Here is a 57,671-nt window from a genome sequence, read left to right as displayed (position 1 = left end):
TTTACCGATATGATCATTACAAACCGAGCATATCAAGCCAACTCAAGAAGTATCACTACTTCAGATTCAATGTTGGAAGAATTGATTAATCTGAAACGTTAATTACTAGATACCTAAAAAGGGGCACTTAATGAAGGCCACAATTGATAAGTCCTTCATTAAGCCAGTCTCTAACAACGAAATGAGGTTGATGTATGATTGCTTTAACATCTGTGTCAGGAAAAGAATTTTATTTGAATTGTGATTTGATTTACCGGGTGGAACATACTTTTGATACCATCATTACTTTGGTAGATGGAAAAACGATTCGGGTTGTGGATTCTGAAGAAGACATTGTCAAAAAAATGATTGCTTATAAACGCAAAATACACAGTCCATTTCCAGAGAGCGAGGAAAAAGCATGAAGAAAAATATGGTTCCTTTAATTGGAATAGTTGTAGGAACTGGACTACTGATTTGGTCGATCACATCTGGCGGCCCATTTGCTGCCTTTTTAGATGCACCATCACTTGCTATTACGCTGGGTGGTTCATTTTGTGCATTATTGGTTAGTTTTCCATTAAGTGATGTAAAAAAGATGCCGACTATTCTCAAAAAGTTAATGTTCAGCCCAGACACCAATGAAGAAGAACTGATCAATACCCTTATTGAAATTTCTAAAAAATCGAGAAGCCAAGGGATTTTAGCGATTGAAAATGATATCAAAGAATTAGACAATGAAATGCTGGTTTATGGATTAGAAATGGTAGTAGATGGATCTGACGCAGAAGATATCCGTGAAATCATGGAAATCAAAGCAGAGAATATTGAAAAGAGACATAGCGTCGGACAAAATATATTCAATAAGTGGGGAGAACTAGCCCCTGGTTTTGGGATGTTGGGAACACTGATTGGATTAATCATCATGTTGGGGCAATTGACTGATCCAAGTACTATTGGTTCTGGTATGGCCACAGCATTGATCACTACTTTCTATGGAAGTTTCTTAGCCAATATGATTTTCTTGCCGATAGCGAATAATTTAAAAATGCAGACAGAGGCAGAAATGCAATTGTGTGAAATGACGATTGAAGGAGTTCTATCGATTCAAGCTGGACAAAATCCTCGGGTCATTGAACAAAAGTTGAAAAGTTACTTGGCCGATTCTAAAAATGGTGTCGATTCTGAAGCGAGCAGCGATAAACTAGACGGCGAATTTTCAAAGGAAAAAAATTATGGCTAGAAAACAGAAAAAAAAGATAGATGTAGAAAGCGGAGGCTCTCCGGGCTGGATGACGACCTTTTCTGATCTAATGACTTTGTTGTTAACGTTCTTTATTCTTCTTTTCTCGATGTCCAGTGTCAGTGATACTAAATTCGACCAAGCATCTGCGTCAATGTCTTTGGCTTTTACCGGTCAAGACGGTTTATTGCCTAAAGAAACGACTGTAGTTCCGGATGATACTGGAGAAAAAAAGGATATCGATGGCGTTAAAACAACTGGGGATGAAATTCCGCCTGAATTAGTTGAAATGTATGAAAAAATGGAGCAGCTGCTGCATGAACAAGATATGGATACGACTATCGGCATTGAAGTGGACTCAGAAGGGATCTATTTAGACATTAAAGATTCGATTCTCTTTTCACCAGGGAGTGCGGATATCGTTGGTTCCGGAACAGAGACCTTGAACAATTTAGCTGAATTGATTCAACAAGTAGACAACGAAGTCATTATTGAAGGATATACAGATGACGTTCCAATGAGTAATGAACAATACGACAGCAACTGGGAACTGTCAACATCCAGAGCCGTTTCTGTATTGCGGTATTTAAGTGAAGAAAAAGCGGTCGATCCAACACGATTATCTGCTAGAGGATACGGTGAACATCACCCGATTGTACCGAATGATTCAGCGAAAAACAGAGCAGAAAACAGACGAGTCAATATCGTCATATTATATGAAGAATTTGAGGAGGGAAGTTGATGGAAAATGAGACTTCTAAACCAAAAAATAAATTAAAGCCTATTTTGATCGCTGTGGTCATTTTATTGGTCTTAACGATTGGAACTTTATTAGGAATTGGATTTAGTACTGGAAAAATTCAAGAGGTAACGGCAACTATGTTTGACTCAAGTGAAGAGATCACTGTTCCGTTAGATCAGTTTCTGGTCAATTTAACACCTGGCGAAAGCAACAGAGATCAATATTTACAAATTGAATTATCCATCTTCAGTGCGCAAAAAGATGCAGAAGCAACACTAACCGAGAGAATGCCGCAAGTTAGAGATGCTGTCATCACGGTACTGAGAAATAAAACGAGTGATTCCTTATATGCAACAACTGAAGACGGAACATTAGTGATCAAAAATGAAATAAAAGAAAAAATCAATCAAGAAATTGGAACGAGTTTAGTAAGTGATATCTACATAACGAACGTCGTTACACAATAGAGAGTCAGAAAGGAAGAGGAGTTAAAGAATGGGTTTTGGAACAGGGCTTGAATATGTCTTTAAAAGTGTTTTAGCATTGATCGTGATCATCTTTCTGGCAAATAAGTTTTTACAATAATTAAATTCTGTGATGAAGAAACAGGCTAAAACCATTCAGGTTATTGAACGGATGCCGATCAATAAAAGTTCTTCATTATGCATTGTGGAAATGCTGGGAAACTATTATTTAATGAGCTTTACAGAAGGACGCAATGAGATTCTTAAAGAATTTACCACAGAAGAAAGCCAAGCGATCGTAGCGATGCAGACAGAAAAAGTGGCTCTTGGGGAACAAAAAATACCAAATGCAGAACAGTTTAAAGATGTATATGCAAAAATTCAAGAAAAAATTCAAACTTATACTGAAAAGAGGAACTAGAATTGTTGAAGAGAATCTTGCTTGTTATGGGCGGAATAGTAGTGTTGTTTGGGTTTCCCCAACAAGTAGGAGCAGCAGAAATTATGGACAGTGTAACTTCTGCTTTGGAGAGTGGAGCAGGAGAAAATGCCGAGACTGTTCAACTGTTCTTATTGCTTACCCTGTTAAGTTTCGGAACAGCATTTCTTGTTTTAACAACAGCTTTTACCCGAATCGTTGTGGTATTATCTTTTACCCGAAGTTCACTTGGAACACAACAAAATCCGCCAAATGTCGTGATTATGGGACTAGCTTTGTTCTTAACACTTTTCGTCATGCGTCCGGTAACGGACGAAATTATGGATGAGGCCATCACGCCTTATTTGAATGATGAAATCACAACCGAAGTTGCTTTAGACAGAGCGGAAGATCCGTTAAAAGAATTTATGGCAGCACAAACGCGTGAAAAAGACATTCAGTTATTTCTAGATATCTCTGGCGAAAGTCAGCCGGAAAACCTGGAAGATCTGCCGATGATGGTTTTGACGCCCGCATTTGCGATCAGTGAATTACGGACTGCCTTTACTATCGGGTTTCTGATCTTTATTCCCTTTCTAGTAATCGATATGGTAGTGGCCAGTATCTTGATGTCCATGGGGATGTTCATGCTTTCTCCAGTCATGATTTCCTTGCCATTCAAGTTGTTGTTGTTCGTTTTAGTAGATGGATGGTATTTAGTAGTTGAATCCCTTGTTTCAGGATTTCAGTAGAGGTGCAAAATGACGATAGAAAAAGTGTTAGATATTTTACGTGAAGCATTCTTCGCGATTATTGAAGTAGCTGGACCAACGCTGGCGATAGCGTTAGTAGTAGGTTTGTTTATCAGTATTTTACAAGCTACTACTCAATTGCAAGAACAGACATTGAGTTTTGTGCCTAAAATATTGGCAGTGATCGCTTCTTTGATCATCTTTGGCAATTTTATGCTGAATGTACTGATCGAGTTTACTGAAAAAATCTTTGAAACGATTGCGAGTTTGTGATGGATACAGGAATGTTAGCGGAGATTCATGTTGCTCTATTGATTTTGATGCGTGTTTCTGCCTTTATCTTTGTTTGTCCCGGATTCTCGTTTACCGGGTTGCCTAATTTAGTTAAAATTGCGATCTCAGCAGGAATTTCTATTGGTGTGTATTCGGTGGTTCCAGCTGTTACCAGTATTGATGGTGTGATCGAATTTTTTTTCTTAGGATTGAAAGAAGTGTTGGTCGGATTTGCGATCGGGTACATTTGCCAGTTGTTTTTTACAGCTGTGGAGATGGCCGGGAAATTAGTGGATTTTCAAGTCGGATTTTCGATGAGTGAAGTATTTGATCCTAGTTTAGGTATCAGCGCTTCCAATTATGGAAAAGTATTTTATTGGATATCCATGTGTGTATTCTTTTTTACAGACTTGCACCATGCGGTCATTAAAGCGTTGGTCCAATCTTTTACATATTTGCCCTTAGAAAGTACGAATTTAGGTACCTTTGGAGTAGAAGGCATTATCAAGTTGTTTGGTATGATTTTTGAACTGTCGATCAATTTAGCGTTGCCTTTGATGATCACTTCTTTGATCGCTGAAGTTGTTTTGGGATTGATATCGCGAACAGTTCCGCAAATCAACGTGTTGATTTTGGGGATGCCGATGAAAGTTCTAGTCAGTTTGATCATTACATTAGCAGTGTTGACACCGATGACGGAGAGTATTCAAGACATTATGCCGATGATGGTGAAATACATGAATGAATTTATGCGCTCATTGCCAAGCTAAAAAAGAGAGGTGAACAGCATGCAGGATAAAGACAGTAAAACAGAAAAGGCCAGCCCCAAGCGATTAAAAGACGCTCGAAAAAAAGGGGATGTGGCTAAAAGTTCCGATTTAACGTCTGCTGTCTCCTTTGCTGTTTTTGCATTGATGACGGCCTCTCTTGGTTTATACGTATTTGAAAAATCCTTTGCTTATCTGCGAGGTTTTCTGTCAAATGGGTTAACCATGGGAAGCCATGTAGGCACAGAAGCCTTGCGAAATAATTTAGCGAGCCTCGGTGTCCAGGCAATCACCATTCTCTTTACGATTGCCGGACCTTTTCTATTGATTGCTTTTTTCGTGTCGTTATTTGCTGCTGGATTGCAAACCCGTTTTCTCTTTTCAAAAGAACCGCTGAAAATGAGTTTAAATAAGATCAATCCTGTGAACGGATTGAAAAATATGTTTAGTAAAAAGGCTTTATTTACGATGTTAAAGACCTTTTTAAAATTGGCACTGGTGTTTTACGTCACTTTTGCTGCTCTAAGTGATTCTTTGGATGTCATTATTAATTTAGGGAAGTTTGGTACAGAAAAGATCTTTTTCGTCATATTGGAATTGGTCAAAACAGTAGGAACTAATTTAGCTGTATTGTTATTGGTACTGGGAATCATTGATTTTGTTTATGAAAAGTATGAATACAGTACAAAAATGAAAATGACTAAACAAGAAGTGAAGGATGAGTTTAAAGAAAGCGAAGGAGACCCGCAAATCAAATCCCAACGGAAGCAACGTCATCGTCAAATGATGAATGGGAACATTAAAGATGTGGAGTCAGCAGCAGTGATTATTACCAACCCAACGCATTTGGCAATCGCGATCCGCTATGAACGCGGAAAAGATGAAGTTCCGATTGTAATGGTAAAAGGAGCCGATTTAATGGCTCAAAAAATTCGAGAGCGGGCACGCGAACACGGTGTTCCAATTGTCGAAAATAAACCGATCGCTAGAAACCTCTACAAAAATATCCAAGTGGGTCAAACGATTCCGGCGGATCTTTACCAAGCTGTTGCAGAAATATTAGCGTTGGTGTATCAAATGGAAGAAATGAACAAAAATAAAATTTGATCGGCTGAATCAGTACAAATGAAGGAGAACAAACAATGATAAGTGCTTTAAATGGAAAACTAGAAAAAATGACACGTTTTTCGGATATAGGAATTGCGGTACTGGTCATCATGATTTTAGCGATGATCATTATTCCTTTACCAGCGTTCATGCTGGATTTTATGTTAGTAGTGAACATCTCATTAGCCTTGATTATTTTACTATTAACTTTATTTACTAAAAACGTATTGGAGTTCTCTACTTTCCCCACCTTACTGTTGGTGACGATGATGTTCGGATTGTCCTTGAATATTTCGTCTACTCGTCTGATTTTGACTGAAGGAAATGCCGGACAAATGATCGATACATTTGGAAACTTCGTAGCCGGGAACAATTTTATCGTTGGAGCGGTTATCTTTATCATCATTATTCTTGTTAATATGATGGTGGTTACCAGTGGTTCAGGTCGTGTTTCGGAAGTATCCGCTCGTTTCACATTGGATGCTATGCCAGGAAAACAAATGTCGATCGACGCGGATTTGAATGCGGGATTGATCACCGAAGATCAAGCTAAAAAACGACGCAAAGATTTAGAACGAGAAACGCAGTTCTTTGGAGCGATGGATGGAGCCAGTAAATTTGTTAAAGGAAATGCTATAGCGGGAATCATTATTACTTTGATCAACCTGATCGGCGGGATCTTGATTTTCTCTCTTCAAGATGGTATGGATATCATGGAAGCTTTGAACCATTTTGGAAAGCTGACGATCGGTGACGGTTTAGTGAGTCAAATTCCCTCATTAATGGTTTCTGTTGCTTCAGGGATCTTGGTGACGCGTTCAGGAAGCCAAACCGGTTTTGGGAGTTCGTTAAGCGGCGAGTTATTCGGAAATGCTAAAGTTATCAAAATCGCATCCGGCGTATTGCTGTTGTTTGCGATCGTTCCAGGTATGCCGACGATTCCCTTTTTGCTCATAGGGGTAGTGGCTTTTGCAGCTGGGTATTTGATGGATGAAAATGAAAAAGTAAAAGCCAGCGAAGCGAAAAAATCAGAGATTAAAGCTGTTGCTGAACAGAGAACTGAAAGTAAAAAAGTGGAAGAAGAGTCGATTACAACATTCCAAGTCGATCCGATCTCAATCGAAATCGGTTATGGGTTGATTCCATTGGCTGATGAGCGTCAAGATAACAATTTGACTAGTCAGATCCCGACAATTCGCCGTCAATGTGCTCAAGAGATGGGGATCTTATTGAATCCGATACGCATCCGCGACAATTTGCAATTAGCGCCAAATGACTATGTCATCAAAATCAAGGGCAATGAAGTCGCTCAAGGAAGCTTGTATCTGGATAAATTCATGATTATCGATCCTGGTGAATCAACGTTTGAATTCAATGGAATAGCAGCGAAAGAACCTTCCTTTGGTTTAGACGCTATGTGGGTCGATGAAAGCGACAAGGATATGGCCGATATCAAAGGCTATACTGTCGTTGATCCATTGACTGTACTGATTACTCATTTGAAAGAAACGATCACACAACACAGCTTTGAATTGCTGGGCAGACAAGAAGTGAAACAATTGTTTGAAGGCATCAAAGAGAAGTATAGTGTAGTCATTGATGAATTGATCCCGGACATCTTGCGTTTGGGAGAAGTGCAAAAAGTCCTGCAAAACTTATTGAAAGAACACATTCCGATCAATGATTTAGTTACGATCTTAGAAACTTTGGCAGACTATGGAAATACGACAAAAGATACAGAAGTATTGACGGAATATGTGCGTCAAGCACTCAAACGAACGATCGTCAAACCGCATTTAGATACAAATGGTGTCTTGCACGTGGTGACGATTCATCCAGATTTAGAGGAACGAATCAGTCAAAGCACACGAAAATCGACAGCAGGGTCAATACCTGCTTTGCAGCCAAATGAAATTACCCATTTATTTGATAACCTGACCTTCTCAAATAACCAATTGGATAGTCATGGTATTCCACATGTGTTGCTGGCGTCACCAAAAATACGTCCAGCAGTGAAAAATCTATTGGCCTTTAATTTTCCGGACTTGCCGATCTTGTCTTTAAATGAAGTGCCAAATGACATTGCCATTGAAACTGAGGGCATGATTGAAACGACAGTGCGATAATGAGGCAAAGCAGTATACACCAAAACGAAATGGCTAGGAGGAAGGGCAATGATGTATTATGAGACAGACCGAGAACAGGAAATCTTAAAATATCTTCCCTTGGTCGAAAAAGTCGTGAATGGGTTAGACATCAAGCGAAAAGACTATGAGCGCTCTGATTTGATCAATATGGGCGTGATTGGTTTAATGGACGCCTTGAATAAATTTGATAAATCCAAAAAGGTCCCTTTTGAAGGATATGCCTATATTCGTATCAAAGGGGCGATCATTGATGAAGTGCGTAAAACGTCTAAAGTATCACGTTCACGTATTACAAAATTGAATGATTTTTACAAAGCGAAAGACAGACTGGAAAAGACATTGATGCGTACGCCGACAGATAAAGAAATCTGTGCGGAATTGGACATCGGTGAAAAAGAATTTGCAAAGATCCATGAAACAGTGCACCAATTAGCTTCCGTGTCTCTGGAAGATGTGTTGTTTTCGGAAGACGGACATGATGTTGAGGTGTTGGATATGTTGGAAGACACATCGGCTGTGAATTCTGAAGAGCAACTGTTGGACATGGAACGAAAACAACTATTGGCTGTGGCCATTAAACGATTGGATCAACGTGAGCAGCAAATTTTAAATATGTTGTATGTAGATGAATTGAGTTTGAAAGAAATCGCCTATGTTTATGACTTATCGGTACCGCGTATTTCACAGATTCATGGGAAAATGATTGTAAAACTAAAAGGTTATATGAAAGAGGCTTACAATGATTAGAGGATTGATTACCACTAATAGAAACTTACATATTTTAGAAAAGAAACAGGAAAATTTAAGTACTTCTGTAGCAAATTTAAATACTGCAGGATACAAAGAACAAGAAATCATTCAAAGTACGTTATTGGAACAGAATTTGTTCAATCGATTGAATGGTCCAGAGTTGAATCAACAATTAGAGGTAGGCGGACTTCCATTGGGCAATCAAATAGATGAAGTTTACCGTGATTTCAGTCAAGGCGGTATCCAATTGACCAATTCTAATACGGATCTGGCGGTTCAAGGAGATGCGTTTTTTACCGTTGAAACGGGCGCTGGAGAAGTGATGTACACCCGTAATGGGAATTTTACGGTAGATGCAGAAGGATTCTTAGCTACTCAAGATGGGAATCGTGTCTTAAGTACGACGAATGATCCAATCCAAGTGGGCAGTATGGATTTTACCGTTTCTAACAATGGAACAGTGATGGAAACAGGACAGCAGCTGCAATTGACGACATTTGCTGATCCGGCTGGTCTTACGAGTACAGGAGATACATTATTTGCCGGAAACGGCGGAGTGATGACTGGAGATAGTGTGGTCTTGCAATCAGCTATTGAAGGTGCGAATACGAATACGGCTGATGTGATGGTTGATTTGATGCAGATATCGAGAGAGTTTGAAGCCAATCAAAAAATCTTGCAAGCAGCAGATCAAACGCTGCAAAAAGCTGTGAATGAATTAGGTAAAGTATAGAGTAAGTTGAAGAAGGAGGACAAGAATGAGTATTTCGTTAAGCACCAGCAGAAGCGGTATCCATGCACATCAAAAAGCAATGGATGCTATTGCAAATGACATTGCCAATGTCAATACAACTGGCTACAAATCAAAGCAAGTCAATTTCCGTGAATTAATGTCGAATCAGTTAGTAGAAGATAGATTGCTGTTGGCAGACAACGCAGAAAATACCAGCATCAGTACGGGAGCATTGAGTGGGATAACCACCTCAGACTTCACCCAAGGATCGTTAACCGAAAGCGGCGGGACGTTCCACATGGCGATTGCTGGGAACGGATTTTTTGGTGTCACAGATCCTGCTGGACAATTTTATTTGACCAGAGATGGCGGTTTTCAATTAAACGGAGATGGTACTCTGACAAATGGACGCAACGAATCATTGGTCATGAATACGACACTGCCTGTTGGTTCATGGCCTCAGGGAGATATCGTTATCCAAGAGACGGGTACAGTTATTGTCCAAGGTCTGAATGGTGAGGAAACACAAGTGGGGAACATTCCTTTATTTTACCCTAGTGTTCCAGACGCATTGCAACCTGCCGGCGGAAACAATTACCAAGTTCCTGAAGACATCGAGTTATTGACGTCAAATGGAAACAACGATGCATTCGGTACAATCCAACAAGGCTATCTGGAGAGCTCCAACGTAGACTTAGCCAGCACATTTACGGATATGATCGTCACCCAAAGAGCCTATTCCCTAAACCTGAAAACGGCCCAAAGCAGTGATGAAATCATGGGAATGATCAATAACTTTAAACAATAGAGAGTGGAGTAAGGCGTTAAGCTCTCCGGAAAAAATAGAACCGATGAGAGTTAGGTGCACTTTACCTAACACTCATCGGTTCTATTTTGGGAGTGGGAGCTGCCTTACGCAACTTGTTCAAGCTAGAGAGTGGAGTTTATTTATCGAAAAGAGCAAGCACCAACGAAAGTTAGTAGTTTTTACTGACTTTTTGTGGGTGTTTTTTTGATAAGTGCGCTATCTATTAATAGAGGTTTACGAATAAGCTTTGATTATTAAGTAGAGGTTAGTTACTTCGTAAAAGGACTACTGACTAAGTTGCAATTGTTAAGTAGAGACCTGTTACTTCACAAAAGCACCACTGACTAAGTTGCAATTGTTAAGTAGAGCCTTCTTACTTCACAAAAGTACCACTGATTAAGTTGCAATTGTTAAGTAGAGCCCTGTTACTTCACAAAAGCACCACTGACTAAGTTGCAATTGTTAAGTAGAGCCTTCTTACTTCACAAAAGTACCACTGATTAAGTTGCAATTGTTAAGTAGAGCCCTGTTACTTCACAAAAGTACCACTGACTAAGTTGCAATTGTGAAGTAGAGTCCTGCTACTTCACGAAAGCACCACTGACTAAGCAGTAATTGTTAAGTAGAGACCCTCCTCAATAATAGTAGTCGTTTTTGAAAAATAACTAAAGACTACACTGTTTTAATAGTAGAAAAACACGTTTGATTAAAAAAAGGGATGCGGACTTGTTGTCCACATCCCTTTTGAAATAAGTGATTTAGTTGGCTTCTGTTTCACCGATTACTTCTGGTTGTGCGTCTTCTGTGCCTTCTTCAGCAACTTCCTCAGTACGAGGAGCTGAAACTGTGGCTACCAAAGTCTCAGGGTCTTCCAAGATTTCTACATCTGGAATTTCACCTAAATCAGCAACCGTCAATGTGTCTCCAATTTCTAAACTTCCTGCATCTACAGTAAATTCATCAGGCACTTTATCGGCTACTGTTTCTACAGACACTTCGTAGATTGCTTGTTCCAAGACACCCACTTTTATATTTTCGGTATTTTCTAATACGACTGGTACATTTACGGTTAATTTTTGTCCAGCTTTTAATGTCTGCATACTCACATGAAGGATTTGATTTTTTAATGAGTGGCGTTGAACTTCTTTAATGTAAACTTGTCCAGTTCTTCCACCTTCAACAGCAACATCAAAAATGGCACTGTCACCTTGTGTTTTTAAAATAGTCGCAATATCTTTTTCATCTAACAAAACAGGGATTGAATCTTCGCCTCTTCCATAAATCACTGCTGGAATTTGATCTTTACGACGATCCTGGTTTGAAGCGCCTGTTCCTACTGTGTTTCTTTTGATAGCTTTTATTTCCATGTTTGTTTCCCCCTTAAGATAATTACCTCACAACTAATCATAAAGGAAATCAAATTAAAATGAAAGCGATACGCATTGAGAGAGTCTGCATCAGCTCTCAATAGTTGTTTGTTTCCCCAGAGGGACAGACAGGATAAAATCAAACCCTTACATTTTTTTGTGAAATAAGGAGAAGTCTATTGTATCAAGGTTTTCTGTATTTTAAATGTCAGAACAATTACGAATTGTTGCAATAACATATTCTATTTTACGGCTCGTCCGTATTTGTCACACATCTGCAAAGAACACTTACTTTTAATACAAAAGCAATAAGGAACCATAACAAATCCCCTTTTTTGCTTTTTTTCTTACCGATACGTGTTACGATTCATTTCGTGGCAGAGGAACCCATTAATAGAACACTTAAAGAATTATCTTTAAAGCTATTAAAAATTTCAAGGGACTCTGGAAATGCATTTACTGCATTTGGAATAGAAAGGGAGAAAATAATGAGAAACATGAAGTCGAAATTAGTAGCTGCAGGATCAACTTTAGCCCTCGTAGGACTCTTCTCAGTAGCGAACCCATCTGAAGCATCAGCAAACGAATATACCGCAAACTCATGGCAAGCACGTACTGTAACGGAAGTTAAAAATGACATTAAAAGTGATGAAAATGGTTCGAAATATACTTTCCAATGGGGAGATACGTTATCTAGTATTGCTTTAGCAACAGACATTTCCGTAGATTCATTAGTTAAAATCAATGATATCAACAATGCAGATATGATCATTGCGGGAAATTCTATTCACTTATCAACTGACCATTCAGTGGTAACGGTTGAAAACAATGATAATGTGAAAACTTATGATGTTAGTGAAGATGAAGTGAAAGAAGTCGAAACTCCTGAAGAAACTGAAGTTGTAGAACCTGAAGTTGCAGAGGAACCTGAAGCAACTGAACCTCAAACGACTGAAACTGCTGAAGCAAGCGAAACAGCAGAACAAACTGGTGAATGGGTTACTGTAGAAGCAACAGCTTACTCAACGAATCAACCAGAATTAAGCGATACAACTTATACAGGTATCAACTTAAACGAAAACCCAAATGTTATTGCCGTTGACCCAAGCGTTATTCCATTAGGATCAACTGTATATGTGCCAGGATATGGAACGTTTATTGCTGGAGATACAGGTAGTGCAATCAATGGACACCGTATTGATGTTCACATGACCGATTTAAATGCTGCTCTTCAATTTGGAAGAAAAACCATTGATGTTCAAATTTTAAACTAATTCAATACAGCTAATAAAATAGACCTGACTATTCGCAAATGAATAGTCAGGTCTATTTTAATACGAAAGAAAGCAATGCTTGGTTGAAAATCTGTCAATAACTCGTATACTAGAGCTAAAGAGAAATACTAGAGGAGTTGAGAAAACGTGACAATCAAAATGATTGTGGTGGATATGGATGGAACCTTTTTAGATAACAAAAAAGAATACAATCGTGAACGATTTAAATGGTTGTTTACTCGGCTGCAAGAAAAAAATATCCAATTTGTCGTAGCCAGTGGAAATCAGTACGCCCAATTAAAGTCATTTTTCCCAGACACCTATCAAGATATGACTTTTGTGGCTGAAAATGGAGCTTTCATCATTGAAAAAGAAAAAGAGGTTTTTACAGAGAACATTCCTTTAGAACTGATCCGACATACATTACAGATTATTGAAAAAATACCAGGTATATCAGTCATAGTATGTGGGAAAAAAAGTGCCTATGTATTAGATTCCTCAGACAAAAAGTTTGTTGAGATCGTCCGCATGTTTTACCATAAATTGACGATAGTTGAAAATTTTCAAGATATAGATGACCAAATCTTGAAATTGGCACTAGGGTGCTCAGAATCGCAAACGAGTTCTATACATGAGCAATTAAAAGAACTATTAATGGAAGAAATCACTCCAGTCAGTTCCGGGAGAGGGAGTATTGACTTAATCAGGACAGGCACACATAAGGCGAATGGGCTAAAGAAATTAGCTAAAGAAGAGAGGGTAAAGCCCGAGGAAGTGATGGTTTTTGGAGACGGCGGAAACGATATCGAAATGCTGCAGTTTGCCAAATACAGTTTTGCTATGGCTAATGCAGATTGCGAGATTAAAAATAATGCAGCCTACGAAGCCCCTTCCAATAATGAAGAAGGTGTGCTGGAAGTGATTGAACAATTTATTTTACAAGGAAATCTGTTAGAACAATAAAGAGTATAAATGCTCGACAAAAAATCTGGGTCAGTTGAAGAGAGTCATACTTCTCCCAATGACCTTAAATTTTTGTCTAGCCTGCTCAAATGATCTGTACTAGTAGAGAACGATCATATAAAAAATCGTTACCCCAATAGCTGCTCCCACAATAAAATAAAGCAGCATTTGCAACAAGAGATACCAGTCCATTTTGTTGACGGAATCTTTTTTCTTGTTGGATGTGGATTTTGCAGATTCATCCCGTTTAGATAAAAGGAAAAATCCAATCCCTACAATGATTCCGACAACGGATAAAAGAGACTGAGATACTTCTGGCCGAAGATAACCAACCACTAATCCCGTTAAAGCGGCAAATAGCAATAAACTGTAACGCCCAATTTTATTTTTCATTACTTATCTCCTCGATGGATAAAGATTTAGTTGTCTTTAAATAAGATAATTAAATTATACCATTATTCTGGAAATGAGACCGCTTAAATGTAATATAAGAAAATGAATAGTGGAACATCACTGATGTCATCCCACTAAAGGAGAAGGTCAAAAATGAAAACATACTTATCTATTCTTGTTCTTTTGTCGCTGACTGGTTGTGCTGCTAAGGATACAACCTCAAATGAAATGGAACCTGATAACGTTTCTTCACTCGAAAGCAGCACGGAATCTGTTTCTGAAAGTGAGGCAGAAGAAACACGGATTTCGTTTATTGGTGTAGGAGATAACTTGATTCATGAAGAAATTTATACAGATGCTCAAACTGAAGAAGATTCGTATGACTTTTCCTCTATGTATCAATATGTTAAAGAAGATATTCAGACAGCAGATGTAGCTTTTATCAACCAAGAAACTATGCTTGGCGGAGATGACTTAGGTTTCTCGGGTTATCCTTCATTCAATACACCAAGTGAGGTGGCTGGAAATTTAGTTGAAACTGGTTTTGACCTTGTCAACTCCTCCAGCAACCATTCTTTGGACAAAGGGACTGAAGGTGTTTTAAATGCTTTAGAAACGTGGTCTGACTATCCTGAAGTGACTTATACAGGAGTATTTAAGGATCAAGAACAGCGAGACACTATTCCAGTCTTTGAGAAGGACGGAATTACATTTTCATTGCTGACCTATACGTATGGTACAAATGGGATCGAACCTGAGTATCCTTATTTGGTCAATTATTTTAGTGACGAATTGATCACTCAAGATGTCACACAAGCAAAAGAAATCAGTGATGTGGTGTTGGTCTCGGCACATTGGGGAGATGAACACACTTTTGCTCCTAATGAGTTTCAACAGCATTACGCTCAATTATTTGCTGATCTTGAAGTAGATGTTGTTTTTGGAACTCATTCCCATACTATCCAACCAGTAGAATGGGTCCAAGGAGAAGAGGGAAATGAAACTTTAGTGATTTACTCTTTAGGCAACTTTTTAGCTGCGACTACTTCAGACATTAATTTATTGGGCGGGATGATCGCTTTTGACGTTGTTCAACAAAATGATCAAGAAATCCACGTTGAACAGGTCAATTGGACTCCGCTGGTTATTTATTATGAGAATGAAGTAGCAGAGGACCTTGATACTCGGGAAAACTTTGCTGTATATAAATTGGAAGACTACACAGACGAGTTGGCAGAAACGCATGGATTAACTGGGTTTGAAGATAATGATGTATCCATCGATCAGTATCAGCAGTTGATAAAAAAAGTTATTGATCCTTCATTTTTAGAGGAGTAACGAAAAAGCAGGGGTTGGCTGTTTAAGAGCACACTGAGGAGATAGAGCTGGTGGCTTCAGAGAAGGCTGGTTGATCTGTAACATAGCGGATGGACTTGATAAGAGCTGTCTCAGAGCCATTTGGTGTGGTTCAACCAATCCGAATGTCGCTGATAAGCCTTGTCAGCGACATTTTAGATACTCGAATAAGCCGAATGAAATGGGATAAAAGTGCTTTTTCTAAAATAATAGTCTCGCCTCTTTAATATTAATTAAATACAAAGTAAAATGCACTCCCACTATTGGATGAAGAATCTAATAGTTTTGGGAATGCATTTTTTCTAGGGGCTTTTTGTTCCAACCCCTTCTTTTAGTTAAAACTAATCCTATTGTACGTGCTTTAATTGAAGAATCGTTTCTTTATCTGAGTGTGTACCCATTTGGAAGGTTTCTGTGTAAGCTTCTGGCCCTTTGCCAGTCAGTACGACATAATCCCCAGGTTTAGCCAACTTCTGAGCTTCCTGAACAGCAAGTGTACGGTCCATAACAATCTTGACATGGTCTGTAAGATTAGCTTCTGTTATTAACTGTTGATAAACGTCTATCATGTCCTCTTCAGAAACACCATTCAGATCATCTGTCGTCAATAAAGTATACTGACTTAGTTGATGAGAGGTCTCGAGCATCAAAAGGCGTTTCGTAGCATCTCGATTTCCGCGAAAACCAAAAATATGGATGATATTGTGGGCATCGAATTCGCGAATAGATTCCAGACAATATTGTAAGGCTAAATCTGAGTGTGCGTAATCAATGATGTAGTGAACCCCGTCAATAACGGCTGCCTGTTCAAATCGACCAGGGACGCCTGGAAAGTCCTTCAGATGTTCGCTGATTTCTTGAATAGAATGTCCTAAGTCAAACACCACAGCACCTGCCATCGACAAATTATACATATTGTGTACTCCGATCAAAATTGACTGCAGAGTAGAAACGGATTTATGAGTATCGATCTGAATGTCTTTACCTATTCTCGAAATGAGCCTAAATACAGCATCCTCATTTGTACCAACTGAAATGGTTTGAACATTTTTAGAAGCTAAGCGGTGTACTAACTTATTTCCCCAAGCATCATCAAAATTGATCACAGCTTTTCCAGTAGGTTTTAATTTGTCGAAAAGCAGTGCTTTTGCTTCAAAATATTCTGCCATTGTATGGTGATAATCTAAATGATCGTGTTGCAGATTAGTAAACAATGCATAATCAAACGTTATTCCTTCTAAACGATATTGAGTTAATCCGTGAGAGGATACTTCTACAATGATTACTTGGTCATTGGAATGAGCCATCATTTGATGGAGAAGTAATGAACTAGGCGTTGTATTTGATGACTTTGAGGTCTCACCATTAATCACGTATTCAATAGTTCCTATCAGTGATGTAGTGTAGCCCGCTTTTTCCAACAAATGCCTTAATAAATAACAAGTAGTCGTTTTTCCATTTGTTCCAGTGACTCCAATTACTATTTTATTGGAAGAAGGATTGCCGTAAAAAATATTAGCTAGCTGACCGAGCATTTTACGACTATTTTCTACTAGCATATAAGGAGTACTCATCAGATCGTTTTGAGGGGTCTCTCCGATGATCAAAGAAGCACCGTTCTTTACTGCATCCGTAATGTAGTTGTGTCCATCGAATTGATATCCTTTGATAGCAATAAATATCATTCCTGATTTTATGTTTCTTGAATCATCCGTTATACCAGTAACTTCCATTTCAGGATTTAGGCCTGAAAATTCAGATAAAGAAGAGAAGGATTCAAATAATGTGTTTAGTTTCATTTGGAAAAGTTGCCTCCTTCTATAAGACAGTCAGTATATATAAAAACAAAATCATTTTAGTTAAATGGATGTATTTTTTGTTTAAAAAGTTTCATCAATCTCAAATAAAAAACCACAAGGAAGCCTTTTGCGCTGGATAAAATCTGTAAACATGAGTTTAAAAATACCTTACTATATCAAATGTTATTTGTTTAAAGGGATAAAGAGTGGTCAGTAGGTGCTGCGGAAAATGAGGGATTTCTTAAATAAAGAATAGAAAAGAGGATATCCATCCGGAAAAACCGGATGGCTGAAGAAATCAGTGGAAAGTAAAAGGGTGTTGTTTTAAAGTCGTTAATTGTTTCTCAAGTTGATGAGTCTCATATTGCTGTAAAGTTGAAAAGTCATTCTTTAAGGATTGATCTGCTTCGGCTAAAAAAAATGCATCCAGAACAACCGTATTTTCATAAATATCCGTCACTTTACTCAATGATCTTTGTATTTTTTTCATTTGTTTTTGTTCTTTTTTGTATTTTTTATTTACTAGAGGGGGAAAGCTTTTTAAAATATAGCGGTAAGTCTTTGCTTTTTTCCGCACTTCATGGACCTCTTTTGCATCCTTGTAGTCCAAATGTGAGAGCATCTTTTGCAATGATCGATGTTTTTTCTGAATCTTTTTTTTAGCAAAGTTCTCGAAGTCTTCAGTTTCCAATATTAATGGAACCCAATCAACAGTATCGGCCCATTCCAACAGATTATTTAAAATAGTCCGAAATTTCTTTTGATTACTGGAATGTACCAGTCTTCTTTTTTCTTTTCCGCGATTCTCAGCAAGAACAGCCAATACAGCGGTACCGTTTTCTAATAAACTGGGTTCTTCTTCAATAATCGTGTTCACTCTATCGATCAAAACATCCAACTCACGCAAATGGGAAAATTGTTGAAACGCCTCTTTTGCAGGAACTTTAGCTTTTTGATAGACATTATCTGGCAATAACGGTTTTAGGAAAGAGAGCAATGAGCGGAAGTGGCGAATCTGGACTCGAAAACGATGAGTGGTTTCTTCATCAGCAGGATCTTCAAGAAAAGCTTGATGTAAACTTTGTATCTTACGGAGCTGATATTGGAGCAGTAATCTGACTTTAATGGAATCATTAGTGTCTACTGAACCTAGACGTTTTAAAGAAATAGGCTGATGAAACCACAACAAATCACTTTTAGCAGAATTCTTCAGCTGAATAGCAGCACAGGAACCTTTATCAAATGGTAAGGAAACTCCTGTCAAGTGCTCAATCCAAATGCTTAAAGTAGGCTCATGTCCAACTACGATGGCCGTACAGTCTTTAGGAAGACTATCCAGTTCTTTAGTCAATAACTGAATATCTCCTGCAGAGATAAATTCTTTTTGAACAATATCGGGATTTCCAAAAGACTGAGCCACAATCTCAGCCGTTTCATAGGCACGTGTCAATGGACTAGACCAAATGAAAATTGGGTGTTGTGTATCCAATAAATACCGGAGATTTGGAGCGGAAGCCTGCAGTTCTTTTTTACCTTTGGGAGTTAGTGTGCGATCATAATCTGGTTTATCGTTAGTTTTTTTCTCTGCTATGCCGTGACGAAACAACCATACTTGTCGTCTCATTATATTCCTCCTTCCGATACCAAAGCGTTAACCATACTATAAAAAAATAACCAGCCAATTCTTGTTCACTATTATAGGTACTTATATTATCGCTTCTTTAATGGAATTTATCCACTAATACGATAAGGTGGTTCAGTTGTCTATCGGTTAGAGAATAATGAGTGGAGGAATATCAAAAATCTCCTAGAGTTTATAGGGAGAGTATGATAAGATTGAAACTAATTTATGAAAATAGGATTAAAATCCATATATGTAGGAGGAACCAGCAAATGAAGAGAATTAAAATAGGCTTAGTGCCGAAATTACTCATTGCTATTATTTTAGGAATACTTTTTGGCCAATTGGACATTTTGCCCACCGTTATTTTGCAGATTCCAATTACAATATCCAGTTTATTTAGTAGTGTATTATCCTTTATTATTCCACTCATGATTATTGGTTATGTAATTGTTGGTATTGCGGACTTGACTCAAGGTGCAGGGAAGTTATTAGGAGCGACGACACTTATTTCCTATGGATCAACATTAGTAGGTGGGGTAATTGCTTACGCTATAGCATCAAATGTATTCCCCATATTCATCACTCCTGAACTAAGTGAAAGTGTCACAGATAGTGGTGCAGGTTTAGCAGCCTTATTTACGATTCCCTTAGAGCCGATGATGGATGTCACCTCAGCGATTGTATTTGCATTCTTATTTGGGATCAGTATATCTTGGCTGAGAGGACAAAATAAAGGAGAAACGATTTATCATTTCTTCAATGACTTCAGTGCTATTATTACTCGTATATTGAATTCATTTATTATTCCGGGTTTACCAATTTATATTTTTGGAAATTTCATCAACCTCAGTTATACAGGATCAATTCAATCTATTTTAGCTGTATTTTGGAGAGTATTCTTGATCGTTTTAGCTTTACAGTTATTGGGAGTTGTGGTGTTATTTACTATTGCAGGTATTTACCGTAAAGAAAAACCTTGGCAATTTATTAAAAACCAAGTGCCAGGCTACATCACTGCTGTCGGAACACAATCATCGGCAGCTACGATACCAGTTAACATAGAGATTGCCAAGAAAAATGGCGTCTCACAACAAATTCGGGAATTTGTTGTGCCGCTATGTGCTACGATTCATTTGTATGGAAGTATTACAACGGTCACTTCGTGTGTAACAGCAGTACTGATCATGTATGGAATTCCATTTGATTTTCCGATGATGCTGAGTTTTATATTGGTACTCGGCGTAGCTATGGTAGCAGCCCCAGGCGCTCCAGGCGGGGGGATAATGAGTGCTTTGCCTTTCTTGCCTCTAGTCGGTATTCCTACGGCAGGGCCGATTGCGACATTATTGATCTCACTCTATCTGACTCAAGATAGTTTTGGAACAGCTGCAAATGTCTCAGGCGATAACGCGATTGCGTTGATTGTAGATAAGATTTACCATACTAAAATCTTGAAAGATAAGTCATGGACTCCAAAAAAGAATTTTGAATCTAGTATTTTAGAAGAAAATAATCTATAAGTAAAAAGACTATCTGAAGTAAAAGGGGTGCTGGCCCCTAAAAGTGAGAGTTTTTATTATACAGCTGATTGGCTGGTTTGAGTTCGGTATTCAACCGGACTTAAGCCAGCCAATTTTGCTTTTGCTCGAACATGATTATACCATTCGATGTATTCCTCGTTTCTTGACCTATATTGGTACTGTCAGCTTTGATCAGAATGGGAGATTGGTGTATATTGTGGCTTGTTCCAGTGGGATGCTCTATCCAACGTGAAAGAGACGTTCGTTCGATGAGTGAATGAAGTTTATTCTTCAAGTGAGTATTAAATTGTTTCCCACTTGAAGAATAAAATCGATTTACTCATCAAGTGGACATAAAATTAAGTCTCACTTGAAGAAAAAATTTGGTTTATTCATCAAGTGAACATTAAATTAAGTTTCACTTGAAGAATAAACTAAAATAATAGTGCCGCTGGCTGTCTCTGACTCATATTTTTTTCTATTCAGGCAACATTTAAGGATAAAGGGATGAGAAACACACGGTTTCTTCATTATAAATAATAAATGATAGCCAAAGGACCTTTTAAATATTTTTGGTCTCTTGTAACTTAGATTCTTCACTAGATTTTGCCATAAAAAACGACCTCTAAAAATTAGATTTTGCTCTAACCTTTTTAGGGGTCGCTACCCTTCAGATAATCTTTTTTTCTTATTTTCAGTAAAAAAATAAACTCAATTGATAATTATTCGATGCAACGATGCGATACTACATAAATAGAAGGGAGCACCACGTTAATAAAACATTTCAATAGATAAAGGAAGTTTGTATCCTATTTTATTACTTTAGGGTTATAAAGATCTATTTTGATTAAAAAGAAATAAACAATCAGCACTGTATTATAATAAACAAGACAACAATAAATCATCACTAATACTAGGATTCTCTATAAACACCCTGCGAAAAGAATTTATTAGTAGGTAGATTTAAGTTACACTTGAGGTGTATAATAGATAAAAATGTTTATGATAGAAGGGTTTGTATTGAGAAAAAAAGCACTAAAGATTCAGTTAACGAGTTGGATTTTCCTATTAACTGCAACTGCAGGATTTATGAACGTTGTAACAATTATCTTATTTTCAGCTACTAGCTCCCATCATACGGGGAATTTATCAAACAGTATGATTCATTTAGTAAAAGGGGATTTTGAGGATTTTATTCGTTTGATAATCGTTATACTAGCCTTTTTCTTAGGAACGATGTTGAGTGGGTTCCTATTTCCAGAACAGGCCTTTAAATTGAAACGTCGGTATGGTTATATTCAACTTTTATCGGGCTTAGCGATTGTAGCGGGAAGCATTATGCTTAAGAATCCTTGGTGGTATTTGCTAGAGATAACCCTGATTTTAGGTCTGCAAAATGGTATGTTTGTCTATTATAAAGGGATGATTGTTCGGACGACACATATGTCTGGAAACCTAACTGATGCTGGTTTGGCTTTAGGTAGAAGTTTAGCAGGACGAAAATCCGAGTTATGGAAAGCCCGTTTCCAACTACTGAATCTCAGCTTCTTTCTATTAGGTGGCATAGTTGGTGCCGGCTTATTGCTATATACTAGCGTTGATATTTGGCTTGTAGCAAGTAGCTTATACCTCTTTCTTGGTCTCTTATATTTCTCGTTGTATCATCACGTCAATTACATAAAATCAACCCATGATGAATTTGAAATAAACGGAAAACACTTATTTGATTATTTAAAATAGGCTTAGATTGGATTGTCTACACTAAACTGTACAAAATTTATATGGCCTGTGATCTGAAGTCCAGTGGACTCTTGTAGCCCAAGGTTCCGTGAATTCTGAACTTGTTGAACCAATTAATGTAATCAACCAGTTCTAGTCTCAGATGGTCTAGACTTTCAAACTGTTCCTGATAAATAAATTCTGTTTTGATCACTTTAAAGGCAGCTTCTGCTACCGCATTGTCATACGGACAACCCTTTTTACTCTTCATTCGAATTTTACAAGACCTTAATTTTATTGTCCAACTAAGTGTAGCCTATCCATTTTAGCAGAACATTTTATAAATACCAGAACCAGTGCCAGAGAACTTCTTTTGATAAGACAAAAAAAGAAATAAAGTCTATTTAAACTTCATTTCTTTTTGAAAAAGGGTCGGAGGCTTTCCGTAATACTTTTTAAATAATTTGCTAAAGTAATAAGCATCTTCGTAGCCTACCAGTTTTGAAATCTGGCGGATACTGATTGCTATGTCCTCTTCAATGATCTCTTTAGCTTTAGATAACCGCAGTTGAATGAGGTAATTGATCAAGGTTTCGCCAGTATGATCTTTAAAAATACGTGATAAAGAAGCAGGGCTAGTGTAAAAATGCTGAGCAATTTGGTTTACGGTAATGTCTTCCATGTAATGATTTTCAAGAAATAGAACCACTTCATCTACCAAACTGATTTTTTCTTTTTCTTCTTCTGTCAGCAATAACGAACTTTCTGTTAAAGGCAGCATAGCAGCGTCTCGTAAAAGTAAAACAAATAATTTCAATACTAATGATTTCAACAATAACTCTGAACCGGCTTTTGATTGTTCGCGTTCGATCAGAATTTCTTGGCAAGTATCAAAAAAAGAATGGTTGTGTTCAGATAGTTTAATGATTGGATTCGTAATAGGAAAATAATCTTTTGGGAATCGATCAACGTTAAAATTACGGATACCAATATGAATTTGGACATTTCTCATTCCCGTATCCGAGTATTCATAATGACTGATGCCCGGGTTAAAGAGTACGACGGTTTGTTCGCTTAGACGAGTAGTGTTCCCCTCTATATTATAGAAAATTTCTCCGCTGACGATCACACTCATTTCTACAAAATCATGATGGTGATTTTTCCCTTGAAAACGATCTTTAGATTCTGCGTCAAAGATATAAAGGATCTCTGGGTTAAACGTTTTTGCATCAATTTTTAACATGCTTACACCCCACTTCATGTTACGGCAATTATTTTGAACATTCAGAATAAAGCTATATTCAAATTATAGGTTATCTGAAAAGCGAACTCAATAAGGAAGATCGATAGAAATGGCGGAAATGGTTTTTTATAGCGCTTACAAATCTATGCGACATTTCTTTAGTTAAATTAGGCTAGAGAGTATAAAAAAGAAAAGATTTAAAGGCTAACCTGTTGCTAACGCGTTAGTTTATACTGTTTGACTAAACCAGCTCCTTATCTTTCGAAGTATCATTTTTCTATTTTTTCGTCATGTCTCCCAAGCCAGCTCCGTATCTTAAAATTTTATCCATTGTTTTTGTTTATTATGTCCATTTTATGGGTGGTTGTTTTGGTTTATGATGTGGGTAATTGGTTGGGGAGGGGTGTGTTTTATGGCGAGTTTTCGTTGGGTTTGGGGATATATCAAACCTAGTAAACTGAATTGGATTTGGGCGAGTTTGTGGACGGTTATGGTAGCTTTGTTGAACATCGTGACGCCTTATATCGGAGGGATGATTGTAGATGAAGTGATTGATAATAAGCGTGGTTCTTTGTTGGTACCCTTATTGATTATCATGGTCGTCGCGACGGTATTGCGAACAGTATTGCGATATGTTTATCAAATGATGTTTGAAACGATCGGGCAGGAAGTTTTATTTCAAATTCGAGAAGATCTCTATGTCAAACTGCAAGAAATGGATTTCGTTTTCTTTAATACTACTCGTGTCGGGGATATCATGGCACGAATGACTGGGGATACAGATGCTATCCGGCATGCAGTTTCCTGGGTGTATTTTAACGTGCTGGACAATATTGTGCTTTTTATTTCCGCTATTGCTTTTTTAGGCGTAATTCAGTGGCGATTGATGCTGGCAATGCTGGTTGTCACGCCGTTTATTGGGATATTGACCGTCATGTTATCATCTCGGGCAAATGCAGCTTATTACGAGATTCGGGAAAGTTTTTCCAGATTAAACTCCATGGTAGAAGAGAATATCGGGGGGAACAAGGTCGTTAAGGCCTTTGCAAATGAAGACTATGAAACGAAAAAATTTAACAAACGAAATGAAGATTATAGAGAACGCAATTTATTTTCAGCTAAAATTTCGCGTACGTATTTGCCGGTATTGGAAACGTTGGCTGGCTTGCTGTCGGTGATCTCTATTGGATTAGGGGGATTCTTTGTTATTAGAGGGTTGATGACTGTTGGAGAACTAGTTGCATTCAATGGGCTGGTTTGGATGCTGAATGCCCCTATGCGGAATATTGGGGGATACATGAATGATTCGCAGCGTTTTATTACCGCGACGTATAAAATTCGAGAAATGCTGTCTGCTCAGCCGTTAATTCCTGTTGAGCTGCAGAGAAGAGAAAAACGCATCAAAGGAGAAGTAGAATTCCAAAACGTCTCTTTTGCTTTTGCGGATGACCCGGACAATAAAGTATTGGAGAACATTTCGCTGAAAGCTTCTCCTGGTCAAACGTTAGGGATTTTAGGAGAAACGGGCTCAGGGAAATCAACTTTAGTGAATCTCATTTCCCGCTTCTTTGATCCTACAGAAGGAATGGTATTGATCGATGGGGAAGACATAAAAAATTGGAATGTACGGGAATTGAGGAAAAATATTTCAATCGTCATGCAAGATGTGTTCTTGTTTTCCGATACGATCAAGAAAAATATTTCTTACGGGACACCTCAAGCTACATTTGAAAATGTTCGAAAAATGGCTCGAGTTGCTGATGCCAGTCCGTTTATTGAAAAAATGCCGGAACAGTACCAAACTTATTTAGGAGAAAGAGGGAGCGGATTGTCCGGTGGGCAGAAACAGCGGCTGTCGTTGGCACGTGGATTGATGAAAGATCCCTCTATTTTAATTCTCGATGATACGACTTCAGCAGTTGATATGGAAACTGAAGTGAAAATCCAAGAAGGAATGAAAAATGTGAGTTTTGCGAAGACGACTTTTATCATCGCAAACCGGATTTCATCTGTGAAAAATGCTGACGAGATTATTATTTTGTCTAAAGGGAAAATCATCGAACGAGGCAAGCACCAAGAACTGCTCCAAAAACAAGGGGCTTATTACGATATCTACAAAGAACAGCTTGGACGATCAGAGGTAGAGGAGGTATCCGAAGATGGCAGAGAATAGTTTTGAAGAGGACAAGCAGTTAGCAACCAAATTCAATAAAGAAGACTACAAAAGAATCGGAAAATATTTAACGCCGTATAAAGTTTCCATCCTGAAAATATTTGCGGTCATCATCTTTTCCAATTTAGTTCTAGTCTTAGGACCTTTTTTAACCAGTATTGTTATTGATGAAACCATTCCAAATCAAGATAGAACCCAGCTTCTTTGGATTACGGTACTGTATGCATTGGCTATTTTCTTTAATGGTGCTGCTGTACGATACCGATTGTACAACATTACTGAATTGGGGCAAAATGTGTTAAGGGATATGCGGTCTGATTTATTTAACCATTTGCAGCGGTTGTCATTTTCGTTTTACGATACACGGCCGCATGGGAAAATTTTAACTCGAGTGGTCAACTACATCAATACGTTAAGTGACTTACTGTCAAATGGGGTCATCAATGTATTGTCGGATATTTTAAGTATTGTGGTGACTTTGGTATTCATGTTCTCTCTAAATGTCACGTTGACGCTATACAGTTTTATTTTGTTGCCGGTTTTATTTGCGATTACAATGGTGATCAAAAATAAACAGCGGGTGGCTTATGATGAGCTGAGTATTGAACAAGCTAATTTAAATGCTTATATTCACGAAAGTATTGCTGGGATCAAAACGACGCAATCTTATACACGTGAAGGAATGAATTACGATATCTTTTCTAAATTTAGTGACAACCAACGAAAAGCTTGGATGAAAGCCGTTCGAATACAATTTCTATTGGGACCCTTTGTCCAAAACATTGCCACTATCACGATCGCTTTTATCTATTTTGCTGGGATCAGAGGATTAGGAGTGGATGTATCGACGGGGATTTTAATTGCTTTCGTCGGGTACGTGAACAACTTTTGGAATCCCATCATCAATTTAGGGAACTTTTACAACTCCTTGGTTTCGGGTTCGGTTTATTTGGAACGAGTGTTTGAATTGATGGATGTGGAACCCAGTATTAAAGACTCCGAAAATGCTTTTGAAATGCCGCCTGTAAAAGGAGATGTGGAATTCAAAGACGTGACTTTTGGGTACAAAGAGGGACAAACGATTTTTGAAGAATTGAATTTCCACGTAAAACCTGGTGAAACGATAGCGCTGGTAGGGCCGACTGGAGCAGGTAAGTCGACGATCACCAATTTGATCAGCCGCTTTTACGATGTGCAAAAAGGGGCTATTTTAATTGATGGTATTGACATACGGAATGTGACACTGGATTCATTGCGCAATCAAGTAGGGGTCATGTTGCAGGATACGTTTATCTTTTCGGGAACGATTTTAGATAATATTCGTTATGGGAAGTTGGATGCTACAAGCGAAGAAATTGTAGAAGCAGCCAAGATCGTTCGTGCTGAAGAGTTTATCGATAGTATGAAAAATGGTTATCGAACCGTTGTGCAAGAACGAGGCAGTACGTTGTCAGCTGGACAACGGCAATTGATTTCTTTCGCTAGAACGCTGCTGGCCGATCCAAAAGTGTTGATTTTGGATGAAGCAACATCCAGTATTGATACGCAAACAGAAATTCTTCTGCAAGAAGGGTTAGACCGCTTATTGGAAGGTCGAACAGCATTTATTGTAGCTCACCGTTTATCGACTATTCGAAACAGCGATCGTATCTTCTATATCGGCGATAAGAAAATATTGGAAGCGGGAAGTCATGAGGAATTGATGGCGAAAAAAGGATTATATTATCAACTGTATCGGACACAGTCTGATTTATTGCAAAAGGTATAAGTTAAAGCTGAATTTACCACTAGATTTTTTTCGACCATAACAGGCATGAATGAAGAAATTCATTCATGTCTATTTGTATGAGAAAATCACTGATAAATCTTCTGAATAAAGAAAAAAAGGATTAGGATACACTTTTTTAGATTCTTATTGGGTTTGACAGTGAAGTAACGTGTCTCTATTTAACAAAACGCTAGGATTTTAGGGTTGGATTATGAAGTAGTGTGTCTCTACTTAACAAACCACTTGGATTTTAGGATTGTATTGTTCAGTAACGTGACTTTACTTAATAAATCGCTAGGATTTTAGGATTGGATTATGAGGTAACGTGTCTCTACTGAATAATTTACTGTGATTAGTGGATTGGATTATTCAGTAGATCGACTCTAGCGAACAAACCCCTGCGATTTCTGGGCCAGATTGTGAGCTAGAGGACTTTCTAAACTCTAGACGCATGGCATAGAAGCAAAACGTCTTACTCCACGTTCTATTTTTTTATGGTATTCTTATTGGTATGAATATAAGAAATGAGGACATCAAATGAGTGGAAAAATTTATGAAGCAAAACATCTAGTGAAATATTATGAGTGTGATACCAACAAGAAAATGACATTGCCTATGTTGGTCAACATCATGATCCATACTTCAGGCGAACAAAGTCATTTATTAGGTGTTGGGGACGATGTTGTAAATGAAATGGGATTGTCGTGGGTTATTTTACAATATGAAATGAACTTTAATCGCGTACCTGAATTTGCTGAAGAAGTGACGATCACAACACAAGCATTGTCCTACAATAAGCTGTTTTGTTACCGTGAATTCAAAGTCTACGGTGCAAATGGAGAAGAGTGCGTTACTGCTAAAACAACTTTTGCTTTGATTGATAGAGAAAAACGGAAAATGGCACGTATTCCAGAAGAAATTGTGGCACCATATGAGGTTGAATTTAATAAAAAATTGGTGCGTACAGCTAAACCGGAAAAAGTAGGAACTGAAGCAACTTCAACTGAGTATCGGGTACGTTTCTTAGATATCGATCGCAATCAGCACGTCAACAATTCAAAATATTTTGATTGGGCGCTAGATACATTAGACTACGAATTTTTAACATCTCATGACTTAGACTACGTCAATATTAAATTTGAAAAAGAAGTTCATTATGGAAATATGATTACAAGTTCCGTCAGTGTGATTGAATTAGAAGATGGAAGAATATCTACGGCGCACAAAATCACTACTGGCGAGACCGTGAATTGTGAACTGAGCATCATTTGGAAATAATAAGGGCTGAAAAAAGCAAATTATCCTTGTAATTAATGTGTCTGTCCTTTACACTTGTAAAAAGTAAGTAAATAAACAGGGTATATGAAAGGATAGAGAGATGTTTAAATTAAATGAGAATACAAAAATTGGAAAAGTAGTATTGAATGTTGAAAATTTAGAGAATATGAAAAATTTCTACAATCTATCTATTGGATTAGATATCAAATCAGAATCGGCTAAAGAAGTTTCTTTTGGACCGCATGGTGAAGATAAAGTGCTTTTGACATTGCAGGAAGTACCTGCTTCAGGAGAAAGAGGTCGTTTTGCTGGGTTATACCACTTAGCTCTTCTATTGCCGTCTAGAAAAGATCTAGGAGAAATCTTGTATCATTTATTGACTGCAAAATATCCACTAACAGGAGCTAGTGATCATGGTTATAGTGAAGCTCTTTATTTAGATGATCCAGAAGGAAATGGCGTAGAAATCTACTGTGACAAACCAGTAAGCGAATGGGATATTCGTGAAACGGGTGAGATCGCTGGAGTTACAGAACCAATGGATGCAGAAGGCGTAATTGCTGAAGCTAAAGAAGCTTTCAAAGGTATGCCGGCTGGAACTTATATGGGACACGTTCACTTATTTGTTTCAGATTTGCAAAAAACAGAAGACTTTTACCAAGATCTATTAGGATTTGATTTGAAATACAACTTCGGTTCGCAAGCGAAATTCTTCGCCGCCGGATTGTACCACCACCAAATCGGTTCTAATGTCTGGGCAGGTACAAATATCCCTGCAGCACCTGAAGGAACAAGAGGAATGGACTACTACACTATCGAATTGGACTCTGTCGAAGATTTTGCTAAAGTAAAAGAAGCCTTGGATGAAAAAGCTTATGCTTACACATTAGATGAAGCAGCCAATACGATTGCCTTAGATGATCCAAACGGCATCCATATCGTTATTGAAGTAGCGCAGAAAGTAAAAAAAGGCGTTTAGCCTATCAGCTTTGATTAAACAAGAACGGCAAAAAAGCCAGAGGACAAATGTTCTCTGGCTTTTTTGGCATTTATTAAGATTCACTCGGATCTCTAGGAGTTCCTGGTGAAAATGGAATACTTTGCTCATTAGTGGTTTGTTCCTTGTTAGAAGTTTTTGCTGGAATATTATCTAGTGAAGGATCTTCATTCGTATCAGCAGGCTTTCCTCTATACGCTTCAGATACTTCACCAATGTTTGAAAGCGTAGGATCGTCTTTTGATTTGATCGGCGAACGGTTTAAGTCTGTACCTTTTCCATTCGTACCTGCTCTTTGTTCAGATAAAATAACGTAACCGCCATTTTTGATAGTTTTATTGTACCGTTCGGTTGTATCAGCATCTAAATCATATGCACCAAGCGGGTTGTTTTCATCACCGTAATTGAATAATTTCGGGTGCCCTTTTTCTACTCCTTTTTTGTCTGCTACCGGATCTACATTTGCTATAGTAAGAGATTCTAAAGCGCCTTTATTTGCGCTGTTGGTTACGACAATAATGTCTGATGAGGTGTACCCATCGGTTAATAAATGTTCTATTTCAGCAGCAGTTTCTTCTACAGAGATATATCCACCTATTACTTTTTTGACCATTGTACGAATTCCTCCTTTATTTAGCTTATGTTCATTTACAATAGTAACAAAATTTGGAAGCGAACCCAAATGATTGAATTGTGTCCGAAAAGTCACGGAGTAGAAGATAACTCTCAGAATCCTTATACATCTAAGCGAAATCCTGTTATACTGTAAAAAAAAGAACGAAAGAGGCTAACATGAATAAAGAAACTAGTTTTAAAGATTTTGCAATCAGCTCTGAAATAGTAGAGGCCGTAACAGATCTTCGTTATTACCACCCAACAGCAGTCCAAGAAAGAGTCATCCCTGTTGCATTACAAGGAGAAGACATTATTGTTGAAGCTCAAACGGGCAGTGGGAAAACCGTCAGTTATGGAGTACCATTAGTAGAAAAGGTAGAATGGGCAGAAAATAAACCTCAAGCTTTAGTTTTAACTCCTACAAGAGAACTTGCGACACAAGTAAAAGAAGATTTAACCAATATTGGACGATTTAAACGTGTTAAAGTCGCGGCAGTATTTGGAAAATCCTCTTTTAAAAAACAACAATTAGAATTGAAACAAAAAAATCATATTGTAGTCGGTACTCCAGGGAGATTACTGGATCATTTGCAAAAAGGAACCTTGAGCTTGGAAAAAGTTCGTTACCTAGTGTTGGATGAAGCAGATGAAATGTTGAATATGGGGTTCATTGAACAAGTAGAATCGATTATTGAATTTGTACCGAAAGAACGCCAAACATTACTATTCTCGGCCACTATGCCAGAAGAAGTGGCGCGACTAGCCGGTTTCTACATGCGTGAAGAAAAAGCATCTATTCAAATTGAAACAGCAGAAGGCAGCAAACCGAACATTCACCAGTCATTTGTGAAAGTGCAAGAAGAAGAGAAAGAACGTCAGCTTCTGAACTTGTTGACGGTTGAAAATCCGGATAACTGCATGATTTTCTGTAATACGCAAGCAGCTGTAAACGAGGTACACAGTTTCTTGAGCAAGGCAGGATTGCCGATTGATAAGCTTCACGGTGGAATGTATCAAGATGACCGATTTGATGTGATGAAAGATTTTAAAGAAGGTCGTTTCCGTTATTTAGTAGCGACCGATGTAGCTGCTAGAGGGATCGATGTGGATAACGTGACTCATGTCATCAACTACGACGTTCCTGTGGAGAAAGAAAGTTTTGTCCACCGTACTGGTCGTACTGGCCGCGCTGGAAAAAGTGGATTGGCGTTAACAATGGTAACTCCAAAACAAATGAGCTGGTGGAGAGAAGTTAAGGAATATACCCATCAAACATTTGAAGAAATTCCAATGCCAAATGCTCGATTAGTACAACGTCATCAACGCGCATTCGATGAAAAAATCGCTACACGTCCACCTTTGAAACGTCCGCGTGAAAAAGAACTGAACAAAAACATTACTAAAGTTTATTTCAATGGCGGTAAAAAGAAAAAACTGCGTGCTGTCGATTTTGTTGGAACGATCGCCAAAATCCCTGGAATCAATGCAGAAGATATCGGGATCATTACGATCCAAGAAGGCTCGACTTATGTGGAGATCTTGAATGGTAAAGGACAACTTGTGATTGAAGCAATGAAGACCAGAACGATCAAAGGAAAACAATTAAAAGTTTTTAAAGCAAAAAAATAAAATCATGGAGTATGGCTTGTGAGCTGCCATGCGCAATTTGCATAGGAATAGAGTCATGAGGATTTTAATCGCTGTATTTGCCGAAGAGCCCGTCCAGAAAAATTCTGGACGGGCTCTTCGGCATCTTTATCTTGAACAAATAGGCTTGATTGAGAAGACGAATAAGGTCTATCTCAGAAGAAAAAGCCCCTTATTAGTCAAGTGGGAATTTATGTGAAGCTCACTTGATCAGTAAACCAGTACTCTATGATAATTGAACTCCCTCTTAGTACCATATTTCACTGTTTGAAAGCACTATATGGTAGTTGAGCACCTGTTTAGTACCCTATCTCACTGTTTGAAAGCACGATATGGTAGTTGAGCATCTTACTAGTACCGTATCTTTCTGTTTGAAAGCACGGTATGGTAGTTGAGCACCTTACTAGTACCGTAACTTTCTGTTTGACAGTTTTATTAGTCAAGTGGGAATTTATGTGAAGCTCACTTGATCAGTAATCTACTTTTATAGATAGATAAACAGAAAAAGCACTCCCGCTACTGAATAATTTTTCAGTAACGGGAGTGCTTTTTAGTGAGAGGTTTTTTGTCCTAATTCTCAATAATTAGTCTAGATTATTTTGCGTAAAGTTCTGCGATTTGTTTTTGAACTGTTTCATTGTCCAAGAATTCATCGTAAGTGGTTTCCGCACGGTCAACAACTCCGTTTGGTGTCACTTCAATAATGCGGTTCGCGATTGTTTGGATAAATTGGTGGTCATGTGAACTAAATAGTAATGAACCTTTGAAAGCGATCAAGCCATTGTTCAATGCTGTAATAGATTCTAAGTCCAAGTGATTAGTAGGGTCATCCATTACCAATACGTTGGCTTTACTTAACATCATTTTAGACAACATACAACGAACTTTTTCTCCCCCTGAAAGGACAGAGACTTCTTTCAGTACTTCTTCACCAGAGAACAACATACGTCCTAAGAAGCTGCGTAAGAATGTATTGTCACTTTCTTCTTTAGAAGCATACTGACGCAACCAGTCAACGATCGTTAACTTGCCATTTGCAAATTCAGCTGAATTGTCTTTTGGTAAATAAGATTGAGAAGTGGTAACTCCCCATTTGATCGTACCTGAATCAGGTTCCATTTCACCCATAATGATTTTGAAGAGAGTTGTGATAGCAATATCGCTTTCTCCTGTGAAGGCTACTTTGTCATCTTTGTTCAAACTAAAGCTGATGTTGCTCAAAATTTGTTTGCCATCGATAGATTTAGAAATGTTTTCCACACGCAATAAGTCATTTCCAATTTCGCGTTCAGGTTCGAAGCCGACAAATGGGTAACGGCGAGTAGAAGGTTGGATATCATCCAAAGTAATTTTTTCCAGTGTTTTCTTACGAGAAGTTGCTTGTTTCGATTTAGAAGCATTTGCACTGAATCGAGCAATAAAGTCTTGTAGTTCTTTTACTTTTTCTTCTTTTTTCGCGTTTTGGTCAGCTTGCAATTTAGCAGCTAGTTGACTAGACTCCAACCAGAAGTCATAGTTTCCAACGTACAATTTAATTTTACCAAAGTCTACGTCACACATATGTGTACAGACTTTATTCAAGAAGTGGCGGTCATGAGAAACAACGATGACCGTATTTTGAAAATTGATTAAGAACTCTTCCAACCATTCGATAGACTTTTTATCCAATCCATTGGTAGGCTCATCCAATAATAGAACATCTGGTTTGCCAAATAAAGCTTGAGCTAATAAGACTTTCACTTTTTGTCCACCAGATAATTCACTCATTTTTAGGTAATGCAAGTCTTCTTGAATGCCTAACCCTTGTAGTAATGTAGCTGCTTCAGGTTCAGCTTCCCAACCATTTAAATCTGCAAATTCTCCTTCAAGTTCGGCAACTTTGATGCCGTCTTCGTCAGAAAAATCAGGTTTCATATAAATAGCATTTTTTTCTTGCATAATGTCATACAAGCGTTTGTGGCCCATAATAACAGTGTCTAAAACCGTTTGGTCTTCATAATCATAATGGTTTTGTTTTAAGGTTGCCATACGTTCATCTGCAGCCATAGAAATATTCCCGGTAGATGGTTGGATTTCACCAGATAAAATTTTTAAAAAGGTTGATTTTCCAGCACCATTTGCTCCAATCAAGCCATAACAATTCCCTGGAGTGAATTTTAAATTCACTTCATCAAATAATTTACGATCAGGAAATTGCAAACTTACGTCCGATACAGTGATCATTAATTTATTCCCTCTATTCTTTATATTGTCGCAGGTCAACTAGTTGTATGTCTCCGGCTTCCAATTTTTTGTTGATCGCGCAACAGAAATTTAAAGTAGAACTCCACAACCAGTAAAAGCCCGATTAGTTCAACTAACATTCAGCGGAGTAAATTGCACCACTAAATGAAGTCTCACTTTATCTGCATAATTTTAGCATACTAATATTTAGAAAGCGATAGTATTGTGCTTTTTCTCATATTCAATAGTAACAATTTGTTCAAAATGAATGAAGATAAGATGGATACAGGACAGAGGGAATTTAATTTAAAATTGGTCAAATGTTATTGCTATTTTTATTTGTGATGTTTATAATATGGTTATCCATATATAGATTGTTTTATTGGATTTACATACTATATATAGTGTTTAGTAGGATTTTAAATATGTTAATAAATGAACTAATTAATAGTGAGTGGGGTAAAAAATGATGAGTCCATTAGTTGTTACGACGAAAAATGAGATGCTGAATGTGATCAAACGAGATGATCGGATGATACCGTATGACCTCGATAAAATAATGAATGCTTTGATGAAGTGTTCATTACAAGTAGAAAATCTGGTAGATGAGTTCCGCATGACTAAAATTTACACTTTAGCTTTGCAAATCGACCACGAAATAGCTCATCGCTTCAAAGAAGACATCAAAATTTATGAAATACAAAGCATTGTGGAACACTGTTTAGTGGAAGCTGGGGAAACTAAGATGGCCGAAGCTTACATCCATTACCGGAGTATGCGGGATATTGAGCGACAACAGTCCACAGATGTCAATCAGTCGATCAACAAGCTGCTTTCACGAGACGAGACCGTTATCAATGAAAATGCGAATAAAGACAGTAAAGTGTTCAATACTCAACGTGATTTGACAGCAGGAAGTGTAGCCAAAGCAATCGGATTGCAAATGCTGCCTAAGCATGTAGCAAATGCCCACTTAAAAGGAAATATCCATTTTCACGATTTGGATTATCAACCTTACTCACCAATGACAAACTGTTGTTTGATCGATTTTAAAAGCATGTTTGAAAACGGTTTTAAAGTTGGGAATGCAGAGGTGGAATCACCAAAATCGATCAATACGGCTACAGCCCAAATGGCACAAATCATTGCCAATGTTGCTTCTAGTCAGTATGGCGGATGCAGCGCCGATCGGGTAGATGAATTGTTGGCGCCTTATGCGGAAAAGAATTACCAAAAGCATATAGCAGATGCAGAATATTGGATCGATGGAAAAGAAAGAAAACACAAATATGCATTTGCTAAAACCAAAAAAGATATTTATGATGCTATGCAAAGCTTAGAGTATGAAATCAATACCCTTTATTCGTCTAACGGACAAACTCCTTTTACAACACTGGGATTTGGACTAGGAACGAATGAATTTGAACGAGAGATTCAAAAGGCGATTCTACAAGTGCGTATTGAAGGGTTGGGAAAAGAAAAAAGAACCGCTATTTTTCCAAAACTGGTCTTTACATTACGTCGTGGAGTGAATTTAGAGGCGCAAGACCCTAATTATGATGTGAAGGCATTAGCAGTTGAATGCAGCACTAAGCGGATGTATCCGGATGTTCTTAGCTACGATAAAATCGTTGAATTGACAGGCAGTTTTAAAGCTCCAATGGGGTGCCGTTCTTTTTTACAAGGCTGGCAAGATGAAAATGGAAATGAAGTAAATTCCGGGCGTATGAATTTAGGCGTGGTAACGTTAAATCTGCCGCGCATTGCTCTTGAATCGAATGGAGACAAAGCGAAATTCTGGAATGTGTTCAGCGAGCGTATGCAGGTCGTGAAAGATGCTTTAGTTTATCGCATTGGTCGAGTAAAAGAAGCGACACCAGAAAATGCGCCTATTTTGTACAAATATGGTGCATTTGGCACGCGCTTAAGTGATGAAGACGCAGTGGATGAAGTCTTTAAACACAAACGCTGCACGGTTTCGATCGGATACATCGGGTTATATGAAGTCGCGACTGTTTTCTATGGTCCAAATTGGGAAACCAACAAAGAAGCTAAAGAATTTACTATAGAGATAGTGCGTCAAATGAAGCAAAATGCTGACGTTTGGGCTGCTGAATACGATTATCACTTTAGTGTTTATTCTACGCCTTCTGAAAGTTTAACAGATCGTTTTTGCCGATTGGACAAACAGAAATTTGGAGAAATCGCTTGTATTACTGATAAAGAATATTATACCAATAGTTTTCATTATGATGTGCGCAAACAACCGACTCCATTTGAAAAAATCGAGTTTGAAAAAGTCTATCCGCAGTATTGTTCCGGCGGCTTTATCCATTATTGCGAGTATCCAGTACTGCGTCAGAATCCAAAAGCTCTGGAAGCCGTATGGGATTTTGCGTACGACCGAATAGGTTATCTAGGTACGAATACTCCTATCGATCATTGTTACAAATGTGGGTACAATGGCGAATTTGAACCAACCGCTAAAGGTTTCCAGTGCCCAGCGTGCTTCAATACAGACCCAATGACTTGTGATGTGGTAAAACGGACTTGCGGGTATTTAGGGAATCCGCAACAACGCCCAATGGTCCATGGACGTCATGAAGAAATCGCGGCGCGTAAGAAACACATTACAGATGAACGCACTTATCTTGTTTAAAAGCATAATGAGTGGAGGAGGACGATAAAATGGCGCCTAGAATTCCACAGCAGCCAAAACCTAAAGCTTGGCTGTCTGAAAAGTGGACCCAGAAAAAAATAGCGGACTATAAACCCTTTAATTTTGTGGATGGAGAAGGTATTCGATGCAGTGTTTACGTCAGCGGATGCTTGTTCAACTGCCCGGGCTGTTACAATAAAATCGCTCAAGATTTTTCATACGGAGTAGAATACACACAACAACTAGAAGATCAAATTATTGCTGATCTAGGACAGACTTATGTCCAAGGGTTAACTTTGTTAGGCGGGGAGCCGTTCTTGAATACGCCAGTATTGCTGCAATTATGTGAGCGTGTACGACAAGAATTCGGCCGAACAAAAGATATCTGGTCGTGGACAGGTTACAAATGGGAGAATCTGCAACAGGAGTCTGCGGATAAGTTAGCTTTACTCCATTATGTGGATGTCTTAGTAGATGGTCCTTTTATCTTAGCTGAGAAAGATTTAACGAAAGCCTTCCGTGGAAGCCGTAACCAACGGATCATTGATGTAGCCAAGACGAAATCAACCGGTGAAATAGTCCTTTATATTGATGATTGATTATGGTTGATAAAAAGATCAAAATTTTTGTAAAAAAGAATGGTTTTAATTGACAAATTATATGGGTTTGTTTATAATAATTATAAGGTAATAGAAAAACTAAACAAAAACAAGGAGGATTTTTTCATGGCAAATCAAGAAGTACAAGAGTATTTGAACAACACAGTAGCAACATTGGGTGTATTTTATACGAAATTACATCAACATCATTGGTACGTAAAAGGATCTCACTTCTATACACTGCATGAAAAATTTGAAGAATTGTATGATTCAGTTAATGAAGTTTTCGATGAAGTAGCTGAACGGTTGATCACGATCGGCGGTAAGCCTTACTCTACATTGAAAGAATTTATAGATCACTCAGCTATTCAAGAAAGTCCTTATACAACAGAAAAAGCGGCTACTGAAATGGTGGAAGCAGTTGTGGCTGATTTAAGATTATTAGCAGATAGTTTAACAAAAGGAATCGAATTAACGGGTGAAGCTGGAGACGACGTGACACAAGACTTATTGATCGGGTATAAGACCGATGTGGACAAAAACATTTGGATGTACCAAGCGTTCTTAGGAGAAAGCCCAGTAGAATAACCATTTATTAAAGAGGTCAGGAAAACAAACATTCCTGGCCTTTTTTTTTCAGGTCTTGCAAAATCCTTTATTGATTCAATGAATAGGAAAGATTTCTTTTCTAATAGGAAGAAAAATGACATAATAGAGTTGAAGTCGAGTTTGAATAGGGGGATAACGAATGAACGAAAAAGGTATTTGGTTATTGAATGAAATGAAACCCGAGCACTTTAAAAAGGCGCAAGAAATAGCACCTGATTATGACTTGATTAAAGGGTGGGAGGAAAACAGTGAACTGGATTACCCTGTAGAAAAGATTGAAGTTGTTTACGGATGGGATAAAGACAAAGTACAAAAAGCAGGCTTATTCGATACAGAAGATAGCCAATTAAAATGGATACAAGCCAGTTCAGCTGGAGTGGATTACATGGACTTGACTCATTTGGAAGAACAAAAAATCTTGTTAACGAACGCTAGCGGTATTCACAGCGTACCTATTGCGGAATCCGTATTCGGGATGTTGTTGGCATATGGAAGAAAAATCCAGCAAGCCGTTATAGATCAGACGCAACATGTTTGGAGAAAAGAGCAGGTACTGATGGAGTTGTCTGGTAAAACGATCATGATCGTAGGAACTGGGCACATTGGTAAAGAAGTAGGGCGCTTGGCAAAAGCCTTCAATATGAATACGATCGGTATCAATCGAAGTGGTAGAGAAGTAGAGAACATGGATGCGATCTATCAACAACCTGACTTAACAGATCATGTGGAAAAAGCAGACATTGTAGTCAATATTTTACCGTTAACTTCTGAAACAGAACATTACTTCGATGAGAAAATTTTTTCTCAAATGAAAGAGGGAACTATCCTTGTAAATGTTGGACGCGGCCCGACAGTGAAGACAGAAGATTTGATCCAAGCTTTGGATAATGGAAAAGTGGCTTTTGCGGGATTAGACGTTTTCGAAGCGGAGCCGCTGGAAAACGACAGTCCTTTATGGGATAGAAACGATGTGTTGATCACACCGCATATCTCAGGAAATGCTGAACACTACAATACACGCTTATTTGATATTTTTGAAGAGAATCTACAGGCATATATTGCCAAAAAAGAGTTGCCGAAAAACTTAGTCGATTATGAAAAAAGTTATTAAATAAACAGGGCATTTGCTTCAGCTTTCATTAAAGCTGAAGCAAATGCCCTATTTTAGTGAATCAGCGGTTTTGTAGATCCTCTTTGAATCAACTTAAAATCAAGAGATTGCAAAGGCTGCTCTTTTTTTGTCAGTCGTTGGTAAATCAAATGGAAGGCATTCACAGCTTGTAAATCAACCGGATAATCGATAGTGGTGATGTCCAACATTTCAGATAAGAAAATATTGTCAAATCCGATGATGGAATAGTCTTTCCCAGCAACATAGCCTAAATGCATGGCCTCAGCTACAAACCCAGCTGCTACCGAATCAGAAGCACACATAAAAGCATCTGGTTTTTCTGCTTGAAGATCAAACCAGCGAGCTGCTGTTGCGCCATCTTTTGTACCGGATAAGTTGATAAACAATGTGGGATCATGGGATTCTAAAGCATATTTATCGGTAAATTCTTTAAAAACCGCTATTCTCGTTTGGGTATTTAAGCCCAATTCACTACTATACAAGTTAATGATTTTACGGCATCCGCTTTGGTACAAATGCTCCAGTCCTAATAAATACCCTTGATATTGATCTATGTAAACGGAAGGAATAACCGCTGATTCCACACGATTTAAGGTTACGATAGGCCCATATTTTACATATTGTTCAATAACGTCCCATTCATTGGTTCGGTAAAGCAGAAAAATACCGTCTAATTGTTTGCTTTTCAACATTTCTAAGGCGTCCAGTTCTTTTTGTTTGTCGTGACTGGTGATAAAAATAGTGACTGAGTAACCTTCTTTTTGGGCTTCCAGAGTGAAGCTTCGTAACAAGAAGGTAGCCGTATCAAAAAAGTCAGTTGATACGATGCCAATAGTTTTTGTTGAGCCTTTTTTTAACGAGACCGCTTGGCTGTTTGGAACGTAATCCAATTCTTTGATCGCTTGGTCAACGATTCTTTTGGTCTCTTTACTGACATAACCATTTTTATTGATGACTCTGGATACCGTTGCAGAGGATACTTTCGCTAATTGAGCGATATCTTGAATGTTTGTCATATTCGGTTCGATTCCTTTCGCTTAGCACGTAATGAATGTTGCAAAAGCTATTACCCTTAGTATAACAAAGTAAACGTAAAATGAAATAGATAGAAAATTCAGAATTGTTATCCCCTTACATAAAAAGATTTGTTGTTTCGAGACAGAAAAAAAGTTATTATAGGTGGAAATAACAAGATTGAAAGGAGAAAAGAATGAGAAATGAAACTAAATTAACAACTGCTTCTTATTTGACAATAGGTTCGATGTTGTTTGGATTGTTTTTTGGAGCAGGAAATCTAATTTTTCCCGTTCATATGGGGCAACTTGCCGGGTCTAACGTGCATTCAGCTATTATTGGTTTTTTGATTACAGGAATTGGGCTGCCTTTTTTAGGTATTGTAGCAATGGGGATCACAAACAGCGATAGTTTATTTGATTTAGCCAGCCGCGTCCATCCATTATACGCTTATTTTATGACGGTGGCTCTTTATTTAACAATCGGACCATTTTTTGCAACACCTCGTCTGGCAACGACGTCATTTGAAGTGGGATTTGCACCATATATTGCTGAAGGGTATCAAACGGTTGCTTTAGCCATTTTTACTCTGTTATTTTTCGGGACAGCTTTGGTGTTGTCTTTGAAACCAGCAAAAATTTTAGATTATGTTGGAAAAATACTAAATCCGCTCTTTTTGATTTTCTTAGGAATTCTGATCGTAACGGCTTTTTTCAAGCCCTTAGGAAATATTAGTGATGTTCCGGTTTTAGAAACATATACGACAACGCCTTTTGTAAATGGATTTTTAGAAGGCTACAATACGATGGATGCCTTAGCTTCATTGGCTTTTGGTGTTATCGTGATTCAAGCTATTAAAGGTCTTGGTGTGACAAAACCATCTCAAATTGCTATGGATACAGTTAAGTCAGGTTTATTAAGTGTCCTATTGATGGGAGTCATTTATACTTGCTTAGCTTATTTAGGAACAATGAGTGTCGGACAATTTCCTGTTTCAGAAAACGGAGGAATTGCGTTAGCTCAAATCTCCAACTATTATTTTGGAACATTCGGCAGTATTTTACTAGCTATTATTGTAACAGTAGCTTGTTTGAAAACAGCGATTGGCTTGATCACTTCCGGTTCAGAAACTTTTTATGAACTGTTTCCTCAGTTATTGAGTTATAGAGGGTACGTTGTTCTATTGAGTGTTGTTTCAGGTGTGATTGCAAATGTGGGACTAACCAGTATTATTGCGTACTCCTTACCGGTATTGATGTTCTTGTATCCCTTAGCGATCACGTTGATCCTACTGGCTATTTTTTCGCCATTATTTAAACATCGTCAAATCGTATATGTTTGTGCCACTCTATTCACGTTGCCGATCAGTATGGTAGATTTTTTAAAAGCAGCACCAGCTTTTATCAGTGACCTGAATTGGGTACAAAATATGCTGACTTTCTTAAACGAAAACTTGCCTCTGTTTGAAGTTGGTCTTGGTTGGTTGATTCCATCTTTGATCGGGTTTTTAGTAGGTTGGGGATTAAGCTTGTTTACTAGACCGCTTCGAAAGCGCAACAAATAAGTAAAAAAGATTCCACGAAACCGACTCCCAAACGTTAGATTTTATTCTAACTTTTGGGAGTCGGTTTTTTATTTATCGAGTGAGCACTCGTTTAAAGCCCACTTGACTAGTAAACCTGTTTTATTCATCAAGTGAGCACTCGTTTAAAGCCCACTTGACCAGTAAACCTGTTTTATTTATCGAGTGAGCACTCGTTTAAAGCCCACTTGACCAGTAAACCTGTTTTATTCATCGAGTGAGCACTCGTTTAAAGCTCACTTGACCAGTAAACCAGTTTTATTCATCAAGTGAGCACTCGTTTAAAGCTCACTTGACCAGTAAACCTGTTTTATTCATCGAGTGAGCACTCGTTTAAAGCCCACTTGACCAGTAAACCTGTTTTATTCATCAAGTGAGCACTCGTTTAAAGCCCACTTGACCAGTAAACTTTTTTATTCATCGAGTGAGCACTCGTTTAAAGCTCACTTGACCAGTAAACCTGTTTTATTCATCGAGTGAGCACTCGTTTAAAGCCCACTTGACTAGTAAACCTGTTTTATTCATCAAGTGAGCACTCGTTTAAAGCCCACTTGATCAGCAAACTTGCTTTATTCCTCAAGCGGGAAATCATTCACTACTCACTTGAAGAATAACCGACCATTTACTCATTGAATGAATCTTTATGTGTCTTTCTTTTACAAAATGCTTGACCTTCACGTTGCGTAAAGGTTTACAATCAAATTAAGTCAAAGAGGAACGAAGAGAGGAGGAATAAAAATGGAATATACTGTCAATACCTTAAGCCATATAGCGGGGGTCAGCAAGCGTACATTGCGCTACTATGATGAAATCGGGTTGCTGTCCCCAAAACGAAAAAGCTCTAACGGATACCGGATATATGGAGAACAAGAAATCGAAACATTGCAGCAAATTTTATTTTACCGCAACTTGGATATGCCTTTAGAAGACATCAAACAGATTTTAAATGATGTTCACTTTGACAGTGAAGCAGCGTTGTTGGAACATCGACAACGACTAGCAGCTAAAAAAGTGCAATTAGACCAGCTGTTGACCACTATTGACAAAACATTAGCTAGTAAGAGAGGAGAGACTAAGATGTCAGACAAAGAAAAATTTGCAGGATTTAAAGAAGAACAGATTGAAAAAAATGAAGCACAGTATGGTAAAGAGATTCGTGAGAAATACGGTGTTGCAGCCATTGAAAAAGCAAACAAACAGTTTGTTGGGCTAAGTAAGGAAGAATATGAACATATGCAACAGCTAGCTGTTCAAATTTTAGAAAAACTAAAAACAATTCTGCACAAAAAAGATCCTGAAAGCAAAGAAGCATTACAAATCGCCGCACTGCACAGAGAGTGGTTGACGTTTACTTGGCCAACGTATTCAAAAGAAGCTCACCGAGGATTAGCGCAGATGTATGTGGACGATCCAAGATTCACCAAATATTATGATGAACCAGCAGGAGATGGCGCTGCTGAATTTTTACGTCAGGCTATCTTTAACTATACTAAATAAAGATACTGATTCTTCAGTATACGCTGTTTATAGAAGCTCCGAGTTACACCTATGCAAATAGAGCGAAAAGAAACGATTACCGATTTAATAAATAAATTTATTTCTCAAATGAAGAGGTTGCAGACGCTCACTTAATAAATAAATGCATCTTATTGATTAAGTAAAACTCTAATTGAAGCTCACTTGATCAATAAAATCAGTTTATTCTTCAAGTAAGACACTAACTATCACTCACTTGAGACTTAAAAGCCTTTAAGTTAATGGCTCATATAGTTAGATGACTTTGAAAAATATTTTGTGGATAAATGATATTGATTTCCATAAGCAAACTCATATGGCAGAGGAATTTTTTTACCAACGTTAGAAGATGAAGAGCTAGAGATCACGAAAAACGTGTACTTACCAATTTAGGTAAGTACACGTTTTTTCGATCTTAATGTTCTTCGCGAGGATTAATCAGTTTCTTTTCAGCAATAGCCATTTCCATAAAGGTTTGTTGGCTGTCGACTTTAGGCTGATCATTTTGGACCATTTGATACGTTCCATCTGTCAATTGTTGCCGAGCTTTAACATTATCTTTTAAGTAAATGTCTAAAATCGAAAAAATCGATTCTTTGATAGTATTGTCTAGAATAGGAAATTCGATCTCCACACGTTTTACCATATTTCGGGTCATCATATCAGCAGAAGAAAGATACAACTTCTTCTCTCCGTTGTGATGGAAATAGTAGATGCGACTATGCTCCAAAAAACGTCCAACTATACTGATGACGCGTATATTTTCACTTAGTTCAGGAATTTGAGCCCGCAAACAGCAGATACCTCTGATGATTAAATCAATTTTCACACCAGCTTGACTGGCACTGTAAAGCTTATCGATAACGACTTTGTCCGTCAGAGAGTTCATTTTAGCAATAATATGACCATTCCCGTGTTGTTGATGGAAAGCTATTTCTTCGTCAATGTCTTCAATGTAAGAATCACGAATATCAAAAGGAGAAACAGACAAGTAATTATAAACAGGTTGTTCTGAATAGCCGCTTAAATAGTTGAAGAAATTAGTCGCATCTTCTCCGATTTTTTTATTGGTCGTGATGATGCCCATGTCCGTATACAGTTTGGCGGTCGAATCATTATAATTGCCGGTTCCTAAATGAACATAACGGGTTACTTTATTTTTATTCTTTTTCACGACCATAGTGATTTTGCTATGCGTCTTCAGCTCAGTCATCCCATAAATCACGTGACAACCAGCTTCTTCCAATTCTTTTGCCCACTGCACATTTCGTTCTTCATCAAAGCGAGCTTTTAATTCAACCAACACGGTGACTTGCTTGCCATTTTCCGATGCCCGTTTTAATGCATTGACGATCGGTGAATCACTGCTGACACGATAAAGCGTTTGTTTGATCGCTAAGACAAGAGGATCGGTAGCTGCTTCTTGGATAAATTGGACAATCGGATCAAAAGAATCATAAGGATGATGAAAAAATAAATCTTGTTTGTCAGCTGCATCGTAGACATCTTTATCGACCAATTCTCTGGGGTATACTGGAGAGAACGAGTTGAAGACTAAGCCTGGCAGATCTTTTGAAAGATATTTCGAAATAGAACCCAAGACAGTCAGATCCAGAGGGCCGTCGATTCGATAGACATCTTGCTCCTCAATTTCCAAGGCCAGGGTTAAATGATAGATATCCTCATTGATGGTGGAGTGCGGATGTCGAGTATCTACTTCTAAACGTACAGCCATGCCGTTTTTACGTTGTTTCAAATAGTCTTCGATCACCACTAACAGATCTTCAGCACCTTGTTCATGGATTTCCAGATCGGCATTTCGCGTCACACGAAAATTAAAGGTGCTCTTGATCGTATACCCTTTGAACAAATCACTCATAAAATGAGCAATCAAATCTTCCGTATAGATAATAGTCGTATGATCGTTCATTTTGATCGGAACAAAGCGGTCCGCCAATGCCGGTAATGGGACAATAGCGACTTTTGAATCTCCCTCTTTTTCCAAATGAACAAAAATATTGACTAACTTGTTGTTCAAATTAGGAAAAGGTCGATAGGCATCGATTCCCAGTGGGGTAAGTGTAGGGAAAATAATTTCAGAAAAGATACTTTTTGCGGCTTTAAATTCTTTTTTAGTCAATGCTGTAATATCTTTAAAGTAAACAGAATGACTTTCTAATTTTTTAACAACTTCCGTGTAAAGACGGTATTGGTAAGTTACATTGGAACGATTCTTGATTGAAATAGCTTCCAGTTGTTTTTCGGGAGATAAATGAGTTTTGCTGTCCGGCTGATTGTAATTCAATTTTACTTGATCTTGCAGACCAGCGACCCGAACCATATAAAACTCGTCCAGATTGGAACTGCCGATACCTAAAAAGTTTAATTTCTCCAGCAACGGGTTAATATCCAGTTCTGCTTCAGAAATGACTCGCTGATTAAAGTCCAGCCAACTCAATTCTCTGTTTTGATAAAAATTAGGATTGGAATAGTCCTGTTCTTTCATTCAAATTCACCCCGCTCTGTTTAATTCCATTAACTTGATGATACTTATCTATTGTGTAGATTCTGTAAATTTAATAGCAAGGTTTGCGTCTAATATGCGTTCCAAATGCTTTTTCTGTCTATTGGTACGGTATTCTTCCGTTAAAACGTCTCCTTGATTCACAATGTGAAGGGTATAATTGTTCGAATCCTTTTTTTCTAGAGAGATATCTTTGACGACATTTACATGAGAATCATTTAATGCTTCGCTGAATTTAATGATACCGCCTAAATATTGGAGCAGATTTAATTCATCTTTATCAAACCAATTGGCCATTTCTTTCGTGTATTGCTTCAACAACGATTTATTTTTAAAGCTGGCTAACAGAGCCAGGATGACTCGTTCTTTGTGATTTAAGCCAGGAAGATTACTATTCGAAAGAATGTAAAACGTATTTTGTGATTGGGCATCGTTGTCGATGTAACTACCGATATAGTAAAGGTAAGCACTAGAACGCAGATAGTTTTTCCAATAATCATTCACTTCGATAATGCCTTCTTTTTCAAGAACAGAGAGCAATTTGTCTGCAATGGAGACGCGTTGTCTAGCAACCATCGGAGGAATATTATATGACTGGGCAGTACGACCAACAGTTTGTTGTCGTATTTCGGTCAGACTGAAGGGATTGTTGTGATGAATATTCAAATACTCCATTACGACACCTTCACGAAGTCCTTTGTTGCTAAAAATAAAAGTAGACGCAGCTACTGCATCAAACAGGGCATTAAAAACCAAATTCGCCGGCAAAATAATATCGGTACGGTCGCGACTCAATCCATCTAAATCATTCAATTCATCAGTGTCCGATTTTTCTAAAATATTTAGAGTATCTTGCAGATTATCTCGTGTCATTTGATACGCATGAACCCCTGCAATAGGGTATTCGATCATTCGCTGATGGATATTGGCAATGTTCCGTGCACTTCCGCCGATAGCGATGATAGGCACTTCTTTGTTTTGGATCCAAGGCAGCGAATTGAATTGTTCTGCGATAAATTTTTTAGCATTTTTGATGGCTTTACTATCATTATGAGCTTTACCATCAAAAAAAAGCTCCTTCAAAGTGACCACTCCAAAAGGAAAACTAATGGAATGCAGTAATTTTTTATTTTCAAAGTATGTGATCTCTGTACTCCCGCCACCAATATCTATAGTAATTCCATTTTTAGAATTGATGGAATGGAGAACGGCGTAATTTCCATAATAAGCTTCTTGTTCTTCTGCCAACAAGGTGATTTTAATTCCTGTTTCTTCTTTAATATGCTCTAAGATCTCTTGTTGGTTTTTGGATTGACGAATAGCAGCTGTAGCAACCGGCATTAAAGTGTCTACTTCATATTGAATGGCTACTTTCTTAAAACTTTGCATAATCTCCGTTAATTTATCAATGCCTTCTTGACTCAATACTTTATCTTCTGAAAGGTAGAGATATAAGCGAGCAGGAGTTTTGATATTTTGTAATTCTTTAATATTGTAATATGCATCTGTTTCAAAAATAACTAAGCGAACCGTGTTGGAACCAATATCGATTAATCCAATTCTTTCATTTGACATAAAAAAACCTCATTTCTATAAGAAAACTTAGTATAAGTTTATCTTACTTGAATGAGGTTTCTTTGTCTAAAATTAACAACGGAACGATTATAGTGAGTTCAAAAAAAGAAGAAGATTAGAAAAATGTCGGTTATATTACAAATATGACTGAATACTGCGGATTAAGTCCGCTGAATTTGTAACAATAGCTCCATTCATTTTTATCAATCCTACAGTGTACAAGTTAATGTAAGCAAACTGTGATTCTGCCGGCTGTTGCAAGGCATCAAGCTTTTGCTTATTGGTGGCCCCTTGTTGACGAGAATCACTATATAATCCAATAATCGGGATTCCAGCTTGATAAGCTACTCCGATTTCAGAGGCAACACCTACATCAATTGAAGCACCATCTAAAACCGCTACCACAAGATCGCTGGCCAGTAAAGCATCTGTATCATATTTGGCAATCGCAATAGAATCGGCATAAGTATTTTTATCGTTGATATCACCTTGTTCTTGAGGAGAATAGATCTCAATATCGGGGTATTGTTCCCGTATTTTATTGACTAGAAATTCGTTATAGGTGTATTCCATTTCTGAAAAAAGCGGACTAGCATAATAAATCTTTTTTGGCATTGTAATTCCTCCTTATAGAATGTTACAGAATCATTATACTATAAATTCATATTGTAATAAAAAGTAAAGTGAAAGAAATGTACCAGCCGGTATTATTGGTTATAATGTAAAAGGATTAAGGAACCGGAAAGTTGAAAGATAAATAAAATCATATTTAGAAAGGCGTTGTCTTATGAAGAAGAGAACCGTAAGTTTCTGTTTAGTTGTTGGAATGATGATTTCAATGTTCAGCCCAATAGTCGGAGAAGCAGCTACGTTAGAAGAAATCAAAACACAACAACAATCTAAACAAAGCGAAATGATACTATTGGATAACCAAATCAATAGTAAATTGGAAGAAGTAAACAAAAAGAATACAGAGCTTGAAAAAGTAGAAGAAGAGATTACTACTTTGGAAGTGACTGTTGAAGAAACAGCACAAGCTGTTGAAAAACAAGAAGAAGTTGTTTCAGAACGTTTAGATCAAGCCAAAGACAGACTTAAAACGATCCAGACAAATGAAGTGAACCAAAACACGGTATTAAGTTTAATTGAAGCTGAAAGTGTTACAGACTTCTTAAATCGTGCATACGTATTAATCACATTACAATCAGCTGGGAATGACCAAGTTGCCTCAGCTCAAGAAGAAGCAGAGGAATTAGAAAAACTGGAAGAACAACATGCAGCTAAAATTGCAGAATTGAAAGAGCAATCTTCACTGGCTAAACAACAAAAAGAAGAACTAGCCACAGAATTAGCTGATTTACAAGAAACAATGGATGAAAATAAAGCTCTTTTAGATAAATTAGATGAAGAAAGAGCCAATGAAGAAAATCGTATCGCTGAAGAAGAACGTCTAGCAAAAGAAGAAGCTGAAAAAGCAGCATTAGCTGAAAAAGCTAAAGAAGAAGCTAAACAAGCTGAAATCGCCGCTACACAAACGACAGCAAAAGAAGAAACTGCACCTGTTGCAACGAATGTAACAGTTAAAGAAGAAACTGAAGTAACTGAAACAAAAACAGAACAACAAGCAGAAACAAAAACGGAAGCACAAGCAACACCGGAAAAAACGACTTCAAGTAGTAAAACAGTGGTTGTTTCAGCCACAGGCTATTCAACACAACAAGCTGGTTTAAGTACTCATACAGCAATGGGAATTGATTTGACAGTAAATCCAAATGTTATTGCGGTGGATCCAAGTGTTATTCCATTAGGTTCAAAAGTTGAAATACCAGGATTTGGTGTTTTCATCGCTGGCGATACAGGTGGAGCAATCAAAGGAAACAAAATTGACATTCACTTCTCAACAGTTCAACAAGCATTAAGCTGGGGAAGAAGAACGATTACAGTTAAAATTCTTGATTAAAATCCAACAAACAGGTGATCAAATGGAGAATAGTTTAGATATAGATTTTTACCAAGATAAAGATGAAGATATTTTCTTAGAAGCTTGGGAAGCAAAGTATGGGGAATTAGAAGATTCTGCAATCGAGACGCTTTATCAAGAAATTGCACAAGATATTCACCAACAAATCAACACTGAGCAACATAAACTGGGAAAGAAATATGTGTATCGTGAAGTATTTGTGGGCTATTCAGACTACAATACCTTTAATAATTTGTATCTATTCTCCCAATCTAAAAGATAATTTAAGCTTATTATCCTAAACAACGACAGAGATCAACTCTGTCGTTGTTTTTCGATTTGGCTTTAACTCATCTTCTAGCGTTGGTAAAGAAATTTTCTCCGGCCTACGGGGTTGCTTATGAAAGCCATGGGAACGCCTTGAGCCTAAAACCGCGTCTCAACGCTTGCAAGCTTTGCCGTAGCCGTTGGAGCGTGAGCGACGTACGGATATGGTATGCGTAGCGTAGTGGAGAACAAACTAAGCGTAACGGCTAAAGCCTAACGCTCAGTAATTGCCATGATTGTTGCTGCTTCAGCAGCTTACAAGCATGGTACACTTGGGCGTACGCCCACAGTGTTTCCTTTTTTTGCATCCTTTTTCATGGCTATAAGCAACCTCATATTCCTCCGAAAATTTCTAGGAATGAGTTTTTTAAAGGATTAGGATTTATTTTTTTCTTACCAACGTTGGATGTTGTAGAACCGCTTTAATGCACAATCAGCAAGGTAAATCTGAGTATAATAGTAGTTAAATGCCGCATATCGCACGATCATATTCAATAAATAGTACAAAATAGGAGTTCGTTTACTTAAGAAACTGATATACTGAAAAAAGAAGCAAAGTGGACCAGCTGTGCTAACCCTGCATGGAGTTATCCATCAACTTGTGTACAATTTACAGCTCATTTTCAAAACTTGTCCACAAAATCCAATACACCATCACCTTTCTAATCACAAAAAGTTGACCGAATCAGAAAAGAACCCTAAACTACTATTAATATAAAAGATAGGAGAATTCCGTAAATGGTAAGTGATCACATCAATAACAAACTTACACTGCTGCCTGATTTACCAGGGTGCTATGTAATGAAAAATAAAGACCAAGAAATCATTTATATTGGCAAAGCTAAAAACCTAAAGAATCGTGTTCGTTCTTATTTCAAGGGCAGCCATGAAGGAAAAACACAACTATTGGTACAAGAGATTCGTGATTTTGAAACGATTATTACCAAAACAGAAAAAGAATCTCTTCTTTTAGAAATTACCTTGATCAAAAAACACCAACCTAAATACAACATTAAACTAAAACAAGGAACCAATTATCCTTATCTTAAAATTACCAACGAAAAGGATCCGCAATTGATCATTACATCAGATGTCAAAAAAGACGGCGGTCATTATTTTGGACCTTACCCGAATGTTTATGCAGCTTCTGAAACGCAGCAGCTGATTCAGAAAATTTATCCACTGCGAAAATGCAATGGACGCCAAAAAAGAGCTTGTTTGTATTACCATATAGGGCAATGTATTGGTCCATGCGACCATGAGGTACCCGAGGAAGAATATGTGTCGCAAGTCAATCGCATCAAGCGATTCTTGAATGGTGATGTCAAAGAGGTTAAAAAGGTATTGCGGAGCCGAATGAAAGATGCGGCAGACAAGCTTGAATTTGAACGTGCTGCTGAATATCGAAATCAAATTCAATACATTGAAACTACAGTAGAAAAACAAAACATCATTACAAATGACCCAACGCCTAGAGATGTCTTTAGTTACTATATGAATAAAGGGTGGATTTCCATTCAAACGTTCTTTATTCGCCAAGCCACATTGATCAAGCGAGAAGCCACTATTTTTCCCTGTTATGATACACCAGATGAAGAACTGGCTTCTTATATCGTGCAGTTTTATGAAGAAAAGAACCATATCCTTCCTAAAGAGATATTGGTCCCGCAAGGTATGGACACAGCTGTCTTGGAAGAAGTATTGCAAGTTTCAGTTCGCAGTCCTTTTAAAGGTCGTAAAAAAGATATGTTGGATCTAGCTACCAAAAATAGTGAGATCGCCCTCAATGAGAAATTTAAATTGATTGAAATGGATGATAAGAAGACGGTAGGGGCTATCAAAGAACTTTCTCAAGCTTTGGGCATCCCTTATATCGAACGGATCGAAGCTTTTGACCACTCCAATATTCAAGGAACAAGTCCCGTATCAGCGATGATCTCTTTTAAGGACGGAGCTCCTGATAAGAGTCAGTACAGGAAATATAATATCAAAACGGTAAACGGCAGTAATGAATTGGCGACCACTCAAGAAGTAGTGCGCAGAAGATATACTCGCTTATTAAAAGAGGGAAAACCCTTGCCGGATCTGATTTTGATGGATGGGGGGAAAATCCAAGTAAATGGAGCAATCGATGTTCTGGAAAATGAACTGGGACTGAGTATTCCTGTGGCAGGTATGGTCAAAGACAATAAACATAGAACAGCATCGCTTATTTTTGGCGAATCTCATCAAATTGTTCCGTTAGAACCGACCAGCCAAGCTTTTTATTTAGTCCAACGGGTTCAAGATGAAGTTCACCGTTTTGCGATCACCTTTCATCGAAAAGTTCGTAGTAAAAACAGTGTCTCTTCAAGATTAGATCGAATCGAAGGAATAGGTCCTAAGCGAAGAAAGAAAATCATGACGCACTTTAAATCCGTCAAAAATATTCGCGAAGCCTCTATTGAAGAGATTACCAGTATTGGTGTGCCGCTAGAAGTAGCTAAAAAAATAAAAGAAGACATCAAATAAATGAAAAAGCCTTCTACCCATTTTAAAGGGTGGAAGGCTTTTTCATTTGTATTTGTTTTAATATAACTTCGTGTCATTATCATCTACAACAGAAATATTGGAGTTGATAATACCAGCATCGCTTGTTAGAACAAGTGTGTTTTTATCTTTTTTATAATCTAATTTCAGGTTCTCGTTTAAATCATCTAGATGAGAACTTTGAGTGTAAACTGCACCAATACTTGAGTCAATTGGTGTGTCTAATGCCTCGTTGTCTGAGGTCACAAGTTTTAAAGAATAAGCGCCTCTAATGCCACAAGCATAACCACCCGGTACATCATTATAAGAAAGAGCCCATTTTCCTTCGTGCTTTTCTTGGATGAGCTCTAATCGTTCTCTTGCTGAATCTGTAATGTTTAAATACATACAAACGGCCTTCTTTCATCAAAATTGGTAACTTACTATTAATAAGTGTTTTTAGTGTAACGCAAATTGTCTCAAAAGTCTAGCAGCTAGTTAAAGAATCTGTTTGCCTTCTTGATCAGTGATGATAACGTTATTGTTGATCAGGCCTGTTTCGCCTTTTAGAATTAAGGAATTTTTGTCTTTTTTGTAATCCAGTTTCATTTCCTGATCTAAATAAGATAAGCTCCATTTTTGAATGGGAAGATCGCCTAAATTGGATTCAAGAAGACCATCCATATCTTTATCAGTATTTTGTCTTATTTGCAGCGTGAATATTCCTGTATTCCCACATTCACAACCTACTTTTGATTCATAAAAAACAGCTAAGTTGCCTTGAGAAACAGATTGAGCCTTTTGAATTCGTTCTTGTGCAGCCTCTGTGATATCTAAGAACATTAGAATTCCCCCCTTTGCTGGTTCGCTTTAAGTATACTATCTTTTAGAGCATTAACCAACAGGATAAAATTTGTCGGAAAAATAATTTTCAGGTAATATTAGAAAGAGAATATAGGGAATAGATGAGGTGTATTAAATGATTCGCAAAGCTGAGAAGAAGGATACAGAAAATTTGATTGATGGCATCATAGCCATATGGGAAGACATGGAGTCTCCTTTCGTTACTGAAATTCCATTACCGGAACTGAAAGAAATTCTGAGAGAGAGTATGCTGCAAGAGGATTTTCGCTATCACTATTCTAAGGGAATCGTCTGCGAACGCAATAATGCGGTTGCCGGATTTATCTATGGATATAAAGGAGAAAACGAACGAAATCTTGATCGGTCTTTCAAAGAATTATTAAGAGAAAAAAACTATGACCAAAAAATTAATTTGTCTTTTGACCAAGAAACTAAAGCTGGTGAATGGTATATAGATATGGTGTTCACTCAAGCCAATTTCCGTAAGCAAGGTGTGGCTACAGAATTGTTGGCCTCGCTGCCTAAGATCGCTAAAGAAGCAGAAGAACCAATGATTGCATTAAATTGTGATTTGGTAAATGATAAGGCTCGGAAAGTATATGAAAAACAAGGTTTTCAAAAAGAATCTGAGGTTACAATCGTAGGTCATGTTTACGATCATATGGTAAAAAAAGTCGATGAATGAAAAAGGGAAGCGGATCTTTATTCCGTTTCCCTTTTTCCCTATATTAGATGAGGCGAATAGCCGCCTGTTTATTTTTTTTAACGAGTACAAAATCTTTTTTTCTTTTTCTCGCATAATGATCTACAATCAGTGCCACCACAACACAAATAGGAGCGTGGTGCGGTTCAGGAATGGTTAAAGTATAGAAATCTCCCCGAGCAAAGCAATTCTTTTCCATTTCCATAATGGTTTTTGAATGTTGTTTAACTTGATAGCGTGCATGTTCAAAGTCTCCGGATATGATCCAATTTAACTTGCTGATTTTAAAATAGGTCTTGGAAAAAGCTACGTGTTTTGTGATGGTACCTATCTTTTCATCTCTTACATACAAATCAAATCGTGGCATCAAGGAAAGAGTCACTTGTTTTACCTTGACCAATAAGGAGCCGTTCATAGCGTATAGGGAAATAGAATCCCCAACACGTCCCCATGTCCCCACAGCTAGGAAGATATCTTCACCGGCATGGTTTTTGACGATAATTTTCTCTTGCTTTGATATAAATTCTTCTTTCATATAAAGTCGAACCATTTTATCAACACCTCTAATGAATAAGACTTGATCCATTATGCTAGAAAATATCCGTTGTTTTATTCCTTCTATTCGACAAAAAGAAACACCCATTCCTATATCAACTTCATTATAACAAAAATCAGAACAGAATCGAAGACCTTATTCTACTTTCTACATTAAGACAAAGAAAGTAACTGAACTTTAGAAACAAACATGGTAGAATAGTACAATATAATGAAAGGTTCTTATGAGGAGGAAAAAGATGAAAGCGATTGTGACAGTTATAGGACAAGATAAAGTAGGTATCGTGGCTGGGGTCAGTAAAAAGCTGAGCGAACTACAGATTAATATCAACGATATTTCTCAAACGATTATGGAAGGCTATTTCACTATGATGGTATTGTGTGATCTTTCTGCTAGTGAGCTAGAGTTTAGTCAAATCAAAGAGGAACTAACTAAAGAAGGGGAAGAATTAGGAGTAAAGGTACGCATTCAGCGCCAAGAAACATTTGATACGATGCATAAACTATAAAAGGAGCCTTCGATAAGATGGAAATCACAAATATATTTGAAACCGTTCGTATGATTGAAGAAGAAAATTTAGATATTCGAACCATTACAATGGGAATATCGTTGTTGGATTGTATTGATTCGGATGGAGAGAAAGCACGCCAAAAAATCTATGATAAAATCACGACTAAAGCTAAGGATTTGGTCAAGGTAGGGAAAGCTATAGAAATGGAATATGGGATTCCTATTATCAACAAACGAATTTCTGTAACTCCTATTTCTTTAGTAGCGGGAGCTTCTGCAGATAAAGATTATGTAGCGTATGCTAAAACGTTGGACGCTGCAGCAAAAGAAGTTGATGTAAACTTTATCGGCGGCTTTTCTGCTTTAGTAGAAAAAGGATACCATAAAGGCGATGAAATTTTACTTCGTTCCATTCCTAGAGCACTAGCTGAGACAGAACGTGTGTGCTCATCTGTTAATATCGGCTCTACAAAAGCCGGTATCAATATGGATGCCGTTCGTGATATGGGAGAGATCATTAAAGAAACAGCTGAGTTGACTGCGGATACTCAAGGACTAGGTTGTGCTAAATTAGTCGTATTTGCCAATGCGGTAGAAGATAATCCGTTCATGGCAGGTGCTTTTCACGGAGTAGGAGAAGCGGATTGTGTTATTAACGTAGGAATCAGTGGACCGGGTGTTGTCAAAAGAGCTTTAGAAAAAGTTAAAGGAGAACCGTTTGATGTTATCGCTGAAACGGTCAAAAAGACAGCTTTTAAAATTACCCGGATGGGTCAATTGGTAGGGCAAGTTGCTGCAGAAAGATTAGACGTACCTTTTGGGATTGTCGATTTATCTTTAGCTCCAACACCTGCCATTGGAGATTCCGTTGGGCGCATATTAGAAGAAATGGGCTTAGAGAGAGTCGGAACTCATGGAACTACGGCGGCTTTGGCTTTATTGAATGATGCTGTTAAAAAGGGTGGCGTGATGGCTTGTGGCCATGTAGGCGGATTGTCTGGCGCATTCATTCCCGTATCAGAAGATGAAGCTATGATAGAAGCTGTTGAAGCAGGAGCTCTTAATGTAGAAAAATTAGAAGCCATGACCGCTATTTGTTCGGTAGGGTTGGACATGGTTGCTGTTCCTGGTGAAACATCCGCAGCAACACTGTCTGCGATTATTGCTGATGAAGCAGCCATAGGAATGTCCAATCACAAAACGACTGCAGTACGCATTATTCCAGCACCAGGTTCCAAAGTAGGCGATCGCATCGAATTAGGCGGCCTACTAGGAACAGCACCCGTAATGGCAGTAAATCCCTTTGGATCGGAAGAATTCATCCAAAGAGGTGGAAGAATTCCTGCTCCGTTGCATTCATTTAAGAATTAAGAGCGCGAAGCAAAACGTTTAGAACACTGTACACAACACCCAAGCGAAAGTTAGGTCTTTTTATCTAACATTCGTCTGGGTGTTGTGGTAGTGTGTTCTGCTTTGCGTAGCGCGTCTATGAGAGCAGAAACCTTTCTCTTGATTTTTCTAGAAAGGATTTTTTGGTCACGAAAAGTTTTGAATCATCTCAGGCAAATTTTGACAAACAAACTGAATTGCTAACTAGAGTCATACCACTAAAATCCAAAATGAAAAAGCAGCTGAGAAGAATGAAGACACTCTTCACTACTGCTTTTTCATTTGTTATTAAGGTGTCGATTTGATTACTGTACTTAAGTCATGTAGTGCTTTTACCACGTCATCCAGCTTTGTTTCCATGCGTTGCAGTAAAAACAGCGAAATAAATATTGGAAAACCAATATTACTAACGAGTTCTATCACAGATGTCCACCACTGTATTTCAGTTTCCATGCACTCACTCCTTTCTTGTAACTCATCTCCAATTAAAATAACGAGTTACAGTAAAAAAGTGTTACATAAAGAAAATTCTTTAACACAAAAATAACAGAAAGCGGTTTCGGTCAATTTTAAGAGAGAAAGTGTACAGGTGGAGACAATGAAAAACAAGAATGGAAACGCTATAATAAGGTAGTACTCATAGAAACCGATTACTTAATAATAAAATAGAGAATTTACTCTATATAAATAAAACGTAATCGGATATGAAAAATGAAAATAATTAAGGATAGGTGAAGCCTTAGTGTAAAATATTCGGTGGTAGAAATAAAAGACGAATGACGATCGTTTTTTAAGTTGACAAAAAAAGAGGAAGACCGTTACCATACAATTATAGGTTTGAGCGCCTAAATATAATCGTAAAGGTTGGTCTTCCTTGGAAACTATTTTAACAGAAATGATTGAATTAATAAAGAACTCTACAGATGGAATTACTGCAGAAAGAAGACTTGTCGCCTATTTTTCAGAGTGGATCAGTGAAATAACCGGAGAAGCTTTAGAATGTATGGATGATGCTTTAGCTGAAGAATATAAAAAAACGGGCTATAAAATAGAAAAACGAGATACTCGTACCATTCAAGTTCTCTTTGGCAAAGTAAACTTTAAACGAAGAAGAATGAAAAAGGCAGGAGAAAAAGCCCTTTATCCGTTGGATAAAGAAATGGGTTTTCTCAAAGGAGAGGCTTTTTCTCCCCTTCTTTTACGAAATATTGCAGAAGTAGCTTCAGGAACGGTATTAAGAAAAACAGAACAAGCTGTATCGTTGTTAACTCCCTTTTCTATTAGCCATACAAAAGTAAAATCTGTACTGGATAAAGTAGGTAGTTTACAAAAGAACTATACAGAAAATCGTCTTTTGGATATCAATCAAGTAGAAGAACCAAAACATAAAAAGAAAGTTCCCTTTCTGTTCATAGAAGGCGATGGTTTAATGTATAAGGCGACTAAAAAGAAACGAGGAGAAATTCATCGTATTCAAATCGCCGAAGGAGTAGAGAAAAATGG

General features: G+C 37.7%; 52 protein-coding genes and 2 pseudogenes (1 of these 54 running past the window's edge). 37 read left to right on the top strand and 17 right to left on the bottom strand.

Features of this window, described 5'->3' with window-relative positions; genetic code table 11:
• The 14 genes from ACEN4I_RS01765 to ACEN4I_RS01700 form a co-directional block, all read left to right on the top strand.
• A protein-coding gene (locus ACEN4I_RS01765; protein WP_407101978.1) for a flagellar hook-basal body complex protein crosses the window boundary here: on the top strand, nt 1-102 show its end. The gene continues 762 nt to the left of window position 1, outside the view; only the last 102 of its 864 coding nucleotides appear in the window; the start codon falls outside the window, past its left edge; it ends in the stop codon at nt 100-102.
• Between the two features lie 92 nt (nt 103-194).
• Nucleotides 195-404, top strand: a complete 210-nt coding sequence (locus tag ACEN4I_RS01760) for a flagellar FlbD family protein (RefSeq protein ID WP_079650629.1) — start codon at nt 195-197, stop codon at nt 402-404.
• Complete coding sequence (locus ACEN4I_RS01755; RefSeq protein WP_407096139.1) at nt 401-1,222, top strand: motility protein A; 822 nt, start codon at nt 401-403, stop codon at nt 1,220-1,222. Before ACEN4I_RS01760 ends, ACEN4I_RS01755 begins: the two co-directional genes overlap by 4 nt.
• Nucleotides 1,215-1,964 carry an OmpA family protein gene (locus ACEN4I_RS01750; RefSeq protein WP_407096138.1) on the top strand — a complete coding sequence of 250 codons (750 nt, stop codon included), beginning with the start codon at nt 1,215-1,217 and terminating at the stop codon, nt 1,962-1,964. Before ACEN4I_RS01755 ends, ACEN4I_RS01750 begins: the two co-directional genes overlap by 8 nt.
• On the top strand, nt 1,964-2,431 hold the full coding sequence (gene fliL, locus ACEN4I_RS01745; protein WP_407101976.1) for a flagellar basal body-associated protein FliL: 468 nt from the start codon (nt 1,964-1,966) through the stop codon (nt 2,429-2,431). Before ACEN4I_RS01750 ends, fliL begins: the two co-directional genes overlap by 1 nt.
• A gap of 130 nt (nt 2,432-2,561) precedes the next feature.
• Nucleotides 2,562-2,849 carry a flagellar biosynthetic protein FliO gene (locus ACEN4I_RS01740; RefSeq protein ID WP_407101974.1) on the top strand — a complete coding sequence of 96 codons (288 nt, stop codon included), beginning with the start codon at nt 2,562-2,564 and terminating at the stop codon, nt 2,847-2,849.
• A gap of 26 nt (nt 2,850-2,875) precedes the next feature.
• On the top strand, nt 2,876-3,598 hold the full coding sequence (fliP, locus tag ACEN4I_RS01735; RefSeq protein WP_407102037.1) for a flagellar type III secretion system pore protein FliP: 723 nt from the start codon (nt 2,876-2,878) through the stop codon (nt 3,596-3,598).
• 9 nt (nt 3,599-3,607) lie between these two features.
• Nucleotides 3,608-3,871: a flagellar biosynthesis protein FliQ gene (fliQ, locus tag ACEN4I_RS01730; protein WP_079650494.1), complete on the top strand. Its 264-nt coding sequence runs from the start codon at nt 3,608-3,610 to the stop codon at nt 3,869-3,871.
• A complete protein-coding gene (gene fliR, locus ACEN4I_RS01725; protein WP_407101971.1) occupies nt 3,871-4,641 on the top strand; it encodes a flagellar biosynthetic protein FliR in 771 nt (256 codons plus the stop codon). Before fliQ ends, fliR begins: the two co-directional genes overlap by 1 nt.
• Before the next feature lie 18 nt (nt 4,642-4,659).
• Nucleotides 4,660-5,745 (top strand): flagellar biosynthesis protein FlhB, encoded by a 1,086-nt coding sequence (gene flhB, locus ACEN4I_RS01720; protein ID WP_407096134.1) that lies wholly within the window; start codon nt 4,660-4,662, stop codon nt 5,743-5,745.
• A 35-nt stretch (nt 5,746-5,780) separates the two neighbouring features.
• Nucleotides 5,781-7,871 carry a flagellar biosynthesis protein FlhA gene (gene flhA, locus ACEN4I_RS01715; RefSeq protein ID WP_407101969.1) on the top strand — a complete coding sequence of 697 codons (2,091 nt, stop codon included), beginning with the start codon at nt 5,781-5,783 and terminating at the stop codon, nt 7,869-7,871.
• A 51-nt stretch (nt 7,872-7,922) separates the two neighbouring features.
• The gene (locus ACEN4I_RS01710; RefSeq protein WP_407096210.1) at nt 7,923-8,639 is read left to right on the top strand and encodes a sigma-70 family RNA polymerase sigma factor; all 717 of its coding nucleotides are present in this window, start codon (nt 7,923-7,925) and stop codon (nt 8,637-8,639) included.
• Nucleotides 8,632-9,375: a flagellar hook-basal body protein gene (locus ACEN4I_RS01705; protein WP_407101967.1), complete on the top strand. Its 744-nt coding sequence runs from the start codon at nt 8,632-8,634 to the stop codon at nt 9,373-9,375. The genes ACEN4I_RS01710 and ACEN4I_RS01705 overlap by 8 nt, the downstream gene beginning before the upstream one ends.
• Before the next feature lie 25 nt (nt 9,376-9,400).
• Nucleotides 9,401-10,183: a flagellar hook-basal body protein gene (locus tag ACEN4I_RS01700; protein ID WP_407101964.1), complete on the top strand. Its 783-nt coding sequence runs from the start codon at nt 9,401-9,403 to the stop codon at nt 10,181-10,183.
• A 758-nt stretch (nt 10,184-10,941) separates the two neighbouring features.
• Here the strand turns inward: ACEN4I_RS01700 and ACEN4I_RS01695 are convergent.
• Nucleotides 10,942-11,550, bottom strand: a complete 609-nt coding sequence (locus tag ACEN4I_RS01695; protein WP_407101962.1) for a 50S ribosomal protein L25 — start codon at nt 11,548-11,550, stop codon at nt 10,942-10,944.
• A gap of 488 nt (nt 11,551-12,038) precedes the next feature.
• On the opposite strand from ACEN4I_RS01695, the gene ACEN4I_RS01690 reads away from it, so the two are divergent.
• Entirely contained in the window at nt 12,039-12,824 is a 786-nt protein-coding gene (locus ACEN4I_RS01690; protein ID WP_407101960.1) for a 3D domain-containing protein, read from the top strand.
• A gap of 147 nt (nt 12,825-12,971) precedes the next feature.
• Nucleotides 12,972-13,787 carry a Cof-type HAD-IIB family hydrolase gene (locus ACEN4I_RS01685; RefSeq protein ID WP_407101958.1) on the top strand — a complete coding sequence of 272 codons (816 nt, stop codon included), beginning with the start codon at nt 12,972-12,974 and terminating at the stop codon, nt 13,785-13,787.
• Nucleotides 13,788-13,886: 99 nt separating this feature from the next.
• On the opposite strand, the gene ACEN4I_RS01680 is transcribed toward ACEN4I_RS01685, so the two are convergent.
• A complete protein-coding gene (locus ACEN4I_RS01680; protein ID WP_407101956.1) occupies nt 13,887-14,180 on the bottom strand; it encodes a hypothetical protein in 294 nt (97 codons plus the stop codon).
• A gap of 153 nt (nt 14,181-14,333) precedes the next feature.
• Here ACEN4I_RS01680 and ACEN4I_RS01675 point away from each other — a divergent pair, with 153 nt between their 5' ends.
• Nucleotides 14,334-15,518, top strand: a complete 1,185-nt coding sequence (locus ACEN4I_RS01675; RefSeq protein ID WP_407101954.1) for a CapA family protein — start codon at nt 14,334-14,336, stop codon at nt 15,516-15,518.
• Between the two features lie 365 nt (nt 15,519-15,883).
• Here the strand turns inward: ACEN4I_RS01675 and ACEN4I_RS01670 are convergent, their stop codons facing one another.
• A complete protein-coding gene (locus tag ACEN4I_RS01670; RefSeq protein WP_407096125.1) occupies nt 15,884-17,335 on the bottom strand; it encodes a UDP-N-acetylmuramoyl-L-alanyl-D-glutamate--2,6-diaminopimelate ligase in 1,452 nt (483 codons plus the stop codon).
• A gap of 298 nt (nt 17,336-17,633) precedes the next feature.
• Nucleotides 17,634-18,959 carry a CHAD domain-containing protein gene (locus ACEN4I_RS01665; protein ID WP_407101952.1) on the bottom strand — a complete coding sequence of 442 codons (1,326 nt, stop codon included), beginning with the start codon at nt 18,957-18,959 and terminating at the stop codon, nt 17,634-17,636.
• A 269-nt stretch (nt 18,960-19,228) separates the two neighbouring features.
• Here ACEN4I_RS01665 and ACEN4I_RS01660 point away from each other — a divergent pair, with 269 nt between their 5' ends.
• Nucleotides 19,229-20,479 (top strand): dicarboxylate/amino acid:cation symporter, encoded by a 1,251-nt coding sequence (locus tag ACEN4I_RS01660; RefSeq protein ID WP_407101950.1) that lies wholly within the window; start codon nt 19,229-19,231, stop codon nt 20,477-20,479.
• Between the two features lie 56 nt (nt 20,480-20,535).
• Here ACEN4I_RS01660 and ACEN4I_RS01655 read toward each other — a convergent pair.
• Nucleotides 20,536-20,637: pseudogene (locus tag ACEN4I_RS01655) on the bottom strand (IS3 family transposase); the annotation flags it as partial.
• 862 nt (nt 20,638-21,499) lie between these two features.
• Between ACEN4I_RS01655 and ACEN4I_RS01650 the strand changes: the two are divergent.
• Nucleotides 21,500-22,219 carry a YoaK family protein gene (locus ACEN4I_RS01650; protein WP_407101948.1) on the top strand — a complete coding sequence of 240 codons (720 nt, stop codon included), beginning with the start codon at nt 21,500-21,502 and terminating at the stop codon, nt 22,217-22,219.
• Nucleotides 22,220-22,256: 37 nt separating this feature from the next.
• Here ACEN4I_RS01650 and ACEN4I_RS01645 read toward each other — a convergent pair.
• Together ACEN4I_RS01645 and ACEN4I_RS01640 are read right to left on the bottom strand one after the other, a co-directional pair.
• A pseudogene (locus ACEN4I_RS01645) lies at nt 22,257-22,472 on the bottom strand (IS3 family transposase); the annotation flags it as partial.
• A gap of 126 nt (nt 22,473-22,598) precedes the next feature.
• The gene (locus ACEN4I_RS01640) at nt 22,599-23,441 is read right to left on the bottom strand and encodes a helix-turn-helix domain-containing protein (RefSeq protein ID WP_407096122.1); all 843 of its coding nucleotides are present in this window, start codon (nt 23,439-23,441) and stop codon (nt 22,599-22,601) included.
• A gap of 412 nt (nt 23,442-23,853) precedes the next feature.
• Between ACEN4I_RS01640 and ACEN4I_RS01635 the strand changes: the two genes are divergently transcribed.
• From ACEN4I_RS01635 to ACEN4I_RS01620, 4 genes are all read left to right on the top strand, one after another.
• The gene (locus ACEN4I_RS01635; protein WP_407101946.1) at nt 23,854-25,614 is read left to right on the top strand and encodes an ABC transporter ATP-binding protein; all 1,761 of its coding nucleotides are present in this window, start codon (nt 23,854-23,856) and stop codon (nt 25,612-25,614) included.
• Entirely contained in the window at nt 25,601-27,382 is a 1,782-nt protein-coding gene (locus ACEN4I_RS01630; protein WP_407101944.1) for an ABC transporter ATP-binding protein, read from the top strand. The genes ACEN4I_RS01635 and ACEN4I_RS01630 overlap by 14 nt, the downstream gene beginning before the upstream one ends.
• A gap of 537 nt (nt 27,383-27,919) precedes the next feature.
• A complete protein-coding gene (locus tag ACEN4I_RS01625; RefSeq protein ID WP_407101942.1) occupies nt 27,920-28,660 on the top strand; it encodes an acyl-[acyl-carrier-protein] thioesterase in 741 nt (246 codons plus the stop codon).
• A gap of 100 nt (nt 28,661-28,760) precedes the next feature.
• Nucleotides 28,761-29,639, top strand: coding sequence for a VOC family protein (locus ACEN4I_RS01620; RefSeq protein ID WP_407096118.1), 879 nt, complete (start codon nt 28,761-28,763; stop codon nt 29,637-29,639).
• Nucleotides 29,640-29,712: 73 nt separating this feature from the next.
• Here the strand turns inward: ACEN4I_RS01620 and ACEN4I_RS01615 are convergent, their stop codons facing one another.
• Nucleotides 29,713-30,270, bottom strand: coding sequence for a hypothetical protein (locus tag ACEN4I_RS01615; RefSeq protein ID WP_407096117.1), 558 nt, complete (start codon nt 30,268-30,270; stop codon nt 29,713-29,715).
• A 179-nt stretch (nt 30,271-30,449) separates the two neighbouring features.
• Between ACEN4I_RS01615 and ACEN4I_RS01610 the strand changes: the two genes are divergently transcribed.
• Nucleotides 30,450-31,901: a DEAD/DEAH box helicase gene (locus ACEN4I_RS01610; RefSeq protein WP_407096116.1), complete on the top strand. Its 1,452-nt coding sequence runs from the start codon at nt 30,450-30,452 to the stop codon at nt 31,899-31,901.
• Nucleotides 31,902-32,513: 612 nt separating this feature from the next.
• Here the strand turns inward: ACEN4I_RS01610 and ACEN4I_RS01605 are convergent.
• Nucleotides 32,514-34,142 carry an ABC-F family ATP-binding cassette domain-containing protein gene (locus ACEN4I_RS01605; RefSeq protein WP_407096115.1) on the bottom strand — a complete coding sequence of 543 codons (1,629 nt, stop codon included), beginning with the start codon at nt 34,140-34,142 and terminating at the stop codon, nt 32,514-32,516.
• A gap of 466 nt (nt 34,143-34,608) precedes the next feature.
• Between ACEN4I_RS01605 and nrdD the strand changes: the two genes are divergently transcribed.
• From nrdD to ACEN4I_RS01585, 4 genes are all read left to right on the top strand, one after another.
• The gene (gene nrdD, locus ACEN4I_RS01600) at nt 34,609-36,801 is read left to right on the top strand and encodes an anaerobic ribonucleoside-triphosphate reductase (RefSeq protein WP_407101941.1); all 2,193 of its coding nucleotides are present in this window, start codon (nt 34,609-34,611) and stop codon (nt 36,799-36,801) included.
• A gap of 29 nt (nt 36,802-36,830) precedes the next feature.
• The gene (gene nrdG, locus ACEN4I_RS01595; RefSeq protein WP_407096113.1) at nt 36,831-37,400 is read left to right on the top strand and encodes an anaerobic ribonucleoside-triphosphate reductase activating protein; all 570 of its coding nucleotides are present in this window, start codon (nt 36,831-36,833) and stop codon (nt 37,398-37,400) included.
• Nucleotides 37,401-37,526: 126 nt separating this feature from the next.
• A complete protein-coding gene (locus ACEN4I_RS01590; protein WP_407096112.1) occupies nt 37,527-37,988 on the top strand; it encodes a Dps family protein in 462 nt (153 codons plus the stop codon).
• 160 nt (nt 37,989-38,148) lie between these two features.
• Nucleotides 38,149-39,120: a phosphoglycerate dehydrogenase gene (locus tag ACEN4I_RS01585; RefSeq protein WP_407096111.1), complete on the top strand. Its 972-nt coding sequence runs from the start codon at nt 38,149-38,151 to the stop codon at nt 39,118-39,120.
• A gap of 53 nt (nt 39,121-39,173) precedes the next feature.
• Here the strand turns inward: ACEN4I_RS01585 and ACEN4I_RS01580 are convergent, their stop codons facing one another.
• Nucleotides 39,174-40,157: a LacI family DNA-binding transcriptional regulator gene (locus ACEN4I_RS01580; RefSeq protein WP_407101939.1), complete on the bottom strand. Its 984-nt coding sequence runs from the start codon at nt 40,155-40,157 to the stop codon at nt 39,174-39,176.
• A 194-nt stretch (nt 40,158-40,351) separates the two neighbouring features.
• Between ACEN4I_RS01580 and brnQ the strand changes: the two genes are divergently transcribed.
• Nucleotides 40,352-41,719: a branched-chain amino acid transport system II carrier protein gene (gene brnQ / locus ACEN4I_RS01575; protein ID WP_407096109.1), complete on the top strand. Its 1,368-nt coding sequence runs from the start codon at nt 40,352-40,354 to the stop codon at nt 41,717-41,719.
• A 756-nt stretch (nt 41,720-42,475) separates the two neighbouring features.
• Nucleotides 42,476-43,234: a MerR family transcriptional regulator gene (locus ACEN4I_RS01570; protein WP_407096108.1), complete on the top strand. Its 759-nt coding sequence runs from the start codon at nt 42,476-42,478 to the stop codon at nt 43,232-43,234.
• A 433-nt stretch (nt 43,235-43,667) separates the two neighbouring features.
• On the opposite strand, the gene ACEN4I_RS01565 is transcribed toward ACEN4I_RS01570, so the two are convergent.
• From ACEN4I_RS01565 to ACEN4I_RS01555, 3 genes are all read right to left on the bottom strand, one after another.
• Nucleotides 43,668-45,758 carry an RNA degradosome polyphosphate kinase gene (locus ACEN4I_RS01565; RefSeq protein ID WP_407096107.1) on the bottom strand — a complete coding sequence of 697 codons (2,091 nt, stop codon included), beginning with the start codon at nt 45,756-45,758 and terminating at the stop codon, nt 43,668-43,670.
• A gap of 48 nt (nt 45,759-45,806) precedes the next feature.
• Nucleotides 45,807-47,351 carry a Ppx/GppA family phosphatase gene (locus ACEN4I_RS01560; RefSeq protein WP_407096106.1) on the bottom strand — a complete coding sequence of 515 codons (1,545 nt, stop codon included), beginning with the start codon at nt 47,349-47,351 and terminating at the stop codon, nt 45,807-45,809.
• Nucleotides 47,352-47,486: 135 nt separating this feature from the next.
• Complete coding sequence (locus ACEN4I_RS01555) at nt 47,487-47,966, bottom strand: nucleoside 2-deoxyribosyltransferase (RefSeq protein WP_407096105.1); 480 nt, start codon at nt 47,964-47,966, stop codon at nt 47,487-47,489.
• A gap of 172 nt (nt 47,967-48,138) precedes the next feature.
• Between ACEN4I_RS01555 and ACEN4I_RS01550 the strand changes: the two genes are divergently transcribed.
• The 3 genes from ACEN4I_RS01550 to uvrC all read left to right on the top strand — a co-directional run bounded on the left by ACEN4I_RS01550 (nt 48,139) and on the right by uvrC (nt 52,149).
• Nucleotides 48,139-49,311, top strand: coding sequence for a 3D domain-containing protein (locus ACEN4I_RS01550; protein WP_407096104.1), 1,173 nt, complete (start codon nt 48,139-48,141; stop codon nt 49,309-49,311).
• 22 nt (nt 49,312-49,333) lie between these two features.
• Nucleotides 49,334-49,594 carry a hypothetical protein gene (locus ACEN4I_RS01545; protein ID WP_079650619.1) on the top strand — a complete coding sequence of 87 codons (261 nt, stop codon included), beginning with the start codon at nt 49,334-49,336 and terminating at the stop codon, nt 49,592-49,594.
• Nucleotides 49,595-50,376: 782 nt separating this feature from the next.
• On the top strand, nt 50,377-52,149 hold the full coding sequence (gene uvrC, locus ACEN4I_RS01540) for an excinuclease ABC subunit UvrC (protein ID WP_407101936.1): 1,773 nt from the start codon (nt 50,377-50,379) through the stop codon (nt 52,147-52,149).
• Nucleotides 52,150-52,206: 57 nt separating this feature from the next.
• On the opposite strand, the gene ACEN4I_RS01535 is transcribed toward uvrC, so the two are convergent.
• Nucleotides 52,207-52,554, bottom strand: coding sequence for an iron-sulfur cluster biosynthesis family protein (locus tag ACEN4I_RS01535; RefSeq protein ID WP_079650779.1), 348 nt, complete (start codon nt 52,552-52,554; stop codon nt 52,207-52,209).
• 90 nt (nt 52,555-52,644) lie between these two features.
• The gene (locus tag ACEN4I_RS01530) at nt 52,645-52,989 is read right to left on the bottom strand and encodes an iron-sulfur cluster biosynthesis family protein (protein ID WP_407096101.1); all 345 of its coding nucleotides are present in this window, start codon (nt 52,987-52,989) and stop codon (nt 52,645-52,647) included.
• 136 nt (nt 52,990-53,125) lie between these two features.
• Between ACEN4I_RS01530 and ACEN4I_RS01525 the strand changes: the two genes are divergently transcribed.
• Nucleotides 53,126-53,695 (top strand): GNAT family N-acetyltransferase, encoded by a 570-nt coding sequence (locus tag ACEN4I_RS01525; RefSeq protein WP_407101934.1) that lies wholly within the window; start codon nt 53,126-53,128, stop codon nt 53,693-53,695.
• 43 nt (nt 53,696-53,738) lie between these two features.
• On the opposite strand, the gene ACEN4I_RS01520 is transcribed toward ACEN4I_RS01525, so the two are convergent.
• Nucleotides 53,739-54,263: an LURP-one-related/scramblase family protein gene (locus ACEN4I_RS01520; protein ID WP_407101932.1), complete on the bottom strand. Its 525-nt coding sequence runs from the start codon at nt 54,261-54,263 to the stop codon at nt 53,739-53,741.
• 244 nt (nt 54,264-54,507) lie between these two features.
• Here ACEN4I_RS01520 and ACEN4I_RS01515 point away from each other — a divergent pair, with 244 nt between their 5' ends.
• Nucleotides 54,508-54,777 (top strand): ACT domain-containing protein, encoded by a 270-nt coding sequence (locus tag ACEN4I_RS01515; protein WP_079650966.1) that lies wholly within the window; start codon nt 54,508-54,510, stop codon nt 54,775-54,777.
• 17 nt (nt 54,778-54,794) lie between these two features.
• A complete protein-coding gene (locus ACEN4I_RS01510; protein WP_407096097.1) occupies nt 54,795-56,150 on the top strand; it encodes a PFL family protein in 1,356 nt (451 codons plus the stop codon).
• Nucleotides 56,151-56,456: 306 nt separating this feature from the next.
• On the opposite strand, the gene ACEN4I_RS01505 is transcribed toward ACEN4I_RS01510, so the two are convergent.
• Nucleotides 56,457-56,621 carry a YvrJ family protein gene (locus ACEN4I_RS01505; RefSeq protein ID WP_079650744.1) on the bottom strand — a complete coding sequence of 55 codons (165 nt, stop codon included), beginning with the start codon at nt 56,619-56,621 and terminating at the stop codon, nt 56,457-56,459.
• Nucleotides 56,622-57,042: 421 nt separating this feature from the next.
• On the opposite strand from ACEN4I_RS01505, the gene ACEN4I_RS01500 reads away from it, so the two are divergent.
• Nucleotides 57,043-57,671: UPF0236 family transposase-like protein (locus tag ACEN4I_RS01500; protein ID WP_407127499.1), on the top strand; the 629-nt coding region annotated here is incomplete at its 3' end.

Source organism: Desemzia sp. FAM 23990 (assembly GCF_045528485.1).
Taxonomy (GTDB): domain Bacteria; phylum Bacillota; class Bacilli; order Lactobacillales; family Carnobacteriaceae; genus Desemzia.
Note: the sequence above shows the minus strand (reverse complement) of the source record. Positions and strands in the feature narration are given on the sequence as shown.

Excerpts from the sequence above, each read along its gene's own strand:
- ACEN4I_RS01760 (WP_079650629.1), top strand. The coding sequence starts at position 195 with ATGATTGCTTTAACATCTGTGTCAGGAAAAGAATTTTATTTGAATTGT.
- ACEN4I_RS01755 (WP_407096139.1), top strand. The coding sequence starts at position 401 with ATGAAGAAAAATATGGTTCCTTTAATTGGAATAGTTGTAGGAACTGGA.
- ACEN4I_RS01750 (WP_407096138.1), top strand. The coding sequence starts at position 1,215 with ATGGCTAGAAAACAGAAAAAAAAGATAGATGTAGAAAGCGGAGGCTCT.
- fliL (WP_407101976.1), top strand. The coding sequence starts at position 1,964 with ATGGAAAATGAGACTTCTAAACCAAAAAATAAATTAAAGCCTATTTTG.
- ACEN4I_RS01740 (WP_407101974.1), top strand. The coding sequence starts at position 2,562 with ATGAAGAAACAGGCTAAAACCATTCAGGTTATTGAACGGATGCCGATC.
- fliP (WP_407102037.1), top strand. The coding sequence starts at position 2,876 with ATGGGCGGAATAGTAGTGTTGTTTGGGTTTCCCCAACAAGTAGGAGCA.
- fliQ (WP_079650494.1), top strand. The coding sequence starts at position 3,608 with ATGACGATAGAAAAAGTGTTAGATATTTTACGTGAAGCATTCTTCGCG.
- fliR (WP_407101971.1), top strand. The coding sequence starts at position 3,871 with ATGGATACAGGAATGTTAGCGGAGATTCATGTTGCTCTATTGATTTTG.
- flhB (WP_407096134.1), top strand. The coding sequence starts at position 4,660 with ATGCAGGATAAAGACAGTAAAACAGAAAAGGCCAGCCCCAAGCGATTA.
- flhA (WP_407101969.1), top strand. The coding sequence starts at position 5,781 with ATGATAAGTGCTTTAAATGGAAAACTAGAAAAAATGACACGTTTTTCG.
- ACEN4I_RS01710 (WP_407096210.1), top strand. The coding sequence starts at position 7,923 with ATGTATTATGAGACAGACCGAGAACAGGAAATCTTAAAATATCTTCCC.
- ACEN4I_RS01705 (WP_407101967.1), top strand. The coding sequence starts at position 8,632 with ATGATTAGAGGATTGATTACCACTAATAGAAACTTACATATTTTAGAA.
- ACEN4I_RS01700 (WP_407101964.1), top strand. The coding sequence starts at position 9,401 with ATGAGTATTTCGTTAAGCACCAGCAGAAGCGGTATCCATGCACATCAA.
- ACEN4I_RS01695 (WP_407101962.1), bottom strand. The coding sequence starts at position 11,550 with ATGGAAATAAAAGCTATCAAAAGAAACACAGTAGGAACAGGCGCTTCA.
- ACEN4I_RS01690 (WP_407101960.1), top strand. The coding sequence starts at position 12,039 with ATGAGAAACATGAAGTCGAAATTAGTAGCTGCAGGATCAACTTTAGCC.
- ACEN4I_RS01680 (WP_407101956.1), bottom strand. The coding sequence starts at position 14,180 with ATGAAAAATAAAATTGGGCGTTACAGTTTATTGCTATTTGCCGCTTTA.
- ACEN4I_RS01675 (WP_407101954.1), top strand. The coding sequence starts at position 14,334 with ATGAAAACATACTTATCTATTCTTGTTCTTTTGTCGCTGACTGGTTGT.
- ACEN4I_RS01670 (WP_407096125.1), bottom strand. The coding sequence starts at position 17,335 with ATGAAACTAAACACATTATTTGAATCCTTCTCTTCTTTATCTGAATTT.
- ACEN4I_RS01665 (WP_407101952.1), bottom strand. The coding sequence starts at position 18,959 with ATGAGACGACAAGTATGGTTGTTTCGTCACGGCATAGCAGAGAAAAAA.
- ACEN4I_RS01660 (WP_407101950.1), top strand. The coding sequence starts at position 19,229 with ATGAAGAGAATTAAAATAGGCTTAGTGCCGAAATTACTCATTGCTATT.
- ACEN4I_RS01640 (WP_407096122.1), bottom strand. The coding sequence starts at position 23,441 with ATGTTAAAAATTGATGCAAAAACGTTTAACCCAGAGATCCTTTATATC.
- ACEN4I_RS01635 (WP_407101946.1), top strand. The coding sequence starts at position 23,854 with ATGGCGAGTTTTCGTTGGGTTTGGGGATATATCAAACCTAGTAAACTG.
- ACEN4I_RS01630 (WP_407101944.1), top strand. The coding sequence starts at position 25,601 with ATGGCAGAGAATAGTTTTGAAGAGGACAAGCAGTTAGCAACCAAATTC.
- ACEN4I_RS01625 (WP_407101942.1), top strand. The coding sequence starts at position 27,920 with ATGAGTGGAAAAATTTATGAAGCAAAACATCTAGTGAAATATTATGAG.
- ACEN4I_RS01620 (WP_407096118.1), top strand. The coding sequence starts at position 28,761 with ATGTTTAAATTAAATGAGAATACAAAAATTGGAAAAGTAGTATTGAAT.
- ACEN4I_RS01615 (WP_407096117.1), bottom strand. The coding sequence starts at position 30,270 with ATGGTCAAAAAAGTAATAGGTGGATATATCTCTGTAGAAGAAACTGCT.
- ACEN4I_RS01610 (WP_407096116.1), top strand. The coding sequence starts at position 30,450 with ATGAATAAAGAAACTAGTTTTAAAGATTTTGCAATCAGCTCTGAAATA.
- ACEN4I_RS01605 (WP_407096115.1), bottom strand. The coding sequence starts at position 34,142 with ATGATCACTGTATCGGACGTAAGTTTGCAATTTCCTGATCGTAAATTA.
- nrdD (WP_407101941.1), top strand. The coding sequence starts at position 34,609 with ATGATGAGTCCATTAGTTGTTACGACGAAAAATGAGATGCTGAATGTG.
- nrdG (WP_407096113.1), top strand. The coding sequence starts at position 36,831 with ATGGCGCCTAGAATTCCACAGCAGCCAAAACCTAAAGCTTGGCTGTCT.
- ACEN4I_RS01590 (WP_407096112.1), top strand. The coding sequence starts at position 37,527 with ATGGCAAATCAAGAAGTACAAGAGTATTTGAACAACACAGTAGCAACA.
- ACEN4I_RS01585 (WP_407096111.1), top strand. The coding sequence starts at position 38,149 with ATGAACGAAAAAGGTATTTGGTTATTGAATGAAATGAAACCCGAGCAC.
- ACEN4I_RS01580 (WP_407101939.1), bottom strand. The coding sequence starts at position 40,157 with ATGACAAACATTCAAGATATCGCTCAATTAGCGAAAGTATCCTCTGCA.
- brnQ (WP_407096109.1), top strand. The coding sequence starts at position 40,352 with ATGAGAAATGAAACTAAATTAACAACTGCTTCTTATTTGACAATAGGT.
- ACEN4I_RS01570 (WP_407096108.1), top strand. The coding sequence starts at position 42,476 with ATGGAATATACTGTCAATACCTTAAGCCATATAGCGGGGGTCAGCAAG.
- ACEN4I_RS01565 (WP_407096107.1), bottom strand. The coding sequence starts at position 45,758 with ATGAAAGAACAGGACTATTCCAATCCTAATTTTTATCAAAACAGAGAA.
- ACEN4I_RS01560 (WP_407096106.1), bottom strand. The coding sequence starts at position 47,351 with ATGTCAAATGAAAGAATTGGATTAATCGATATTGGTTCCAACACGGTT.
- ACEN4I_RS01555 (WP_407096105.1), bottom strand. The coding sequence starts at position 47,966 with ATGCCAAAAAAGATTTATTATGCTAGTCCGCTTTTTTCAGAAATGGAA.
- ACEN4I_RS01550 (WP_407096104.1), top strand. The coding sequence starts at position 48,139 with ATGAAGAAGAGAACCGTAAGTTTCTGTTTAGTTGTTGGAATGATGATT.
- ACEN4I_RS01545 (WP_079650619.1), top strand. The coding sequence starts at position 49,334 with ATGGAGAATAGTTTAGATATAGATTTTTACCAAGATAAAGATGAAGAT.
- uvrC (WP_407101936.1), top strand. The coding sequence starts at position 50,377 with ATGGTAAGTGATCACATCAATAACAAACTTACACTGCTGCCTGATTTA.
- ACEN4I_RS01535 (WP_079650779.1), bottom strand. The coding sequence starts at position 52,554 with ATGTATTTAAACATTACAGATTCAGCAAGAGAACGATTAGAGCTCATC.
- ACEN4I_RS01530 (WP_407096101.1), bottom strand. The coding sequence starts at position 52,989 with ATGTTCTTAGATATCACAGAGGCTGCACAAGAACGAATTCAAAAGGCT.
- ACEN4I_RS01525 (WP_407101934.1), top strand. The coding sequence starts at position 53,126 with ATGATTCGCAAAGCTGAGAAGAAGGATACAGAAAATTTGATTGATGGC.
- ACEN4I_RS01520 (WP_407101932.1), bottom strand. The coding sequence starts at position 54,263 with ATGGTTCGACTTTATATGAAAGAAGAATTTATATCAAAGCAAGAGAAA.
- ACEN4I_RS01515 (WP_079650966.1), top strand. The coding sequence starts at position 54,508 with ATGAAAGCGATTGTGACAGTTATAGGACAAGATAAAGTAGGTATCGTG.
- ACEN4I_RS01510 (WP_407096097.1), top strand. The coding sequence starts at position 54,795 with ATGGAAATCACAAATATATTTGAAACCGTTCGTATGATTGAAGAAGAA.
- ACEN4I_RS01505 (WP_079650744.1), bottom strand. The coding sequence starts at position 56,621 with ATGGAAACTGAAATACAGTGGTGGACATCTGTGATAGAACTCGTTAGT.